The 57,671-nt window shown below is 67.7% G+C and carries 45 protein-coding genes and 1 pseudogene (2 of these 46 cut by a window edge); 28 read left to right on the forward strand and 18 right to left on the reverse strand.

Features of this window, described 5'->3' with window-relative positions:
* From K6142_RS16680 to K6142_RS13525, 8 genes are all read left to right on the forward strand, one after another.
* Positions 1-1,096 carry the 3' end of a pyridine nucleotide-disulfide oxidoreductase/dicluster-binding protein gene (locus tag K6142_RS16680; protein WP_317846384.1) on the forward strand. 1,625 nt of this gene lie to the left of the window's left edge, so only the last 1,096 of its 2,721 coding nucleotides appear in the window; its start codon lies off the left edge, out of view; the stop codon is at positions 1,094-1,096.
* Complete coding sequence (gene trsM, locus K6142_RS13495; RefSeq protein WP_223380899.1) at positions 1,093-2,106, forward strand: DVU_1556 family methyltransferase; 1,014 nt, start codon at positions 1,093-1,095, stop codon at positions 2,104-2,106. The genes K6142_RS16680 and trsM overlap by 4 nt, the downstream gene beginning before the upstream one ends.
* Positions 2,103-2,582 (forward strand): DVU_1555 family C-GCAxxG-C-C protein, encoded by a 480-nt coding sequence (locus tag K6142_RS13500; protein ID WP_190245330.1) that lies wholly within the window; start codon positions 2,103-2,105, stop codon positions 2,580-2,582. The genes trsM and K6142_RS13500 overlap by 4 nt, the downstream gene beginning before the upstream one ends.
* Positions 2,583-2,611: 29 nt before the next feature.
* Positions 2,612-4,366, forward strand: a complete 1,755-nt coding sequence (locus K6142_RS13505; protein WP_190245331.1) for a radical SAM protein — start codon at positions 2,612-2,614, stop codon at positions 4,364-4,366.
* 136 nt (positions 4,367-4,502) lie between these two features.
* Positions 4,503-5,552 carry a DVU_1553 family AMP-dependent CoA ligase gene (locus K6142_RS13510; protein WP_190245332.1) on the forward strand — a complete coding sequence of 350 codons (1,050 nt, stop codon included), beginning with the start codon at positions 4,503-4,505 and terminating at the stop codon, positions 5,550-5,552.
* Positions 5,549-6,637 (forward strand): XdhC family aldehyde oxidoreductase maturation factor, encoded by a 1,089-nt coding sequence (locus K6142_RS13515; protein ID WP_190245333.1) that lies wholly within the window; start codon positions 5,549-5,551, stop codon positions 6,635-6,637. The genes K6142_RS13510 and K6142_RS13515 overlap by 4 nt, the downstream gene beginning before the upstream one ends.
* A 151-nt stretch (positions 6,638-6,788) precedes the next feature.
* Positions 6,789-8,369, forward strand: coding sequence for a DVU_1551 family NTP transferase (locus K6142_RS13520; protein ID WP_190245334.1), 1,581 nt, complete (start codon positions 6,789-6,791; stop codon positions 8,367-8,369).
* A complete protein-coding gene (locus K6142_RS13525) occupies positions 8,366-9,412 on the forward strand; it encodes a histidine phosphatase family protein (protein ID WP_190245335.1) in 1,047 nt (348 codons plus the stop codon). The genes K6142_RS13520 and K6142_RS13525 overlap by 4 nt, the downstream gene beginning before the upstream one ends.
* Positions 9,413-9,559: 147 nt before the next feature.
* On the opposite strand, the gene K6142_RS13530 is transcribed toward K6142_RS13525, so the two are convergent.
* Positions 9,560-9,739 carry a hypothetical protein gene (locus K6142_RS13530; RefSeq protein ID WP_223380900.1) on the reverse strand — a complete coding sequence of 60 codons (180 nt, stop codon included), beginning with the start codon at positions 9,737-9,739 and terminating at the stop codon, positions 9,560-9,562.
* Positions 9,740-10,239: 500 nt separating this feature from the next.
* On the opposite strand from K6142_RS13530, the gene K6142_RS13535 reads away from it, so the two are divergent.
* The 5 genes from K6142_RS13535 to K6142_RS13555 all read left to right on the forward strand — a co-directional run bounded on the left by K6142_RS13535 (position 10,240) and on the right by K6142_RS13555 (position 16,006).
* A complete protein-coding gene (locus K6142_RS13535; RefSeq protein WP_190245336.1) occupies positions 10,240-11,556 on the forward strand; it encodes an efflux RND transporter periplasmic adaptor subunit in 1,317 nt (438 codons plus the stop codon).
* A complete protein-coding gene (locus K6142_RS13540; RefSeq protein WP_223290396.1) occupies positions 11,553-12,371 on the forward strand; it encodes an ABC transporter ATP-binding protein in 819 nt (272 codons plus the stop codon). The genes K6142_RS13535 and K6142_RS13540 overlap by 4 nt, the downstream gene beginning before the upstream one ends.
* Positions 12,358-13,509 (forward strand): ABC transporter permease, encoded by a 1,152-nt coding sequence (locus tag K6142_RS13545; protein ID WP_190245337.1) that lies wholly within the window; start codon positions 12,358-12,360, stop codon positions 13,507-13,509. Before K6142_RS13540 ends, K6142_RS13545 begins: the two co-directional genes overlap by 14 nt.
* An 8-nt stretch (positions 13,510-13,517) precedes the next feature.
* Positions 13,518-14,693, forward strand: a complete 1,176-nt coding sequence (locus K6142_RS13550; protein WP_190245338.1) for an ABC transporter permease — start codon at positions 13,518-13,520, stop codon at positions 14,691-14,693.
* A 626-nt stretch (positions 14,694-15,319) separates the two neighbouring features.
* Complete coding sequence (locus K6142_RS13555) at positions 15,320-16,006, forward strand: tetratricopeptide repeat protein (RefSeq protein ID WP_012611776.1); 687 nt, start codon at positions 15,320-15,322, stop codon at positions 16,004-16,006.
* Between the two features lie 465 nt (positions 16,007-16,471).
* Here the strand turns inward: K6142_RS13555 and K6142_RS13560 are convergent, their stop codons facing one another.
* The 4 genes from K6142_RS13560 to K6142_RS13575 all read right to left on the reverse strand — a co-directional run bounded on the left by K6142_RS13560 (position 16,472) and on the right by K6142_RS13575 (position 19,480).
* A complete protein-coding gene (locus K6142_RS13560) occupies positions 16,472-16,858 on the reverse strand; it encodes a response regulator (protein ID WP_190245339.1) in 387 nt (128 codons plus the stop codon).
* Positions 16,859-16,935: 77 nt separating this feature from the next.
* Positions 16,936-17,637 carry a DUF1641 domain-containing protein gene (locus K6142_RS13565; RefSeq protein WP_190245340.1) on the reverse strand — a complete coding sequence of 234 codons (702 nt, stop codon included), beginning with the start codon at positions 17,635-17,637 and terminating at the stop codon, positions 16,936-16,938.
* A gap of 13 nt (positions 17,638-17,650) precedes the next feature.
* Positions 17,651-18,892, reverse strand: coding sequence for an NAD(P)/FAD-dependent oxidoreductase (locus K6142_RS13570; protein WP_190245341.1), 1,242 nt, complete (start codon positions 18,890-18,892; stop codon positions 17,651-17,653).
* 18 nt (positions 18,893-18,910) lie between these two features.
* Positions 18,911-19,480, reverse strand: coding sequence for an RrF2 family transcriptional regulator (locus tag K6142_RS13575; protein ID WP_012611772.1), 570 nt, complete (start codon positions 19,478-19,480; stop codon positions 18,911-18,913).
* A 751-nt stretch (positions 19,481-20,231) separates the two neighbouring features.
* On the opposite strand from K6142_RS13575, the gene K6142_RS13580 reads away from it, so the two are divergent.
* From K6142_RS13580 to K6142_RS13595, 4 genes are all read left to right on the forward strand, one after another.
* Positions 20,232-20,774, forward strand: a complete 543-nt coding sequence (locus K6142_RS13580) for an RrF2 family transcriptional regulator (RefSeq protein ID WP_190245342.1) — start codon at positions 20,232-20,234, stop codon at positions 20,772-20,774.
* A gap of 617 nt (positions 20,775-21,391) precedes the next feature.
* On the forward strand, positions 21,392-23,575 hold the full coding sequence (locus tag K6142_RS13585) for a methyl-accepting chemotaxis protein (RefSeq protein ID WP_190245343.1): 2,184 nt from the start codon (positions 21,392-21,394) through the stop codon (positions 23,573-23,575).
* Positions 23,576-23,680: 105 nt separating this feature from the next.
* A complete protein-coding gene (locus tag K6142_RS13590; RefSeq protein ID WP_223380901.1) occupies positions 23,681-24,526 on the forward strand; it encodes a chemotaxis protein CheW in 846 nt (281 codons plus the stop codon).
* Positions 24,523-26,907 (forward strand): chemotaxis protein CheA, encoded by a 2,385-nt coding sequence (locus K6142_RS13595; protein WP_190245858.1) that lies wholly within the window; start codon positions 24,523-24,525, stop codon positions 26,905-26,907. The genes K6142_RS13590 and K6142_RS13595 overlap by 4 nt, the downstream gene beginning before the upstream one ends.
* A gap of 476 nt (positions 26,908-27,383) precedes the next feature.
* Here the strand turns inward: K6142_RS13595 and K6142_RS13600 are convergent, their stop codons facing one another.
* The gene (locus tag K6142_RS13600; RefSeq protein ID WP_190245857.1) at positions 27,384-27,641 is read right to left on the reverse strand and encodes a hypothetical protein; all 258 of its coding nucleotides are present in this window, start codon (positions 27,639-27,641) and stop codon (positions 27,384-27,386) included.
* 875 nt (positions 27,642-28,516) lie between these two features.
* On the opposite strand from K6142_RS13600, the pseudogene K6142_RS16735 reads away from it, so the two are divergent.
* Positions 28,517-28,840, forward strand: a pseudogene (locus K6142_RS16735) (histone H1-like repetitive region-containing protein); the annotation flags it as partial.
* A gap of 403 nt (positions 28,841-29,243) precedes the next feature.
* Here K6142_RS16735 and K6142_RS13610 read toward each other — a convergent pair.
* Both K6142_RS13610 and K6142_RS13615 read right to left on the reverse strand, forming a co-directional pair.
* A complete protein-coding gene (locus K6142_RS13610) occupies positions 29,244-31,742 on the reverse strand; it encodes a GGDEF domain-containing protein (RefSeq protein ID WP_190245856.1) in 2,499 nt (832 codons plus the stop codon).
* A gap of 483 nt (positions 31,743-32,225) precedes the next feature.
* The gene (locus K6142_RS13615; RefSeq protein ID WP_190245855.1) at positions 32,226-34,952 is read right to left on the reverse strand and encodes a PAS domain S-box protein; all 2,727 of its coding nucleotides are present in this window, start codon (positions 34,950-34,952) and stop codon (positions 32,226-32,228) included.
* A 356-nt stretch (positions 34,953-35,308) separates the two neighbouring features.
* Here K6142_RS13615 and K6142_RS13620 point away from each other — a divergent pair, with 356 nt between their 5' ends.
* Positions 35,309-36,466 carry a glycosyltransferase family 9 protein gene (locus K6142_RS13620; protein WP_223380902.1) on the forward strand — a complete coding sequence of 386 codons (1,158 nt, stop codon included), beginning with the start codon at positions 35,309-35,311 and terminating at the stop codon, positions 36,464-36,466.
* A 216-nt stretch (positions 36,467-36,682) separates the two neighbouring features.
* On the opposite strand, the gene K6142_RS13625 is transcribed toward K6142_RS13620, so the two are convergent.
* From K6142_RS13625 to K6142_RS13635, 3 genes are all read right to left on the reverse strand, one after another.
* Positions 36,683-37,498: a hypothetical protein gene (locus tag K6142_RS13625; RefSeq protein ID WP_190244161.1), complete on the reverse strand. Its 816-nt coding sequence runs from the start codon at positions 37,496-37,498 to the stop codon at positions 36,683-36,685.
* Positions 37,489-38,358, reverse strand: a complete 870-nt coding sequence (gene nadD / locus K6142_RS13630) for a nicotinate (nicotinamide) nucleotide adenylyltransferase (protein WP_190244162.1) — start codon at positions 38,356-38,358, stop codon at positions 37,489-37,491. Before nadD ends, K6142_RS13625 begins: the two co-directional genes overlap by 10 nt.
* Before the next feature lie 173 nt (positions 38,359-38,531).
* Entirely contained in the window at positions 38,532-39,845 is a 1,314-nt protein-coding gene (locus K6142_RS13635; protein ID WP_190244163.1) for a glutamate-5-semialdehyde dehydrogenase, read from the reverse strand.
* A gap of 543 nt (positions 39,846-40,388) precedes the next feature.
* Between K6142_RS13635 and K6142_RS13640 the strand changes: the two genes are divergently transcribed.
* The 5 genes from K6142_RS13640 to K6142_RS13660 all read left to right on the forward strand — a co-directional run bounded on the left by K6142_RS13640 (position 40,389) and on the right by K6142_RS13660 (position 46,205).
* A complete protein-coding gene (locus K6142_RS13640; protein ID WP_190244164.1) occupies positions 40,389-41,084 on the forward strand; it encodes a tetratricopeptide repeat protein in 696 nt (231 codons plus the stop codon).
* Positions 41,085-41,088: 4 nt separating this feature from the next.
* A complete protein-coding gene (gene iorA, locus K6142_RS13645) occupies positions 41,089-42,978 on the forward strand; it encodes an indolepyruvate ferredoxin oxidoreductase subunit alpha (RefSeq protein WP_190244165.1) in 1,890 nt (629 codons plus the stop codon).
* Positions 42,975-43,580 (forward strand): indolepyruvate oxidoreductase subunit beta, encoded by a 606-nt coding sequence (locus tag K6142_RS13650; protein WP_012611758.1) that lies wholly within the window; start codon positions 42,975-42,977, stop codon positions 43,578-43,580. The genes iorA and K6142_RS13650 overlap by 4 nt, the downstream gene beginning before the upstream one ends.
* Positions 43,581-43,584: 4 nt before the next feature.
* Positions 43,585-45,168 carry a sigma 54-interacting transcriptional regulator gene (locus K6142_RS13655; RefSeq protein WP_190244166.1) on the forward strand — a complete coding sequence of 528 codons (1,584 nt, stop codon included), beginning with the start codon at positions 43,585-43,587 and terminating at the stop codon, positions 45,166-45,168.
* A gap of 107 nt (positions 45,169-45,275) precedes the next feature.
* A complete protein-coding gene (locus tag K6142_RS13660; protein WP_223290267.1) occupies positions 45,276-46,205 on the forward strand; it encodes a GNAT family N-acetyltransferase in 930 nt (309 codons plus the stop codon).
* A gap of 228 nt (positions 46,206-46,433) precedes the next feature.
* On the opposite strand, the gene K6142_RS13665 is transcribed toward K6142_RS13660, so the two are convergent.
* The 7 genes from K6142_RS13665 to K6142_RS13695 form a co-directional block, all read right to left on the reverse strand.
* Positions 46,434-46,730: a hypothetical protein gene (locus K6142_RS13665; RefSeq protein ID WP_012611755.1), complete on the reverse strand. Its 297-nt coding sequence runs from the start codon at positions 46,728-46,730 to the stop codon at positions 46,434-46,436.
* A gap of 324 nt (positions 46,731-47,054) precedes the next feature.
* The gene (locus K6142_RS13670; protein ID WP_012611754.1) at positions 47,055-47,678 is read right to left on the reverse strand and encodes a 2-oxoacid:acceptor oxidoreductase family protein; all 624 of its coding nucleotides are present in this window, start codon (positions 47,676-47,678) and stop codon (positions 47,055-47,057) included.
* On the reverse strand, positions 47,675-48,508 hold the full coding sequence (locus K6142_RS13675; protein ID WP_190244168.1) for a 2-oxoacid:ferredoxin oxidoreductase subunit beta: 834 nt from the start codon (positions 48,506-48,508) through the stop codon (positions 47,675-47,677). Before K6142_RS13675 ends, K6142_RS13670 begins: the two co-directional genes overlap by 4 nt.
* A gap of 7 nt (positions 48,509-48,515) precedes the next feature.
* Positions 48,516-49,664 (reverse strand): 2-oxoacid:acceptor oxidoreductase subunit alpha, encoded by a 1,149-nt coding sequence (locus tag K6142_RS13680; RefSeq protein WP_012611752.1) that lies wholly within the window; start codon positions 49,662-49,664, stop codon positions 48,516-48,518.
* Between the two features lie 4 nt (positions 49,665-49,668).
* Positions 49,669-49,995 (reverse strand): ferredoxin family protein, encoded by a 327-nt coding sequence (locus tag K6142_RS13685; RefSeq protein ID WP_012611751.1) that lies wholly within the window; start codon positions 49,993-49,995, stop codon positions 49,669-49,671.
* A gap of 529 nt (positions 49,996-50,524) precedes the next feature.
* Positions 50,525-50,758 (reverse strand): hypothetical protein, encoded by a 234-nt coding sequence (locus tag K6142_RS13690; protein WP_012611750.1) that lies wholly within the window; start codon positions 50,756-50,758, stop codon positions 50,525-50,527.
* A gap of 384 nt (positions 50,759-51,142) precedes the next feature.
* The gene (locus K6142_RS13695; RefSeq protein WP_223290268.1) at positions 51,143-53,191 is read right to left on the reverse strand and encodes a DegV family protein; all 2,049 of its coding nucleotides are present in this window, start codon (positions 53,189-53,191) and stop codon (positions 51,143-51,145) included.
* Between the two features lie 497 nt (positions 53,192-53,688).
* Here K6142_RS13695 and K6142_RS13700 point away from each other — a divergent pair, with 497 nt between their 5' ends.
* The 4 genes from K6142_RS13700 to phnE all read left to right on the forward strand — a co-directional run.
* Entirely contained in the window at positions 53,689-54,456 is a 768-nt protein-coding gene (locus K6142_RS13700) for an HAD-IIA family hydrolase (protein ID WP_190244169.1), read from the forward strand.
* A 313-nt stretch (positions 54,457-54,769) separates the two neighbouring features.
* Positions 54,770-55,825, forward strand: coding sequence for a phosphate/phosphite/phosphonate ABC transporter substrate-binding protein (phnD, locus tag K6142_RS13705; RefSeq protein WP_223290269.1), 1,056 nt, complete (start codon positions 54,770-54,772; stop codon positions 55,823-55,825).
* 260 nt (positions 55,826-56,085) lie between these two features.
* Positions 56,086-56,898, forward strand: coding sequence for a phosphonate ABC transporter ATP-binding protein (phnC, locus tag K6142_RS13710; protein WP_190244170.1), 813 nt, complete (start codon positions 56,086-56,088; stop codon positions 56,896-56,898).
* A protein-coding gene (gene phnE, locus K6142_RS13715) for a phosphonate ABC transporter, permease protein PhnE (RefSeq protein WP_190244171.1) crosses the window boundary here: on the forward strand, positions 56,895-57,671 show its 5' portion. Its footprint extends 12 nt past the window's final position; 777 of the gene's 789 nt are visible here — the first part of the coding sequence; it begins with the start codon at positions 56,895-56,897; its stop codon lies beyond the right edge, outside the window. Before phnC ends, phnE begins: the two co-directional genes overlap by 4 nt.

Consider the following 57,671-nt stretch of genomic DNA (forward strand, 5'->3'; position numbering starts at 1 on the left):
CACGCTGGTGGTGGGGTGCCCGTCCTGCGCCACCACGTTGCGCACGCTGCTGCCGGACCTGCCCCAGACCATGCTGTGGTCCGTGCTGGCGGAGTACGGCGTTGCCGGGCAGACGACGCCCGCACCGGAGGCGCTTACCCTGCACGACCCCTGCGCCGCGCGCGGGGACGAACGCCTGCGGACCACGGTGCGCGGACTGCTGGCCGCGCGCGGGGTGTCGGTGCACGAGCCGGACCTGACCGGACCACACACCGAATGCTGCGGCTACGGCGGCCTGATGGCCGAGGCCGACCCCGCCCTTGCCCGCACCGTCATCCAGCGCAGGGCCGATGCGTCGGACCTGCCCTTCGTCACCTACTGCGCCATGTGTCGCGACCGGCTGGCCGAAGCGGGCAGCCCCGCCAGCCACCTGCTGGACCTGCTGCTGCCCCCGTTGCCAGGCGGCAATCCGGACCCGGCGGCACCCGGCCCGCACATCACCGCCCGCCAGGAGAACCGCGCCCGGCTGCGCGACCGCCTGCTGCGCGAGGTTTACGGCGAAACCCCGCCCGATGCCGCGCCCGATGCCGTGCGGGAAGCGGCCCTGCGCATCGGGCCGGACATGCGCGTGGTCATGGAGCGGCGACGCATCCTTGACGACGACCTGCGCGGCGTGATCGCCGAGGCCGAACGTGCCGGGCGCTATTTCATCGACACCGATACCGGCATGCGTCTGGCCTGTTTGCGCCGGGTGCGCGTCACCCATTGGGTCGGGTACGAGCCCGAGCCCGGTGGCGCTGGGAATGGGGCAGGGGGCGATGCCGTGCCCGTCCACGCCATCCGGCAGGCCTATGCCCACCGCATGGTGTTGCCGCAGGGACCGCCCGCCGGAGGCTGGAAAGAGTCGCCCCATGAACCGGCCTATCTGCCCGCGTCGGGCAACTGGACCTGCGCCTGCGGCGGCGCGCCGCGCCCGCTGTCGGTGGAGCTGACCTACCTTGGCAGCACCTTCAACGTGCGGTTGCTGACCTGCCCGGACTGTGGGCAGGTGCTGGTGGACGAGGCCCTGGCGCTGGGCAAGATGCTGGAAGTGGAACAGTTGCTGGAGGACAAGTGACCGTGCCGTCCGGCCTTGATGCTGCGGCCTTCGTGCCGGGTGGAGCCGCCGCGCCTGCGGGGGATGCTGCCCTTGCCGGAGATAATGCCCCAGTCGCCGGGCCGCGCGGCCCGTGTGCCCCCCCGGCGCTGCGCGGTCCGTGGGAACCCTCGGCGCTGCGCGGTCCGTGGGAGCATCCGGCGCTGCGCGCGGTGGCCGGTGCCACGCTGCGCCCCGGCGGGGTGGCCCTGACCTGGCGCGGGTTGGAACTGGCGAGGCAATTGACGCTGTGGCCCCACAACGCGCGGGTGCTGGACCTGGGCTGCGGCCCCGGTGAAACCGTGGCCCTGCTGCGCGAAGGGGGCATGGCGGCGGTGGGGCTGGATATTTCCGCCAGCCTGCTGGCCGAGGCACTGGCACGGAATGGGCGAATGCCCCTTATTCGGGCCGATGCCGGGTGCGATGCCGGATGCGGTGCCGGATGCGGTGCGGGGGCCTCTGGGGGTGCTGCCCCCGGCCTGCCGCTGCGCACCGCCAGTCTTGATGGCGTGTTCTGCGAGTGCGTGCTCTCCGTGCTGCCGCAGCGCCAGGGCGTGCTGGCGGAACTGGCGCGGGTGCTGCGCCCCGGCGGGGTGCTGGTCTGGACCGACCTGTATGTGCGTCCGGGCCGTGCGGCTGACGTGTGGCGTGGCCCAGGCGGTTGCCCAAGCGGTTGGCCAGACGGCTGCGCGGAAAGTTGCGCGGACGGCGGCGAATCCCGGTGCTCCGGTCCGCAGCCCGGCGTCCTTTCCTGCCGGGCCGGGGCCATGTCGCGCGCGGGCATGGAAGCCATGCTACGCCGTGCCGGGTTCACGGTGCTGGCGTTCGAGGATCACAGCCGCCTGCTGGCGGAAATGGCGGGCAGGTTGCTGTTTGCCGGGGCCGACCCGGCGGAACTGTTCGGGTGCGGCGGCGCTGGCGGCGGGCGGCCCGGCTACGCGCTGCTGCTGGCCCGGCGCGACGATGCTGCATCACGGGAGTATGCGCCATGAGCGACGAAGCGTTCGGACGGGTACTGGCCCTTGGGGCCGCCGGGTACTGTTGCACCCAGATCATGGTCCGGCTGCTGCTGGACGTGCAGGGGCGCGATGCGTCCGGTGACGGGTTGGGCGACGGGCGAGACGCGGTGCGCGCCGCTGGCGGGCTGTGCCGGGGCTTCGGCCTGTCGGAAGGCACCTGCGGCATCCTGCTGGGCGGCTGCATGGCCATGGGCCTGTGCGCGGCCAAAGGCCACGTCGCAGAGGAACCCCACGAGGCGCTGGAGGCCATGACCACGGAATTTGCCGAATGGTTCCGCGAGCGCACCGCCCCCAGCGGAGGCATCTCCTGCGGGGCCATTCTGGGGGACAGTGGCGGAGGGCGGCCGGACTTCGGCAAGTGCCACGGCCTGCTGCTGGAGGCGCACGGCAAGATGTTCGAGGTGCTGGCGGCCTACGGCGTGGACCCCACGCAGCCGCGCGAGGGCTAGGCGGCATGGCCGGGCGCGGAAATTTTTCCGTGGATTGCGGCTGTTCCGTGGCCGGGCAGGCCGGGGGCGAGGCGGCGGCAACGGCGCATCGGCGGGTGCTGGCCCGCACCGCCAGCGTGTGCCCGGTATGCCTTGGCCCGGCCCCGGCGGAGCGGGTGGCCGTGGGCGATACGGTGCTGCTGGTCAAGCGTTGCCCGGAGCACGGCGAATTTTCCGCCCCGGTATGGCGGGGCGAGCCCGCCTTCACCGGCTGGGTGCGCCCCAAGATTCCCACCGCCCGGCGCGGCCCCGGCACGGAACGGGTGCTGGGTTGCCCCAATGATTGCGGACTGTGCCCGGACCACGGCCAGCACACCTGCACCCTGCTCATCGAAGTGACGCAGCGCTGCAACCTGCGCTGCCCGGTGTGCTTCGCGTCGGCAGGACAGAGTGGGGGGCTGGGCGGAGAGCCGGGCGGTGCACGGGGTGACGAGCGGCACGCGGGCGATGCCCGCGCATCCCTGCCCGGCGACGACCCCACCCTGGGCGAACTGGTGGCCCGGCTTGCCGTGCTGCGCCCGCGCGCGGGCGATGCCAACATCCAGCTTTCCGGCGGCGAACCCACCCTGCGCGACGACCTGCCGCAACTCGTCACCGCCGTGCGCGGGCTGGGCTATCCCTTCGTGCAACTGAATACCAACGGCCTGCGCCTTGCGCGAGAGGCGGGCTACGCCGCGCGCCTTGCCGCCGCAGGGCTGGATTCGGTGTTCCTGCAATTCGACGGGCCGGACGACGCGGCCACCGCCCGGCTGCGCGGCCTGCCCCTGCACGCGGACAAGGTGCGCGCCGTGGAGGCCTGCGCGGCGGCGGGGTTGGGCATTGTGCTGGTGTGCACGGTGGCGCGGGGCGTCAACGACCATTGCCTGGGCGACATCGTGCGCTTCGGCCTGGCGCGGGTGCCCGTGGTGCGCGGGGCGCATTTCCAGCCGGTGAGCTTCTTTGGCCGGTACGAGGGCTTCGGCGGGCCCGCTGGTTCTCCCGCTGATGCCGATGGACTGCGCGAGGCGGCCCGCATCACCCTGCCGGAGGTCATGCGCGCGGTGTGCGAGCAGACAGGGGGGCTGATTCCCTTGTCTCAGCTGCATCCGCCGGGATGCGAGCACGCCCAGTGCTCCTTCAGTGGCACGTTCATGGCCCACGAGGACGGCAGGCTGGAACCGGCGGGCGGGGCCTGCTGCGGGACTGGCGGCAATGGCGGGAGCGGGGGAAAGGGGACGCCGTCTGGCGGCATGGCCCCGGTCCCCATCCCTGCGGCGTTGGGCGCGGAGCGGGCGCGGGCCTTCGTGCGCCGCCAGTGGAGGGCGCCCGGTCCGGCTGCCGCCGGGGACGGCCCCGTCGGACCGGGCGGTCCCGTAGGACAGGGCGGTCCCGTCGGACAGGGCGGTCCCGTCGGACAGGGCGGACCGGGCGGACAGGGCGGACAGGGTGGCCTGGGCGATAAGGACGGTACGGACGGGGGCGTCCTCGCCACGCCGCCGCGCGACGACTTCGAGCGCTTCCTGGCGCGGGCCGGGCGGCGGTTCACCGTGTCGGGCATGGCCTTTCAGGATGCCTGGACCCTGGATACCGAACGGCTGCGCGGCTGCTGCATCCATGTGGCCGCACCCGACGGACGCATGGTGCCGTTCTGCGCGTGGAACCTGACCTCGACGAACGGCACGCCCCTGCACCGCAACGGCGCGCCGACCAGAACCGGCGTGGCGGGCGGCGGTGGCATCGGTTCCGGCGAAGGGGAGGGCGCATGACCCGGAACATCGCGTCCCCGGCATCGCCGGAAGACGGCGCGATCGCGCCGTGCCCCGCGTGTGCCGCGCCCACTGGGCATGGAGCATATGGGGAGCATGGGGCGCACGCAGGCGCCCCGCGCCCACGGCACGGGACGTGGCCCGGTCCCCGCTGGACCCGTGGCTGGCTGCGCGGCTGTCCATCCCACTCGGCACGCTTTCCCCGGCCACGGTGCGCGCCCGGCAGGACGATCTGCTGCGCAAGGCGGTGCGCCACGCTCTGGATGCGCCGTTCTACCGTGACAGGCTGGGTGGGCTGCCTTTGCCGCGCACGCTGGACGATCTCGCGGGCCTGCCCTTCACCATGCCCGACGACCTGTGCGAGGGGGGCGATGCCCTGCTGCGCGTGGCCGACGACGCCGTGGCCCGCATCGTCACCTTGCCCACATCGGGAAGTACGGGGGCGCCCAAGCGGCTGCGCTTCAGCGATGCGGACATCGAGCGCACCGTGGATTTCTTTGCCGTGGGCATGACCACCCTGTGCCGCCCCGGCGACGTGGTGGCCATCTTCATGCCCGGCCAGCGGCCCGACAGCGTGGGCGACCTGCTGGACAGGGGCCTGCGCCGCGCGGGCATACAGCCGGTGCTGCTGCCCCCGGCGGCCAGCGGGGCGGAACATGCCGCCCGGTTGGCGCAAACCGGGGCGCAGGTGTTCGTGGCAACGCCCACCCAGGCCCGCGCAATTGCCGACGCCGTGCTGGCGGGGCAAGGTCCTGCACCCCGTCCGCGCGCCTGCCTGCTGAGCGCGGAGGCCACCCCGCCGGAAACGGCGGACAGGGTACGCGCGGCCCTGGGCTGCGAGGTGTTCGACCACTGGGGCATGACCGAAACCGGCTACGGCGGCGGCGTGGAATGCGCCGCCCATCACGGCTTTCACCTGCGCGAGGCGGACATCCATGTGGAAATCGTCCACCCGCTCACCGGCGCGCCCCTGCCGGACGGCCAGACCGGCGAGGTGGTGGTGACCACCCTTGCCGCGGAAGCCATGGTGCTGCTGCGCTACCGCACGGGAGACGCGGCAGCCATGCTGCCCCCGCCGTGCCGTTGCGGCAGCCCGCTGCGGCGGCTGGGGCCGGTGCTGGGGCGCATTCGCCGTTACGGAAACCACTGGGACATCATCACCCTTGCCAAGGGGGCACGACCATGACGCAATTCTTTGGACAACTGGCCGACGCGCTGGAGCGCGACGGCGTTGCCGTGCTGGCCACCATCGTCACGGCGGAAGGTTCCGCCCCGCGCATGGCTGGGGCGCGGTTGTTCGTGCGGGGCGACGGCCAATCCTTCGAAGGAACCGTGGGCGGGGGCATTCTGGAAGCCCGCGTGCTGGATGCCTGCCGAACCGCCCTGGACGACGGGCTGGCCCGGCTGCTCACCTTCGACCTGTCCGCCGACGAGGCCGCCGGGTCGGACATGATCTGCGGGGGCAGGGTGCGGCTGTACGTGGAGCCGTTGCGCGTCGCAGCCTGTCCGCAACTGGCCCCGTTGCTGCGCGAAACGGACCGCCTGACCATGCAGGGGCGGCGTTGCGTGCTGGTGAACATGCTGCGGCCCGACGCCGCACCCGACTGCCGCCGCCTGCTTCTGGCGGGGGAGGGGGCAGCGGCAGAAGCCAACGGCGACCTGACCCTGGAGCCGACCACGCTGGCCGAACTGCGCGACGCCGTGGCCACGGCCAGCGGCCCGCTGTGCGTGGAGGCGGGCGGCCTGTCCCTGCTGGCAGACCCTGTGGCCTCGCCGGGGCGGGTGGTCATTGCCGGTGGCGGGCACGTGGGGCGGCAGGTGGCCCTGATGGCCTCGCTGGCAGGGTTCCGGGTCACCGTGCTGGATGACCGGCCAGATTTCGCCAAAGCCGATCGGTTGCCCGGCGCGGACGAGGTGCGCTGCGTCACCCTCGGCGGCGACTGGCTGGAGGGTGTGGGAATGCACGAGGACTGCTATGTGGTCATCGTCACGCGCGGGCACCGCAACGACGGCGAAGTGCTGGCCAGCGCCCTGCGCACGCCGGCCCGCTACGTGGGCATGATTGGCAGCCGCCGCAAGCGTGACGCCGTGTACCGCAGGCTGGAAGAGGCGGGCACCCCGCGCGCGGCCATCGAGCGGGTGCATTCGCCCATCGGGCTGGACATCGGCGCGGAAACGCCCGAGGAAATAGCCGTGAGCATCGTGGCGGAGCTGGTGCAGGCGCGAGCCGCCAGCCGGGTGCGCCGCTCCATTGCGCCCATGCAGGCCTGAAGCACTGCGGGGCTGGCATCGCCGCAAGGCGTGCCTGATCGTTGTCCGACACGGAGCAGGGAATGTCATCTGAAGCAATGGATGATTCGGCGGTTTCGATAGCGGGCGGTTCAGCAATCGAAAGTGTCGAATGAATTCCGAGGGAGAGGTAATGCAGGCAGTTGCAACCGGCGTGACTCCACCAGCGCTCTCTCGGTTCCTCCCGTACCCGGTCGTTGGCGTGGTGCTGGCTGCGGGCGCGTCGTCGCGCATGGCTCCGGACTTCAAGCCGTTGCTGGACCTGTGCGGCGCCACGGTGCTGGCCCGTTGCGTGGAGATGTTCCGGCAGGCGGGCGTGGCGGATGTGCTGGTGGTCACCGGGCATCGCGCGGACGAGGTGGCGGCGGAGGCCGCACGGCTGGGCGTGCCCACGGTGAACAACCCGGCCTGGCGCGAAGGAGGCATGTTCTCCTCGGTACGCGCGGGGCTGGAGGCTGTGGTCCGGCGCGGCGGAGAAGCTGGCGGAATTGGCGGAGTTGGTGGCGGTGAGGGGGCTGGAGCCCTGCTGCTGCCGGTGGATGCCGCGCTGGTGCGCCCCCTGACCGTGCGCCTGCTGCTGGAGCACGCCGCCGTGCGTACTGACCGGGTGCTGCTGCCGGTGTTCGATGGGCGGTGGGGGCATCCGCCGCTGCTGCCTCCATCGGTATTGCCGATCGTCCTGGCGGACAGCGGCGAGGGTGGCCTGCGCGGCGCGCTGCACCGGCTGGGGCCGCAGGCGCTGGACGAGGTCGGCGTGCCCGACAGGTTCATCCTGCGCGACATGGACACGCCGGACGACTACCGCGCGGCCTGCGCCCATTGGACTACCCGCGAAGTACCCACCCCGCAGGAGGCGCGCACGCTGCTGGCGGTGCGGGGCATTCCGCCCGGCGGCGTCGCCCATGCCGAGGGGGTGGCCGCCGTGGCCGTGCGCCTGGCCGATGCCCTGAACGCCGCGCGCGGCATGGCCGTGCAGGATGCATGGCCGGGAGGACAACCCGGCACGGGCGCGGGGCTGGATCGTGTCCTAGGCAGCGAACGGGGCAGCGAACGGGGCAGCGAACGGGACAGCGAACTGGACAGCGAACTGACCGAGTCCGCCGCCCTGCTGCACGACATCGCCAAGGGCCAGCCCCGCCACGAGGCCGCCGGGGGCGCGTTGCTGCGTGAACTGGGCTTTTCCGGCGTGGCGGACATCGTCAGCGCGCACAGGGATACCACGCTTGTCGACGGCCAGCCCCTGACCGAACGGGAAGTGGTGTACTTCGCGGACAAGCTGGTGCGCTGCCACATCGTGGTGGACGTTGAAAGCCGCTTTGGCGAGAAACTGGCCCAATGGCGCCACGACCCGGACGCGGCCAGCGCCATAGAAGGGCGGATGCGCCGGGCGCTGGCCCTGCGTGCGCGCATCGAGCGAGAGGCAGGGCTACCGCTGGCGGACATCCTGCACCCGCTGGCCGTAGGCCAGCCCGCGTGGGAACCGGACGCTGGCGAAGCCGGGCTGTGCGCTGGCCCCGGATCGCATACGGGGGCCGGATCATGCACGGGAGCCAGGCAGGCCGCTTCATGCACCGCCAGCACGTCCGAGAGTTCGCAAACGCACCCGTCGCCGGGTACGGCACCTGATTCGCCACCCCTTCCGGCGTCCGGTTTGGCGCCCGGTCCGGCACTTGGCCCCGTGCGGCAATCGGCAGAGGACGAGAACCTCCCATGACCGCGCCGCCCCCCGTCATTCTGCCGGGCGTCCCGCCGGATATCCTGCTGTTCCGCCATGCGGCCACGGACATGGGCGACGGCCCGCGCCGGTACATCGGCCGCACCGAAGTGCCCTTGTCCCGAGAGGGCCGTGCGCAGGCGGCGGCATGGCGGGCGCGTCTGGCCGGGCTGAACGTGGTGGGGGCCTATGCCTCTCCGCTGGAGCGGGCGCGGGAAACCGCCCGGCTCATGCTGGGACTGGGGGATGCCCCGGCGGGGCCGGACAGGCCAGGCAAATCAGACAGGCCAGACAGGCCAGACAGACCAGACAGGCCAGACAGATCGGACGGGCCGGACCCGCTTGCTGTGCCGGGTATGTCGGGGGCGTCTGGCGAATCTGGCGAATCTGGCGAATTCGGCGTGCCGGGCAGCGCCGTCATCTCCCTCACCATTCTGGACGATCTGGCCGAGATGGACCTTGGGGAATGGGAAGGGCTGTTGCAGATGCAGGTGCGGGAGGCCCGGCCCGATGCCTACGCACGGCGCGGGCGCGAACCCTGGACCTTTCGTCCGCCGGGCGGGGAATGCTGCGCGGACGTGGCCGCGCGTGGGCTGCGGGCGCTGGCCGCCATGTGGCGGGACTGGGCCGCAACGGAGGGCGGGGCCGGGGCGATGCCCTGCGCCGGTGAGGCGGCATGTGCTGAAGGGGCAGGCCGCGCCGCGGGGCGGCACCCGGCCACGAACGACAGCGTCGGGCACGGGCCCCCATCTTTCATCGTGGCCGTGAGCCACGCCGGGCTGATCCGTTCCGTATTGTGCGCGCTGGGCCACATGGGCCGCGAGGATTTGCTCACCCTGCCGGTGCGCCACCTGCATTGCGTGCGCTTGCGCCATCACGAGTCCGGGGTGCGTGATGCTTCTGCGGTGCCGTCATCGACGGGGGCAGGGCCAGGGACGGGGACAACGTCAGGGGTGGGGGCAAAGCCAGCGGCGGGGACAACGGCAGCCGCGTCAGGGGCCTCCGCGTCATGGCGGGTGGTCACGCCGGACTGGCAGCCGTAGGCATGCCGCACCGCACGAGCCGTCTGGGAAGGGCGCAGGCCGCACCATTACCGCCCGCACGGGTCATGCGGGGGCTTGCGGCAGGCAGCAAGGATGGCGACAGGCCGGGCACCCATGGCGGGCATGCCTGTCGGGTTCGCCGTCCCTTTAGTCCATGTCGTCCACGGACAGGATTTCCCAGCACGAATTGTCCGCCGCCACACGGAAGGTGGCCACGGCGCGGGCGCCGCACGAACGGCAGATGAGCACCCGGCGGTGCTCGCCGTTCTTCTGGCCAGCCCACGAGGTGTCCGGCGGGCCGAAATGGCAGCGCGTGCAGCGAAACATGGGAGCGACGTTTATTTTGTGCAGGCTGAGATTGTCTGCTTCAAAGCTGGGCATGTGCAAACCTGTGTTCTTCGTTGGTCGTGTCGTCTTGTCGGCGCATGGTCCAGTGCCCGTATCTGAAGGGTAGGGCAACGCCGAACGAATAAGCATGCCGCAGGCAAGCTGAACCGGATTGTCATGTGTGCTATCCCCTTTCGATTTTCTGGTCAAGTATCAGAGAAATTTTCATCTGCAACTTTACCGTGCAGTGGCGCCTTATTTTTTGCGGCACGCCATGCAATAATGCGTAGTAAATTCTGCGGAACAGTAACGGGTGAATGTCATGTGCGGCAGGGAAGGGCGAAAACGGCAAGCGGTGAAACGCGCACCCACGCGACGCAGACTATGCGTTTGCGCGCGGGGCATGTTCTGGTATGGTGCCGATGCCCGCCACAGCACGCCGGACGGCTGTTGCGCCGGGTTGCCCCTTCATTCATGAACCGTGACGCCTGCGAGTTCCCATGTCCTCTTCTTCTTCCGCTTCCCCATCCGCTTCCGCCACGACGTCGCTGCCCGGCAGCGCCGCATCGGGTGAAACCGCACAGCCCGATCTTGGCAGGCTGGCCATCGACAAGACCGGCTGGCAGTCGCCCCGGCGCACGCCCCGGCGGCGCTGGCTGTGGCTGCTTGCCGCCGTGCTGCTGGCGGGCGTGGCCCTTGGCGCGCGGATGCTGTTTCCGGCAGAGCGAGAAGTGCGCCTGGCCGTGGTGACCAGGGTGTACCCCACCCAGTCCATGACCACGCTGGTGTCCAGCGGCTACGTCACCGCGCAGCGCAAGGCCTCGGTGGCGTCCAAGATCACCTCGCGGCTGGAGTGGCTGGGGGTGGAGGAAGGCAGCCGGGTGACCGCCGGGCAGGTGCTGGCCCGGCTGGAAAGCGACGACGCCCGCGCCGCGCTGGACCGTGCCCAGGCCAACGAGCGCGTCGCACGGGCCGATATCGACCGCGCCGCCGCCGAACTGACGGACGCCAGGCGCAACCACGCCCGCATGAGCAGGCTGCTGGCGGAAAACGTGATCTCCCGGTCGGATCTGGACACCGCCGAAACCCGCGCCCTCACGGCGGATGCCGCAGCCCGCGCCGCCCGCGACGGGCTGGCCGCCGCCACAGCCGCCCGGCGCGAGGCCGAGACGCAACTGGAATACTCCTTCATCCGCGCGCCGTTCGATGCGGTGGTGCTGACCAAGAACGCGGACGTGGGCGACATCATCACCCCGCTGGGCGCTGCGGCCAACGCCAAGGCCAGCGTGGTGACCATCGCCGACATGGGCTCGCTGCTGGTGGAAACGGACGTCAGCGAATCCAGCGTGGGCCGGGTGAGGCCGGGTGCCCCCTGCGAAATCGCGCTGGATGCCCTGCCCGACGACCGCTTTGTGGGGCGCGTGCACATCATTGTGCCCACGGCAGACCGCAGCAAGGCCTCGGTCATGGTCAAGGTGGCCTTCGACGTGCTGGACCCGCGCGTGCTGCCGGAAATGAGCGCCCGCGTGTCCTTTCTGGACCGCCTGCCCTCCGACGACGAACGCCGCCCCCGCCCGGCCGTGCCCGCCACCGCCGTGCGCGGCGAAGGCGACGCCCGCGCCGTGTTCGTGGTGCGCGATGGCCGGGCGGTGCGCACCCCGGTACGCACCGGCATGACCCTTGGCGATGCGCTGGAGTTGCTGGATGGCCCTGTGCCCGGCTCCGGTGCCGTGGCAGGCCTGACCGTGGGCGACCGGGTAGTGGCGGACCCGCCCGCCGATCTGGCCGACGGCGCCCGCGTGCGGATGCAGCCATGAGCCGCGCGCAGGAATCCGCCGTTCCTCTCCCCTCCGTCGCGCCGGACGGCACGCTGGACGGCACTGCGGGCAGGGCTGCCGCGTCCGACACCGCGCCCGGCACCGCGCCCCCTCTTGCGTCGCCGCGCCCGGCCAGCCCGCCCATTCTTCTGCAAGGCGTCTCCAAGGCCTACAGGCGGGGCGCGCAGGTGGTGCCGGTGCTGACCAACGTGAACATGACTGTGGCCCCCGGCGAGTTCCTGGCGCTGATGGGGCCGTCCGGCTCCGGCAAATCCACGCTGCTCAACCTCATCGCGGGCATCGACCGGGTGGACGCGGGGGCCGTCTTCGTGGGTGAAACGGACATCACCACCCTGGACGACGCAGACCTGGCCCGCTGGCGCAGCCGCAGCGTGGGGTTCATCTTCCAGTTCTACAACCTCATTCCGGTGCTGAACGCGCTGGAAAACGTGGAACTGCCGCTCTTGCTCACGCCCCTGTCCGGGCACGAACGGCGGGAACGGGCGCGCACCGCGCTGGCCATGGTGGGCCTGTCCGACCGCATGGACCACTACCCCGGCCAGCTTTCCGGCGGGCAGCAGCAGCGCACCGCCATTGCCCGCGCCCTTGTGGCCGACCCGGACATCCTGGTGGCCGACGAACCCACCGGCGATCTGGACCGCGTGTCCGCCGGGGAAATCCTGGACCTCATGGACGGGTTGAACCGCACCATGGGCAAGACCATCATCATGGTCACCCACGACCCGCGCGCGGCGGAACGGGCGGGCCGCCTGCTGCTGCTGGAAAAGGGCGAGCTGGCCGATGCTCACGCTTAAATTCGTGCTGCGCAATCTGGCCCGGCACCCGCTGCGCAACGCGCTGACGGTGCTGGGCATCGCCATTTCCATCATGGCCTTCGGCCTGCTGCGCACCACGGTAGAGGCCTGGTACGCCGGGGTTTCCGCCTCGGCGGCCAACAGGCTGGTCACCCGCAACGCCATCTCGCTGGTGTTTCCGCTGCCAATCGCCTACGCGGGCAAGATACGCGCCGTGGAAGGGGTGACGCACCTTTCGTGGGGCAACTGGTTTGGCGCGTACTACGTGGACGAGAAGAACTTCTTCGCCAACTTCACCGTGGACATGCGCAGCTACCTCGACCTGTACCCGGAATACGTCATTGCCGACGACCAGAAGGCCGCCCTGCTGCGCGACCGCAAGGGCATGGCCGTGGGCGCGAAGCTGGCCCGGCGCTTCGGCTGGAAGCTGGGCGACACCGTGCCGCTGAAAGGCACCATCTACCCCGGCGACTGGAACGTGGTGGTGCGCGCCATCTACACCGGGCGCTACCCCAACACCGACGAGACGCAGGCCTTCTTCCACTGGGATTACCTGAACGAGCGGATGAAGGTGGAGCGGCCCTCCCGCGCGGACCACGTGGGCTTCTACATGATAGGGGTGGACCGGGCCGAGAATGCGGCCCGCGTGGCGGGCGACATCGACGCGCGGTTCCGCAATTCGCTGGCGGAAACCCTGACCGAGACGGAGCAGGCCTTCCAGTTGGGGTTCATTTCCATGAGCGAGGCCATCATCATGGCCATCCGGCTGGTGTCGGGCATCGTCATCGTGATCATCATGGCAGTGGCGGCCAATACCATGGCCATGTCCGCGCGCGAGCGCATGGGCGAATTCGCCACCCTGAAGGCGCTGGGCTTTGGCGGCGGGTACGTGGCCCTGCTGGTGACGGGCGAGGCGCTGGCCCTGTCGCTGCTGGGCGGCGCGGCGGGGTGCGCGTTGTCTGTGCCGGTCACGCGGGTCATCGCCCATGTGCTGGGCGACTATTTTCCGGTGTTCCTGCTGTCCGGCGAAACGCTGGCCCTGCAAGGCGCCGCCGCGGCGGTGGTGGGGCTGGTGGCGGGCGCGCTGCCCGCGCTGCGGGCGCGGCGGGTGCGCATAGCCGACGTTTTGGGAAGGTAGGGAACGGCATGGCCTCGCTCTTCTCGTACAGCCTGCGCAACATGCTGGCGCGCCGCCTGACCACGGCCCTGACCGTGGGAGGCATGGCGCTGGTGGTGTTCGTGTTCGCGGCCATGCTCATGCTGTCCGAGGGACTGCGCACCACCCTGGTGCTTACCGGGTCGCCCGACAACGTGGTGCTGCTGCGGCAGGGGGCCAAGACCGAAATGGAAAGCTCGGTGGACCGCGACCAGGCCCCGCTGGCGGAAAGCCTGCCCCAGGTGGCCCGCGCCGCCGACGGCGGGCCGCTGGCCGCGCGCGAACTGGTGGTGCTGATTACCCTGAACAAGCGCGGCACCACCAAACCGTCCAACGTGGTCATCCGGGGCATCGGCCCCCATTCGCTGGAACTGCGCCCGCAGGTGAAGCTGAAGGAAGGGCGCATGCCGCGCTTCGGCACGTCGGAGATCATCGCCGGGGAGAGCATTGCCCGGAGGTTCAGCGGCACCGGCATTGGCGAAAGCTTGCGCTTCGGCCTGCGCGACTGGACCGTGGTGGGCATCTTCGAGGCCGGGGCCACCGGCTTCAGCTCTGAAGTCTGGGGCGACGCGGATCAACTGATGGCCGCCTTTCGCCGTTCTTCCTATTCCGTGGTGGTGGCGCGCATGAACGAACGGGACGGACCATCCGGCCTGGACGGCCTGCGCGCGGGCCTTGCGGCGGACCCGCGCCTGCAACTGGAAGGCAAGCGGGAGACCCGCTTCTACGAGGAGCAGTCGGAAATGATGGCCAAGTTCCTGGGGGTGCTGGGCACCATGCTGCCCGCCATCTTTTCGCTGGGGGCCATCATCGGCGCCATGATCACCATGCACGCCGCCGTGGCCAACCGGGTGCGCGAGATAGGCACCTTGCGCGCCATCGGGTTTCAGCGCCGGGATATCTTGCGCGCCTTTCTGCTGGAATCGCTGCTGCTGGGCGCCAGCGGCGGGGGCATTGGCCTGCTGCTGGCCTCCACCCTGCAATGGGTGACCATTTCCACCATGAACTTCCAGACCTTTTCGGAACTGGCGTTCAGCTTCACCCTCAGCCCGCGCATTGCCGTATGGTCGCTGCTGTTCGGCACGGGCATGGGGTGCCTGGGGGGCATTCTGCCTGCCATCAAGGCTTCACGGTTGGTTATAGTAGACGCGTTGCGCGCGGCCTGATGCGTTAATTGCGCTGCGCGCGGCCTGATGCGTTAATTGCGCTGCGCGCGGCCTGATGTGGTGTTACGGCGCATCTCATCTTATTTTGGTAGGATTTGTGTTTCGTTCCAGGTCATGTTGCTGGTATTTCAGTGGGTTGTAGCGAAGGGGAAAAGCCCGTCATCGTGCCATGTGAAATGACAGCCTTTGCTGGGTGGCAAGGCGTGCAAGAGCGCCGGAATCAAGGATTCCGGCGCTCTTGTTTTTATTTGCCTGTAATTAAACAGTATATTTTTTGAAGAAATTTTCGGAAGTCCCGTTGACAATATCACACCAGCTAGGTAGGAAATAACCCATACCAGCACGGTAGGAATTAACGGAACGCGCGGACTGCCACCCGCACCTCCGTGCCGGGGACTGAAGGTTTACATTGGATCATGCCGGGTACACGCGGAACCATGCCCCCGCGCCCCCCGGTTACCGGAACAAGGCGAAGAGGTTTCCCAAGTTGGCCCGGCGGTGCTGCCGCCGCGGCACCCGCAACCGGATGGCGCCGGAAGCGGAGCCGCCACGAAAGCACCGGGGCAGGATTTCCCAACCTTTCAGTACACAGGGGCAAGCCAATGCAAGTTCAGGAGATGTTCGCGATGGCTGAGGCGGGCGACGCAAGCGCCCAGTTCAATCTTGGCATGCTGTACTACGAAGGCAACGGCGTGGCGCAGGACTTCGGCAAGGCCGCCCAGTGGCTGGGCCGTGCCGCCAAGGCGGAGCATCACGAGGCCCTCAACTTCTACGGCGTGCTGCACGCCACCGGCAAGGGCGTGGCGCAGGACTTCGGCAAGGCGCTGGAACTGTTCCGCAAGGCCGACAAGTGCGGCTACAATTGCGAACCGGTTTACGACGATCTGCCCACCGACTTCCGCGACAAGCAATTCGGCATGGAACTGGTGGCCGCCAAGCGCGACTTTGTCCGCAAGGCGCGCCTGCTGGCCGCCGAGGCTCGCTGCAACGTGGGTCTTGCCTACCACGGCGAGGCCACCGACGCCACCTCGCGCAAGGTCGCGCGCGAACTGTTCCTGAGCGCGGCCACCCTGGGCAACGGCAAGGCCATGCATCTGCTCGGCACCATGTGTCGTGACGGTGCGGGCGTGCCCGCCAGCGAGGTGCGCGCGTACATGTGGTTCGACCTGGCCGTGACGGCAGGCTTTGCCAAGGCCGGAGACGCCCGGCGCGAACTGATCGACAGGATGAAGGACAAGGACGTGGCGCGGGCCGAAAAGCTTGCGGCGCGCTGGCTGCGGTGTTTCCCGCTGCCGGAGGGTGCGGCCCAGTAACCGGTGGCAGGCGGCGCGACGGCGGGGACGGCAACCCCCGTGCCGCCGCGTCGCCGGGCACAGGCCGCGCGCGGCGGTTTCCACCTCCTTGCGCCGCAACCGTGGCCGATGCACGCAATACGCGGGGCTCCCTGCCGAAAGGCACGGGGCTCCGCCGTTTTTTGCGCGTGCTCGCGGTGCGCCGGGCCGTGCGGAGCATGAAAATCCTACGTGTGCGGTATGAATTGGATCAAAATGGTCCGATTTGCGCAGGTGAGCCGTGATCGAGGTGCGGCGGAACGGTCGATTCGGTGGAGATGGCGAGTCGGGGGAGGATGACTCACCTGCGCTGGTAGGGGCGGGCAGGCCGGGCAGGGACGTGGAAAGCAACAGGCTGCGCGACAGTGCGGCAGGGGGGGGCAGCCGTGGCTCGGCGAAGGCCCGGCGGATATGTCCGCCGCTTCGTCGTGCCGTCCCTGGGTTAAGCTAAGCCTGGGCGGGAACAGTCCGGCGGATGGTGTCCAGCAGCGCGGCGGGGACCACCGGCTTCTGGTGCGTGGGCACGCGGCGGGCAAGGCGCGCCGGGCGCGGGCCCACGCCGCTCACCACCACCACGGGGGTTTCGCGCAGGGCTGGGCTGCGGCGCAGCCGGGCATAGAACACCGTGCCGCCGGGGCTGGGCAGGTCCATTTCAAGGGTGATCACGTCGGGGCGGAAGCTGGCGGCGGCCTCGAGCGCCTCTGGCGTGGAGGCGGCGGTGCGCACGGCATGTCCTTCCGCCGTCAGCAGCCCGGCAAGGCGTTCGCGCTCGGCCGGGTCGTTGTCGACGACGAGCACGCGGCGGTGGGTGGCACTCATGTTGGTCGCGGACATTGATAACTCCTTCACAAGATGGGTGTAAAAAGGACCCGCCGTGCCGAGGGGGGCAACGGCGGGTCCGTTCGATGTCGCTAGTCGTTCTTGGCCGGGGCGTGCGCGGCGCAGCCGCAGGCGCAGCAGCCGTCGCCCTTCAGCGCGCCGAGAGCCTTCAGCACTTCCATGGCAACGCCAAGGCCTTCCTTGGCTTCCTTGGAACCGAGGGCGCCGACCATGCCGAACATGCCCACAGGCTTGGCCTGCGACAGGTCCAGCTTGGCCAGCATGTCCACCGCGCGGGCCAGGAAGACCTGCACGTTGGGATCGGCCAGCTTTTGCAGCAGCACGGTCATGAAGGCGAGCGCGTCGCCCATCTTCTCGATGCCTTCTGGGGTGTTGGCGTCCAGCACCTTGCCGCCCGCGCCCTTCAGGGCCGACAGCTTGGCGAACACGCCGTCCTGCTCCCACTTGCCAAGCCCCTCGATGATGTGGGGCCAGGTGGGGGCCACCGCCGGGTGCATGGTGCGCCACAGGTCGATGAGGTTTTCCAGCTGGTCGAGGCAGTAGTTCAGGTTGGGGACGCTACGCAGCCCACGGCGCAGCAGCTCGAAGATGTCGTCGAGATGCACGCGGCCGTGCACGTCCTGCAATTCTTCCACCATCAGGCGGAAGGCATGGTTGCCGATGGGCGTCACTTCTTCGATGAAGTATTTGGTGCCCATCGCGCGCTCGTGCAGGAAGGCGATCCGCTCTTCCATGGCCTCGAGGCGCTGGAGAATGAGTTCTTCGTTGGTCATTGGTGCCTCCGGCTTACTTCTTCCGCATCAGGGAAGTGTCCTTGCCGTGCAGGTACATGTTCGGCTCGAACGGCAACTCGTGACCCTTCAGCATCAGGCTGTAGTAGACCCACTTGAACATCAGCTTGCCCCAGTAGTTGATGTGGCTTTCGCCCAGCAGCGCGCAGGGCCCCACACCGGGGAAGGGGAACATGCCGGGCAGCGGTTCCACGTCGTAGCTGAAGTCGATGAGCGAGGCCTTTTCGTAGCCGGTCACGATGAAGCACGTGGAGTGACCGTCGAAGTGGTGGTAGTGCTCGCTGCCGTCGATGTCGGACATCAGGTTTTCGGCGATGATGTCGGCCTCGTAGTGGGCCACGGAACCGGCCTTGGAGGTCGGCACGTTGGTGGTGTCGCCGATGACGTACATGTTGGGGTACTTCTTGGACTTCAGGGTGCCCTTGTCGGTATCCATGAAGCCCATGGGGTCGGCGATGTCCGAATCGATCAGGAACTGCTGGCCCATGTTCGGGGGAATGGTGACGAGCAGGTCGTAGTCGATCTCGTCGCCGGTGACGGAGGCGATGGTCTTGTTGCCCGCGTCAACGCTGTCCACCACGAAGTTGGGGGTGACCTTGATGTTCTTCTTGTCGCACAGTTCACCCAGGATCTTGGCGGCCACCGGCTTGGTGAAGGCGCCGGTCAGCGGGGTGACCAGTTCGATTTCGATGTTGTCGCGCACGCCCATCTTGGTGAAGTACCAGTCGGCCAGGTAGATGAATTCCAGCGGCGCGACGGGGCACTTGATGGGGGTTTCGCAGATGTGGTGGACGAGGCGGCCCTTCTTGAAGTTCTTGATCTTGGGCAGCAGGGCGGCGGCGCCGTCGGGGGTGTAGAAGTCGTGGATGTTGCCGCGCCAGTCGTCCAGCAGGCCTTCCACTTCGTCGGGGGCGATGCGGCAACCGGTGGCGATGACCACCCAGTCGTAGCTGTACTTGCCGCCTTCACAGGTGACCACCTTCGCTTCCGGATCCACGTTGGTGATGGTATCCTTCACGAAGTTGACGCCGCGGGGGATGAAGTCCTTCTTGGGCTTCTCGCAACCCTTGGGGGTGTCGATGCCGAAGGGTATGAACAGCCAGCCGGGCTGGTAATGGTGGGTGAGGTCGCGGTCGATGACCGTGATCTCCCATTCACGCTCGCTGAGCTTTTTCCTCATTTTGGTGGCGAGCATGGTGCCACCGGCACCTGCCCCAAGAATGAGCAGTTTCTTCATGCCAGGTTACTCCTTCACTTATTGGCTTTGGTGAGAGCAGATTCGGGTATTGCAGCCCCGCAGGGCACGGGGCGTTCTGCCGTATCGCGGCGTGTTCAGCGGCTTGTTGCCGTTCAGCTTGGCCTTGGGGGCGGGGCGTGCGTCGGTGTCCGCCTCGCCGGCCATGTGGGCGCAGTCGTCGGGACGCTCGGCGCCGTGCATGATGTCGGTAAGGGTGAACTGGTCCAGGGTTTCTTCCAGGGCCTTGGCGGCGCTGGTCCAGGCAGCCTTGCAGCGGCAGGGGGTGTCGTCGCAGTCCGCGCCCACGCAGCAGTTGGGCGGCTGCACGCCGCCTTCCACCACGCGCAGCACGTCGCCCAGGGTCACGTCGTCGGGATTCATGGTCAGCACGTGGCCGCCTGCTGCGCCGCGCACGCTGCGGACCATGCCCGCCGTGCGCAGCTGGCGGATGATCTTTTCGATGAACTTGACGGAAATGCCCGTGTGCTCGGCCAGCTCCGAGGCGGAAAGAGGCCCGTCCTGCGGGCAGTGCAGGGCAAGGTTGACCAGCAGCCGGGATGCGTAATGCACCGTGGAGGAAATTCTCATGCCGTTCTCCAGTGCCTGTGCGGGGGGCGAGGGCGGCGCGCCGGGGCGCGGTGGGGCTGTTGACCGGGAGATTCCGGGGTTAATCGTATGTATATTGATGCAATTTCGTTTTTATTAATCCGAATCCTTTCGAATCAGATTAATTTCGTATGAATTAAACCCATCCGAATTTGGGTGTCAAGCACCCCCCGAGAAAAGGGGGATTTTTCAACACGCCGAATTTGCGGTGTTATTTGAGGATTGTGAATTTTTTTTCTTGTTTTGCCCAAGTCGAATGGGCAGCGGCCATGCTTGGCCTTGCCGCAGCCGGCTCAAGCCCGGGTGTGAAATGCGGGCTTGCGGTGTGACATCTGGTGAAATGCGGGCAGGTGCAAGGCGTGCACGCATGGCGCCCGTGGCGGACGCAAGGTGCGAAAGTGCGGCCTGGTGTTGTGAGCATACTGTCTGGTTGTGGGGCTTCGCTGCTTTTTACGAGAGTGGATTTCCTGCATGCGTGCGAGAGTGTCGCTGTATTTTGCCAAAACTGATTGTTTTTATTTACCCATTTTTGATTTTCCAGGTGTCAATGGACACTAACATCCTGACGTTTCTGCCGTTTTTTCGCATGCGCAGTGAAAGCGAATTTTTTTAATTCCTATTGACAAGGGAGGATATTTTCTGTAAGATTTTTCCCATACTTATGTAATAGCTCACTCTTTTTGCGCTGTTCCTTGTGGTGCGGCGCCGAGTGACGGGCGCGGGACCCAACACCATGAAGCTTGCAGCAAAGACACGATACGCGGCGCGCATCCTTCTTGCTTTGGCCATGCACGGCGAAGAGTCTCCCATGACCACCACGGCGCTGTCCCAGCACACCGGCGTGACGGTCCAGTTCATCGAACAGATCCTCAAGACGCTGAAGCGCGGCGGGTTGACGCGCAGTTCTCGCGGGGCCTCCGGCGGCCACATGCTGGCCCGTACCCCCGAAGAGATCACCCTGAGCGAGATCGTGCGCCTGATGGAAGGGGGCATCCAGCTTACCGTCTGCTGCTCCGGCGATGCCAATGCCTGCGCCCGCCGGGCCTCGTGCCTGACCAGGTCGGCCTGGGTGCGCGCATCGCAGGCGTTGGAGCATTCGCTGGAGGAAACCACCCTGGCTACCCTCATGGAAGGTGATCAGCCGCTCTCTCCCCACGACGAGGCGGCCTGTCGCGCGGCGGACGACGATACTTCCACCGAGAGGCGTTCCGCTGCCCGCCGCCCGACCCGTCCGAACCGTGCGGCCCGCCCGGTAAGCCCCGCCGAACTGTACTGATTTCGGCCTCCCGCCCCCCCTTTTTTTTGGTGCAGGGGCGGTCCCGGCACGGTCGGGCTGTGGCGTGCCCGGCGTTTGCCTTGATTGCTGCTGGCTTCGCGGGGCCGTCACGCTTCCGCCCGTCACGTTGTCGGACGTGCTTCGGCCATTTGCCTCGCCTCACAGCCCCGGCGTCCATGTCTGCCGTTGCAGCCCTGTAGCAGGGCACCCCGCGCTATGCCGCCGGTTTTCCGGCGGCTTTTTTTTCGGGGCATGCATCCCCGTATGCGCCGCGCCGATGTCCGTACCGGGGTGGTGTTTCCGCTGTGCCGACGTTCGGGCTGACATTGTGCTGGGCAGCTGTAGGATGTCTATCCCGGCGTGTTTCTTGCAACAATTTTGGGCGCCAGTGTTGCCCGTGGGCACAATCTGCCGGGGTTCGGCCTGTGCCCATCTGCTGTTGCGCATGGTGATTTTCTTGAAAAACAGCATATTGCATGCGTATTTCAGTGGGGCTGATGCGGTTTGCCGCCCCAGGTGAAATACGGTACGGGAGAGGCCCGGCGCGCCATCGCGCATGCCGGTTCAATTTTTCGACAGGTGTTCGACAGGTGTTCGACAGGGTCAGGGGGATACGGATGCTCAAGAATTGCAGTCTGTTCATGAAGCTCAGCCTGGGGTTCGGCTCGCTGCTGCTTATCGTGGCGGCAGTGGTTGCCTTTTCGTGGCAGCAGCAACAACAGTTGCTGCGCCAGTCGGAAGTCACGGGCAACACGCAGGCGCTGGTTGCGGGCATGGAACATTCACGGGTGGAAATCCTGTATTACCTGCTCAACCGGGGCCGGGAGCACGTACGCGCCTTTGAGGCGCAGCACGGCAAGGATGCCGAGGGCATCGCCGCGCTGCGCGAGCGCCTTGCGGCGGAAGGGGTGCGCGGCGGCGGCCTGGATGTGCTGGGCCCCATGCATGCCGACTACCGGCGCAAGTTTCTGGAACTGGACGGCGTGCTGACCCACCGCGACCAGACCATCAAGAATGCCGTACAGGCCGCCAACGCCCTTCAGGAGGGGGTCGAGCGGCTGCATGCCGCGCGCCTGAACGCCATCGTGCAGGGCAATCCTTCGCTGGCACCCCGGCGCGACGAGTTGCAAACCCTGGTCACGCTGGAGACGGAATTTCTCCAGTCGCGGGTGGATGTGCTCTATTACCTGTGGCAGGGCGATACGAATTCCCTGTCACGTGCCCGCACCCGCCTGGACAAGGCCATATCCGCCGCGTCCGGACTTTCCGCCAGCGAGGGCTCCGGCGAGAACTGGAAGCTGGCCTCTGCGGTGCTGGCCAGTGCGCGGAGCTACCGCGAGCAGGTGGAGCAACTGGTCAAGGATGAGACCGAACGCGAAAACCGGCTGTCGGGCATGGCCAACGTGGCCGAGGGCGTGCGCAATACCGTGGTGGCGGTGAAGGATACCCAGCAGGATCGCATGGAGGAAGCGGTGCGCCGTTCGTCCGTGATTTCGCTGGGGGTTGCCGGTGGTGCGCTGGTGCTGGGGCTGCTGTTCGCCGTCCTCATCGGCAAGTCGGTACGGGGGGGCATTGCCCGTGCGGCTGCCGTGGCCGAGGCCGTGGCCCAGGGCGATACATCGCTGGAAGTCGAGGTTGAAGGCACCGACGAAGTGGGCAGGCTGCTGCAAGCCATGAACGAGATGCTTCTGGCCGAGCGCCGCGTGGTGGAAACCGCTCGCGAACTGGCCCGGGGCAACGTGGATATCGAGGTGGTCATGCGCGGCCCGCGCGACGAACTGATGCGCGCCCTGGGCGAGATGGTGACCGTCGAGCGGTCCATCTCGCGCAACGCCACCACCCTGGCCACCGGTGACCTGCGCGTGTCGCTGGAGCCGCGTTGCGACAACGACAGGCTGCTGACCTCGCTGGGCAACATGGTTCACCGGCTGTCCGATGTGGTGCGCGACGTGCAGGTGGGCGCCGAGAACGTGGCGGCGGGCAGCGAGGAACTGAGCGCCACGGCAGAGGCCCTTTCCCAGGGGGCCACGGAGCAGGCCGCCTCGGTGGAGCAGTGCTCTGCCTCCATGGAAGAGATGGTGGCCCGCATCGCCCAGAACGCGGAAAACGCCCGCACCACCGAATCCATCGCGGTGCGCGCGGCGGACGATGCCCGCGACTCGGGCACGGCGGTGGCCGCCACGCTGAAGGCCATGCGCGAGATCGCCAGCAAGATTTCCATCATCGAGGAAATTGCCCGGCAGACCGACCTGCTGGCCCTGAACGCCGCCATCGAGGCGGCCCGCGCGGGCGAGCAGGGACGCGGCTTTGCGGTGGTTGCGTCGGAAGTGCGCAAGCTGGCCGAACGCAGCCAGGCGGCAGCGGCGGAAATCAACCGGCTGTCCGGGGCCAGCCTGGAAGTCTCGGAACGTGCGGGAGAACTGCTGGGCAAGCTGGTGCCGGACATCGAGCGCACCTCCGAACTGGTGCAGGAGATCGCCGCCGCCAGCATCGAGCAGCGCGAGGGCGCAAGCCAGGTCAACGAGGCCCTGCACATGCTCGACCAGGTCATCCAGCAGAACGCGGCGGCTTCCGAAGAGGTGGCCTCCACGTCGGAGGAACTGTCGGCCCAGGCGGCCCACCTGCAACGCACCGTGGCCTTCTTCCGCCTGGGGACGGACATGTCTCCCAAGGTGCAGCGGGTGCCGGGGCCGCAGCCCGCGGCCATGCCCGCCCTGAAGGACGGCGACCCGCGCAGGGTGCGCATCAACCTCACGGACGATGCGGACGACACGGACGATCAGGATTTCGAACGCTTCTGACGCGTGCCGCGTAACGCAGACATCTGGATGAACGGGGCCGTTCACGGCCCATCCCCGTTTTCAGACCGGGTAGCGGCGCAAGCCGCCCCGCACCGGAACCACGACGTGCAGCAGGGCAACATCAGACAGGCACCGCAGGACCATGCGGGCGGCAGGGACGCGGCGGACATGCCGCGCTCCGGCGCAGACCCGCGTGACGGGTCGCGTCCGGCTGAACAGGCCCGACCGGTTGATTCGGCCCGACAGGCAAATCCCGCCCGACAGGCAAATCCGGCCCGACCGGCAATTTCGGCGCTGGCGGGGCCTGGCCCCATGGTGCCCGTGCGCAGGCTGCTGGCCCTGACCCTGGGTGACGAACGCTTTGCCCTCGACATCGGCGTGGTGCGCGAGGTGCTGGACTTCGGCGAACTGACGCGCATTCCCCGCATGCCGCAATATGTGCGCGGGGTTGTGAACCTGCGCGGGGCAGCCGTGCCGGTGGTGGACCTGCGTACCCGGCTCGGCATGGGCAACGTTGCGCGCACCGTGCATTCGCGCATCGTCATCGTGGAGGTGCCCGCCCCCCCTGATGCGGGCGGCGGCATCACCCTGGTGGGCGCGCTGGCCGACGCCGTGCGCGAGGTCATCGAAATCGAGGCCGTCGCCGTGGAACCCCCGCCGCGCATGGGCACCCCCGTGCCCGCAGACGTGCTGGCCGGGATATTCCGCCACGAGGGGCGGCACGTGCTGCTGCTGGACGCAGACCGCCTGTTCGACGACGAGGAGCCTTCGGGCACCCCGGTGCCCACGCTTCCCCAATCCGTGCTCCCATCACCGCTTCCGTCCCAGCCCCGGAACCCGTCCCGCCCCCTTGCCGAGGGGCAGGCCGCCGACGGGCTGCCGCACGCCCGTCCGGCCGCTGCCGACGGCGCGCCGGGCGCTCCCGCCCGCTTTGGCGGAGGTGGCGCATGAACCCCGGCGGCACCGCACGGCGCGTGTTCACCGAAGAAGCGCGCGACCTGCTCATCGACCTTGAGGAAGCGCTGCTGGAGCTTGAATCGCACCCCGGTGATGTCGCGCTCATGGCGCGGGTGTTCCGGGCGCTGCATACCCTGAAGGGCACCGGCGCCATGTTCGGCTTCGATGCCGTGGCCCGTTTCACCCATGCGGTTGAAGACCTGTTCGACAGCGTGCGCAAGGCCGGGGTTCCGGCCACGTCCGAACTGCTGGCCCTTGGCCTGGACGCCAAGGACCACTTGCAGGAACTGCTGGAACGGGGGGCGTCGGACCCGGTTGCGGGGAAAACCCCGTCTGCCGACAGGGCGGAAGATGCTGCCGATGCGGACGGCGTAGCCGCGCGCGAGCGTGCACTGCTGGAGCGCATCGGTGGACTGGCGGCGCGGTGGGCCGCGCCTGCCGTTGCTCCAGGCACCTTTGCTGCCTCTTCCGGGGGGAGGGATGACGATGCCGCCGGTGCGGCAGAGACCTCGCCCAGCGCGCTGGCGCAAGATTTTTCCACGGCCTTGCCGGAGGTCGGCCTTTCACCGGACGAGTCCACCCCCTCGGAGCCGTCCGCCGTCTCCGGCGGATATTTCCGCGAACCCCGGGTGTACTGGCTGCGTTACACCCCGTCGCCCGACGCGTTGCGCCGGGGGCTGGACCCTTCCCGGTTGCTGGACGGGCTGCGCGGGCTTGGCCCCCTGCATGTCTGGCCCCATTGCGAAACCGTGCCCGGACTGGACGGGCTGGACGCGGAAGCGGTGCACCTGCGCTGGGACGCCGTGCTGGTCACGGAACATCCGGTGGACATGGTGCGCGAGCCGTTCGTCGCGCTGCTGGACGAGGCCGGGCTGGAGGTTGCGGCGCTGGGCGAGGAGAGGCTGCTGCCTTCGCCGGAGCTTTTGTGCCGCATCGCGGCCCAGGGACGTGTTGCCGATGCCGTCGGCCTGCTGGAAGCCGCCGATGCGGGCGACGAGGCCCTGCGCGCGGTGCGCGGACAGGGCACCCGTGGGGAAGGCGGCGATGCTTCGGCTGCATCCGGTGGCCAGCCAGGCGCCGCATCTTCCCGGACGTCTTCTCGAACTGTTCCGTCGGCGCCTGCCGTTGTCCCCGCGTCGTGGCCGGTGCCGGAATGCGCCCCGCCTGCGGGTGACGATGCCGCTCCGGCGGGCACCCTGCGCCCCGGCGGTGACGAAGGCGCCACCACCAGCCTGCGCGTGGACAGCGCCAAGGTGGACCGTCTGCTGGACAACGTGGGCGAACTGGTCATCCTGCAGGCCCGCCTGTCGCGCATCGCCACCGACCACGACGACCCGCGCCTGCGCGAACTGGCCGAAGGGTTGGAACGGCTTACCGAATCGCTGCGAGACAGCACCATGTCGGTGCGCATGGTGCCGCTGGACGCCACCTTTCACGCCTTCCGGCGGCTGGTGCGCGACCTGGCGGCCCGCCTGGGCAAGGACGTGCGCTTCGTGGCAGAGGGGGGCGAGACGGAACTGGACAAGACCGTCATCGACCACCTGCGCGACCCCCTGCTGCATCTGGTGCGCAACGCCATGGATCACGGAGTGGAACCCGCCGCCGTGCGCCTGGCGGCGGGCAAGCCCGCCGAGGCTGTGTTGCGGCTGTCCGCCGCCCATGCCGGGGGCGAGGTGCTGATTACCGTTTCCGACGACGGCGCGGGCATCGACCTGGACAAGCTGCGCGCCGTGGGCGTGGCGCGGGGCCTGCTGGCTCCGGATGCCGACCCCGGCGAGGCGGAACTGCTGCAACTGCTGTTTCTGCCCGGCTTCAGCACGGCCAGCGGCGTATCCGACCTTTCCGGGCGCGGGGTGGGGCTGGACGTGGTCAGCACGGCCCTGGGTTCCCTGCGCGGCAGCGTGGACGTGGTCACCCGGCGGGGTGAGGGCACGGCCTGGCGGCTGCGCATCCCGCTTACCCTGGCCATCATCGATGGCCTTCGCGTGCGCGTGGGCGACGAGGCGTTCATCCTGCCCCTGACCCAGGTGCAGGCGTGCCTTGAGCGCTTCGTGGACGGAGAGGCCGCCACGCTGGGTCTCATCGAATACCGCGACCGACTGGTTCCGTGCCTCAGCCTGCGCCGCTTCCTGGAAGTGCCGGGCGAACAGCCCGCCTACGAGCGGGTGATCATCGCCAACGTGGACGGCCAGCCCGTGGGCTTTGCCGTGGACGGCGTGGCCGGGCTGGAACAGGCGGTCATCAAGCGCCTGGGCGGGCCGTGCCGTCGCGCCGCCTGGATTGCCGGGTCCAGCGTGGATGCCGAGGGAGGCATATCGCTGATTCTCGACGCCGCCCAGTTGGTGCGCGTGGCGCAGGGCATGCAGGAACGCTGATCAGCGCTTTAGTCCGTCCCGCCCCGCCAGCCGCACGCCGCCGCCCCACCCGTCCCGCCCCACCCGTCCCGCCCCACCCGTCCCGCCCTGACCGGTGGGGCTTTTTCGTCAGTTACCTTTTTTCTCCCCATGTTCACAGCTCCGCAGCGTGATTCGCACGCCGTGGCCGAGCGTGTTCGGCCGTTGTCCATGCTTCGGCGCTGCCCGGCGGCATTTCGTGCGTCACGACGTTGTCCTGTTACGCGCTTTGCCTTGCCTTTGCTCCGGGGCGTGTACGGACGGGCGCGGATATGCGTGATGCCCGGCGCATTGCCTGCGCCATGGAACAGCCTTGAAGCATGGGGGGCATCGTCGGGCATTACCCGTTACACGGCGATGTCCATTTGGCGGAATTGTTCGATCAGGAAGCGCGAACGGCCATGGCAGGCTCGGCCAGCCTGTAGGGCATCACCGGCGCATGAGCCCGCCGCACGACCTCATTCCGCATACGCATGCACATATTCCCAGCCAACACCGGGCTTGCGATGGCGCTTGTCGTCCGTAATGCGGTGGCCGGGATCGACGATCCGCTTCGGTGTCGTGATGTCCAGGTGTGGCATCGCCTGGTTGTTCGCAAGGGTGGCGTCGTATCGGAATACGTTGCTAAGGGCGCATAAAAATTTTTTTGCTGATTTTGTGTGATGTCTGTGGGTATGGATAGACTCTTGCTCTTCGTTTGTGAGATGGATATGCATTATGCATCGATTTTTAAATATATCTGTGTGGTTTGATTTTGTTTTGTTGAAAATGCAATGAATATTTTATTGTTATTATAATGCATCAATAAGTCATGCATTCTACAAAATTTGAAACATGTATATAAAATATATATTGCTTATGTTCATTTTGTTGCTTTAATGCGTGGTGCATTAAAAAAGTTTTAATGTTGCGCTAGGTAAATAATTTCCTCTCGACGGCTGGTCGTCAATTTGGCATTGCTGTTCGTGTTTGCACGGTTTGCAGCGGTTACTGTTGCTTGGGGGCTCCTGATTGCCTGTCGGTTTTCCTGTGGACAAGCTGTCGAAGCAGTACAGTTGTCCATATGGCTTGTGCCGCGCGCTTGCATGAAGGCCAAGGATCTGTCGAATACGATCCGGGGTGCGTTGTTGTTCTGGTGTGTGACGCGCAAATTCGTCTGGCGGCTGCGACATCCCCCTCTCTCATGGCAGAGTCACTTTTCTTGTGAACGAACAAACCCAAGGGTAGCGCATGACTGGTGTTAAAACGGCAATTATCGTGTCGCTTTTGGTGGTGTCGTTGGGCGCGACCGGGTGTGTGCATGTTCTCGACCCTGCGTATGACCGACAGAGCGATTATGATGACGGCTATGATGATGGCTATGCGGACTATGATCGCCGTCTGCAGGATGCCTACGATCGCGAGCGGGCCCGCCGTTTGGAATTGGAACGCCGTGCCGTCACGCAGGACCGTCAGCGCCTGGAGGTCGCGCGTCTGGAGTGGGAACGCCAGGAACAGGCCCGCATGAAGCGCGAGCGCGACCGCATTAGGCAGGAGTTGCAGCGCCGGGAAGAGCAGCGGCGGGAAGAGCAGCGCAGGGAAGAACACCGCCGGGAAGAGCAGCGCAGGGAAGAACACCGCCGGGAAGAACAGCGGCGGGAAGAACACCGCAAGGAAGGACAGCGTAAGGAAGAACGGCGCAGGGAAGGGCAACGCAGAGAAGAGCGCCACCAGGAAGGGCAGCGCCGGGAAGAGCACCGCAAGGAAGGGCAGCGCCGGGAAGAGCACCGCAAGGAAGGGCAGCGCCGGGAAGAGCAACGCCAGGAAGGACAGCGCCAGGAAGGACAGCGCCAGGAAGAGCAGCGTAGGGAAGAGCGGCGTAGGGAAGAGCGGCGCAGGGAAGGCCAACGTAGAGAAGAGCGCCACCAGGAAGGACAGCGCAGGGAAGAGCAGCGCCAGCAGCGGCAGCAGGAACAGCGACGGGTGCAGCCGCAGCCGCAGCAGCCTAAGCCGCAACCGCCTAAGCCCCAGCCGCAGCCTAAGCCGCAGAAGCAAGAGCAACAGAAGCCGCGGGGCGAGCAGACGGATCTGCCGCGCCAGCAGTAACGGGGCGACACGCGATAGTTGCAGAGTGTCAACAGGTTGTCCCTGTTGCACTGGCTCAAAGATAACCGCCGCCCGTCGCGCATGGCGTGACGGGCGGCGGCACGTTCGTCCAAAGGCACGGGGCCGTGCGCTCTTTCTGTGGCTTTGCGCCCACGTGCACCGACCGGACCGACAAGCCCCTCCCGCGGTGCACCGTGGGGGCTTCGTGTGCGGAGCCTGGCTGCGGCGTGACCTTAGTGCTGGGTGCGCATCTGGCAGACCCCGCATTCCAGCACGTAGGCGTTGCCGGGGATGGCCTTGGCCAGGTGCTTCACATGGGCGGCGCGTTCGCCGATCTCGTGCAGGTTGCTGCGTTCGTGGCAGTCCAGCACTGCCAGCGAGACGGAGACGAACGGAAAGCGCCGCTCCATGCCGTCGCGCCCGCGCGCGGTAATCCAACCGCGCGCGATGTCCTCGGCGCAGTAGCAGCCGCGCACCAGCCGCCCGAAGCAGCGCGTGGCCGCCCGGCACACCCGTTCGGCATGGCGGGGCGAGGTGATGCACACGAAGTCGTCGCCGCCGATGTGCGCCACGTAGTCGCCCTTGGCCCCGTGCCGCTGCACTGCCCATGACAGCACTTTGGCCAGCAACAGGATGATCCTGTCGCCGTTCTTGAAGCCGTAGGTGTCGTTGTAGCTCTTGAAGTTGTCCAGGTCAGCGTACAGCAGCGAAAAGGGCTGCCCCCCGGCCAGGCGTGTTTCCAGTTCCTTTTCCAGCGCCACGTTGCCCGGCAGGCCGGTCAGGGGGTTGATGCCCTTGGCCAGTTCCACCTGCACCTGGGCCAGTTTGTGCAGCAGCCGCTGCACCGAAACGATGCCCGCCAGCACCCCGGCGCGGGTGATCATGATGTCGTCGTAGGCCTGCAACCGGCTGCGCGACATGGCAAGGCGGGCGGCGTCCTCCACGGGGGTGGTCTGCTCCAGCACCAGCGGCCCCGCGTCCATGACGGCGGACACGGGCCGCTTGAAGTACAGCGCCACCCCGTACTGCGCCGAAAGCTGCCGGTTGAGGTGGTAATCCATTATCAGCCCCAGCGGCTTGCCGCGTTCGTCCGTCACGGCGATGCTGGTCAACGGATCGGACGTCTCGAACAACCTGCGAACCTCGCCCGCCAGGGTGGTGGGGGGCACGGTGTGGGCCGGTTCTGCCAGTTCGCCCACGGGCATGGAGCAGGCAAGGCTGCCCACGCTGGGCAGTTGCGCCGTGGGGCGCAGTTCACCGATGTCCACATGGGTTTCCTGCTTGGGGTGGTCGGGGCGGCCCAGGTAGTAGCCCTGGCCGTAGTGCGCGCCGATGGCCATCAGGGTGGCCGCTTCCTCCCGGGTTTCGATGCCTTCCGCGATGACCCGCGAACCGATCTTTTCGGCAAAGCTGACCAGCGTTTCCATCAGCGCGCGGCGCACCGGGTCGCGGTTGATGTTGCGGATGAGCGACATGTCGATCTTGATGAAGTCGGGCTTCAGCTCGGCGATGGTGGCAAGGCCGGAATAGCCGGTGCCCGCGTCGTCGATGGCCACCTTGAACCCCTGCCCCCGGTAGTGCGACAGGGTTTTGTAGAACACCCCGAAATCGCGGATGGAATGCCGCTCGGTGATCTCGAAGACGATGTTTTCCGGCGCAAGCCCCATGGCCCGCACCGCCTCCAGCGTGCTGCCGGGGGTAAAGCCGGGGTCGGTGAGGGTGCGCGGGTGGATGTTCAGGAACAGCTTCTGGTCCGGGGCCAGGGTGCCCGCGCAGGCAATGGCCCGTTCGCGGCAGATGCGTTCCAGCGCGAAGAGCATGCCCAGTTCCTCTGCGATGTCGAACAGCATCATGGGCGAGTGGAAGGGGGTGTCCACCGGGCCACGGCTCAGGGCCTCCCAGGCCATGATGCGCCCGGTGGGAAAGCGCACGATGGGCTGGTACAGGGTGCGGATGGCGTTGTCCTGCAATACGGCCTTGAAGTCGCGCGCAAGGCGCAGGTCGGACAGGTCCAGTTCCTTGCGGGCCATGGTGCGCGCCTCGCGCACGGCCTGAAAGAATTCCCGGCGCGGCTCCGCCCCGGGGCGGCGGCGGTAGGTGGCGCAACCCACGCCGATGTGCACCTCGCGCCCGGTCCAGCGCAGCACGGAATCCTTCAGGTGGTGCTGCAACCTCAGCTTCATGGTGAAGGCGGCGTCGGCCAGGCGCTGCGGGCGGGTGGCCGGTTCCGGCCAGAACACCAGGAATTCGCCCGACTCCAGCGGCAGCAGGTGATGCCCCGATGGGGGCTGGCCGCTCAGGCCCGGCAGCGCTGCCCACAATCCGTCCACCAGCAGGGATTCGATGCCCGCGGTTATTTCCTCTCCGTACAGGTCGCGCACCAGCACGTGGTCCACCATGCGCACCAGCAGCATGTGCAGCGCCTCGTGCCGGGCCACCATCTCGCGTACCGAGGCGTCCGTGGCGTGGGCGGAATGCGCGTGGTGCGCGGAATCGGGTACGGTCAGCGAAGTGGCGCGAGCACTAGGCGTGGCACCTGACAGGATAGTTGGTGCGGCGCCAGGGATGGAACCGGGCACGGCTTCGGGGACTTCGATGCCCGTGAAGACCGGAGGCATGTTTGCGGCGTGCCCGGTGCCCGGCGCAAGGCCGTCCGGGTGCGCTGCGTGGCCCGTATCGCCGCGCCTGCGGCCCAGCATTTCCAGCAACGGCTCCAGCCAGGTATGTTGCATGTATCCCCCCGGATACTGTCGGACACGTTGTCGGGCACGACCCGGCGCGGAATGGTGAGTGTGCCGTCCGCTGTCCGTTTGCCTTCGAAGGCGTGGTGACGGTTGCGTGACGCCGTGCGGCGCCAGTACGTCTCTCGGCGGGTAGTTAGCATGAAGATGCCGGTGACGACGGTGACGGACAGATGACGATTTGCAGAAGCCGCGGCGCTGGCGGGCTGCAAGCGGGAAGGCCGGGGCTGCAAGCGGGAAGGCGGGGGGTGACGAGCAAGGCGAGAGGGCAGGGGGGGCGCGCCGATGGTTGGCAGGAACGGTGCGGAGTGCTGGCGGAAGGGGAGGGGGCGCGCCGGGGCAGGGCCGCGCCGCATCCGGTCAGGTCCGGCTGGGGAGACACGGTCAGAAGACGCGGCCCCGAAGGTCCGTCTCGGGATGTCCGGTTCGGGATGTCCGGTTCGGGGTGTCCGGCCCGGAACGGGAGCAGGCGGCTCAGGCCAGGGGCAGGCGCACCACGACCACCGCGCCGCCTTCCGGCGCTTCCTCGATGGTGATGGTGCCCTTGTGGTTGGTGACCACGATGAAGTAGGCCACCGAAAGGCCAAGCCCCGTGCCCGCGCCTGCCTCGCGCGTGGTGAAGAACGGCTCGAAGGCCCGGCGGCGCAGTTCCGGCGACATGCCGGGGCCGTTGTCGGCCACCTCTATGCGCAGGTGCGCCGCCTCCACGGCGGTGGTCAGGGTGAGCACCGGCGGCGGCCCGTCGTCGCGCAGCGCCAGCGCCTGCGCCGCGTTCTTGAACAGGTTCAGGAACACCTGCTCCATTTCGCTGGCGGAACAGCGAACCGGCGGCAACTGCGGGTCGTAGCGGCGCACCACGACAATGCGCTTGAAGTCGTAGTTGCGGGCCAGGCTGTAATCGGTAACCGCCAGTTCCAGGGTGCGCTCCAGCAGGTCGTTGATCTGCACCGGCACGCGCGAAGGGTCGCTGCGGCGGCTGAAGGTGAGCATGTTGGCCACGATGCGCGTGGCGCGTTCGCCCGATTCACGGATGCCGTCCAGCAAGCCGCCGATGCGGCGTTCTGCGGCGTAGGCGGCAATGCGGTCGAAATCCATGCCCTGCCGTTCCGCCGCCGCGTGGTTGGCGGGCAGGTCGTCCAGCAGACGGCGGCGCAGGTTCTGCACCCCTTGCAGGATGCCTCCCAGCGGGTTGTTGATCTCGTGGGCCATGCCCGCCGCAAGCCCACCCACCGAGGCCATCTTTTCGGCCTGCACCATCAGGTCTTCCATGGCGGCGCGTTCGCTCACGTCGTCCAGACGCAGGATGCCCCACATTTCCTCGCCGGTTTCCAGCGGAATGGCGGTGACGTCCTCCACCCGGCGGGATTCGCCGGACAGGGTTCCCGGTTGCGACCCCGCCGGAAGCTCTACGGGGGTGACCACCCGTTCCGGCGGCATGGCCGCGCCCCCGCGCCGGGCCGCGTGCAGCCGGGGCAGGTGGCGGGCCAGTTCCGGGGCGACTTCCACCAGCGCGCGGCCATGGGCGGATGGGGCCGCAACGCCGAAGCGCCGTTCCGCAGCGGGATTCCATAGCACCACCCTGTCGGCGGCGTCGGCCACCACGATGGCCGAGGGCATGGCATCCAGCACGCCCTTCAGGTGGCGCTGGGCGCGGGACAGGGCGCGGTTGGCGCGCGAAAGGTCGGCCAGCAGGACCTGACGCTCGCGCTCCGACTCCATGAGTACCGTCAGGTCGTTCAGGATGAAGGCCACGGCGTCGGGCGTGCTCGGTGCGCCGCCCACGGGGTACAGGCGCAGGGCCATCCAGCGGGTCTGGCCGTCGGGCGTGGCGTCGGGCGGAAATTCCAGCGGCTCGGTGGCGATGGCCTCGCCCGCAAGGGCGGCTTGGGCCAGCCCGTGCAGCCGGGCGTGCAGCACGTAGCGGTCCTGGTCCAGGGTGTACACGGCGGGGCTGCCCGTGGCTTCGGCAAGGCCGTGCAGGGCCAGCCATTCGGCATTGGCCTCGCGCAGGGTGCCGTCCGGGTGCAGCAGGGCCATGGCGAAGGGGGCCTGGGTGAGCACGGCACGGAACTGCTGCTCGCGCGCGTGCAGGGCCTGCTCGGTCTTTTTCAGGTCCGTGATGTCGGTCAGCATCACCAGCACCGCCGGGCGGCCATCCCACTCCAGCAGGACCCCGGTGCCGAACACCCAGCGCTCGCCATCGGGTGCGCAGATGCGCACCGGGGGGTAGGTGCCCAGCGGTTCGCCGCTCAGGCGGCGCATGTACCTGTCCCTGGCCACGGGCCGGTCGCCGGGGTGCAGGTGGTCGGTGAACGGAGTGCCCACCAGGTCCTGCGCGGGTCGGCGCAGTATTTCGCCGATGCGCGGGTTGACGAAGCGCAGCAGCCCGTCCTGGATGACCGCTATGCCTTCCTGCGCGTTCTGGAAGATGGAGCGGTATTTCAGTTCCGCCGCGGCCAGGCGCTGTTCGGTGGCCTTGCGTTCCTCCACCTCGCGTTCCAGTTCAGCACCGCGCCTGGCAAGGGCCCCCAGCGCGGTGACGAAGGTAAGCCCCAGCAGCGCGAACACGGTTACGGCCAGGGACGCCGTGGCCAGGATGTAACGGCGTTCTCCGGCGTGCACGTCGCCAAGGTACGATCCGGTGCCGATGTAGCAGGCCAGTTCGGGGATGGGCAGCACGAACGACAGCTTTTCTTCCGGCGCGCTGCTGTCGGGCGGCGTGTAGTGGTACGAGAAATAGCCGCCGTCGGGGTTCGCCTGCGCGGTCCTGATGAGCTCCACGATGATGGCCGCCCCGTTCGCATCGCGCAGGCCAAGGCCGCTGCGGCCTTCCATCAGCCGGTCGTAGGGCTGGACCAGCACGGTGCCGTCGTAGCCGCTCATGAAGATGTAGTTGGGGCCGCGGGTATCGTTGAAGATCATGGTGCGCACCCGCTCGCGTACCAGCACCAGGGCGTGGTCGCGGCCATAGGCGCCTGCGGCCAGTTCATCCAGCACCGGTTGCACCTGGTTGCGGGCCAGCAGCACCATTTCGCGCAGGTGGCTGCGGCGGTATGTTTCCGCCGTTTCCCAGAAGGTGTGCACCGCGTGCAGCAGGAACAGGGTGAACACCGCGCACGCCAGTACCAGCAGCAGCCACAGCCGCCGCACGGGCGGGCTGCGCAGAAGCTGGGCAAGGGTGCGGGGGGGAATGGCGTTCATTGTGTGCCTGGGGGAGTGAAGGGCTGGTCGTGCGGCGGAATGACCGTCAGTTTAGCACCGAGCAACCCGGGGTGCCGTGATAAAGGCGCCATGGCGCGCCACTGCCCGCAAGGGGCGCCGGAAGTGCGCCTGAAGTGCGCCAGACGCCGGAACGCGGCGCTTTTCTTTCCGCGCCGCTGCTGGTAGTGCTGTGCCGCACCGACCCTTCGGTTTTGCCGCAGGGGGTGATGCAAGCCCTATTAATACCTGAAATACGAACCGAAGGAAATAGTAATGGCGCTCTCGCATCCTGGGGTGAGCGCCATGCCCGCACTTCGACGACCATGCAACCACGCCGGATACACGGCGGAGAACGGATGACCCTGCCCAAGACATGGCTGGTGGTGCGCCTGAGTGCGCTGGGCGACGTGGTGCTGACCACGGGCGTCCTGCTGTGGCTGCATCGTGCCCGTGGCTGGCGCTTCGTGGTGCTGACGCGGCCGCAGTGGGCACCGGTGTTCCGCAACCACCCCGCCGTGGACCGGGTGGCCACGGTGGATCCGCACGACCTGCGCCCCGCCGCGTTGCCCGGCTTCGTGCGTGGGCTGGCGGCGTCGCTGCCGGGCGCGGGCCTGCTGGACCTGCATGGCACCCTGCGCTCGCGGCTGCTGGGGCTGCTGTGGCCCGGACCGGTGCGCCGCTATCCCAAGTTTTCGGTGGAACGTCGCCTGTTCCTGCGGTCCGGCGGCAGGCTGTTCCGCGAACGGTTGCGCGCCAGCAACGTGACGCAACGGTACGCCCTGGCCGTGCAGGATGCGCCGCCGCCGCGTTCGGCGTTGCTGCCGCGCATTCTGCTGGACGACGCGGAGAGCGCGCGGGGCGTGGCCCTGCTGCGCGAGGCCGGGCTGCTGCCTGCGGGAACGCCGGATGGCGCTACGGACGGGGCCCCCGTTCCGGCCCGCCCGCTGGTGGCCCTGCATCCCTATTCCACGCATCCGGACAAGGCCTGGCTGCCCGATGCCTGGCGCGATCTGGCCGGGCGTCTTTCCGCCGCCGGGCATGCGTGGTTCGTGGTTGGGCGGTCCGGCGGAAAGGGAAATGCTGTTGCTGAAGCTGGGGGCGACGAGGCCGCGCCGCTCTTCGCGCTTGTGGAGCAGACCCGACGTGCGGGCGGACTGGCGGCGGATTTCACCGACCGCACGGACCTGCGCGAAACCTGCGCGCTGCTGGCCGCCGCGGACGTGCTGGTGACCGGAGATTCCGGCCCCATGCATCTGGCCGCCGGGGTGGGCACCCCGGTGGTGGCGCTGTTCGGCCCCACCACCCGCGAATGGGGCTTCTACCCGGAAGGCCCGCGCGATGTGGTGCTGGAAACCGGCGATGCCTGCCGCCCCTGTTCGCTGCACGGCAGCAGGCGCTGCGCCCGTTCCGGGCGCTGCATGACCGGCATCGCGCCCGATGCGGTGTTTGCGGCGGTGCGGCGGGTGGTTGGCGATGGAATGGCCGGGGCGGGCGCGGACGCCAAGAACTGCTGACGGCAGGGCCGCTGGCGGCGGGTCCGGTAGTGTCAGGCCCGCTGGCGCCGGATTATGCGGACGCCGGGCGTTGCTGGCGCCGGATTATGCGGACGCCGGGCGTTGCGGCGGCGTTGGGGAAGGCGCGGGCAGCGAACTGTAGTGGCCGGATGTCGGCGGCATTGCCGGATGGGGAACTGGCGGGATGGCGTGGTGCGCCGCCCGCCTTTTTTTTCGTCAGCGCGAAAGACGAGACAGCAGTTCCCGCGCCTCGGTCAGCGAAGGGTCGGCCTGCCACGCGCGGTTGGCGTATTCGTACGCCTTGTCGCGCTTGCGCCACTCCATGTACAGCTTGGCCAGGTTCAGCATGGTGCGCGGGTGCGAGCCGAACTGGCGCAATGCGCGCAGGTACACGATTTCCGCCTTGGGGTATTCGCGCAGTTCCAGATAGGCGGCCACCGCTCCGGAGTAGGCCGGTGCTTCTCCGGAAAAGCGTTCCAGCGCCGATTCGAACAGTTCCGCCGCCTCGTAGAACAGCCGTGCCCGCAGGAACCGCTGCCCGATGTCGCTGAGCACCCCGGGCTCGTGGCCCCATTCGTCGGCCACCCGGCGCAGCAGGGCCCGCCCGCGCGGCAGGTCGCCCGCGTCCAGCCTGTCCTGGCCGTTGCCGGTCAGTTCCATCTTGCGCATCAGTATTTTCTGGGCCTGCTCGGCGGCGCGGGCGCGCTCCTCTTCCAGCATGGCATGGCGGATGGATTCCAGCCGGTCGGCCAGGGGCAGTTCGTCGCCGGGGGCATAGGTCACGTACGGGCCGGAAAGCACCTTGCGCGTTTCGAAGAACTTGCGGATGACGTGGTTTCGGTTGAGATCGTTGACGAATTCATGGATGTGCACTTCCGTCTCAAAGCGCGCCTGCCCGATCAGCAGGGTGCCTTCGTACGCCTTGAGGGCCTTTTCCATGGCCTCCAGGGCGCGGGGCAGGTAGCCGCGCGCCAGATAGGCACGGGACCGCGCGATGTTGTCGCGCACGGCCTTGGGGGCGGTCATTCGCATGGGGAGTCCTTGCCGGAGCCGTGCTGGCCTGAGCGGTGTGAGCCGGAGCAGTGTGAGCCGGAACAGTGTGGGGCGGAACAGTCGGGTGTGGCGCAGTCGGAGGCAGAGCAGGAGGGGGCGATGCCGTGCATCGCGGGGTCGGCATGGGGGGCCGGGGCGGCGTGCGCCCAGCAGCGGCGCACCTCGTCGGCCTGGGCGCGCAGCAGGCTGTCCACGTCGTCGGGCACCAGCAGGCGGATGTCCGCGCCGCGCAGCCATTTGCCGCGCAGCAGGGACGCGCTGATGTCCAGCCGGGGCAGGGGCAGGAAGGTCAGGGTGGTATCCCCGTAGGGGCCGCCGCGCAGCAGGTGGCGTTCCGTGTCCGGCGCGGCCTGTGCATGGTCCGTCTGGGGCGCTAGCGGGGCGGCGTCGGGCCAGTGGGCGGCCAGGGCGGCACGGAAGGCTTCCGGCCCGCTGCCCGCGCGGGGCACCACCACGAAGTCGGCGACGCGCGGCAACTCCACTCCCCGGTGCCAGTGGGGCAGCATCTCGAAATCCTCGCCGCCCAGGATGAAGAACGGCGTGGCGTCCGGTTCGGCGGCGCGGTAGGCGTGCAGGGTGTCCCAGGTGTACGAGGGGCCGCTGCGCCCGCCTTCCAGCGCGTTCACGGCCAGCGCGGCAAACGGGCGCACGGCGGCATGCAGCAGGGACAGGCGCAGCCCGAAGGGCAAGAGGTCGTGCCCTTCCTTGTGGGGGGGCACGGCGCACGGGACGAGGTCGATGCGGTCGGGCCGCAGCGCCTCGGCCACCTCGATGGCCAGGCGCAGATGCCCCGCATGCACCGGGTTGAAACTGCCGCCAAGTATGCCGATGCGCCGCATGAACCTTTTGCCGCCCCCGTGGTTCGTTCGTGTTCCGTGATGCGTTTGGTGGCGGTCCGGGCAGCAGGCGCTTGCGGACCGCATGGGCGATGCTGGCGCGGCGGCACCCAGCGGGCCGCCGCGCCAGTCCTGTACCGGCTATTCGAGAATTTCCGCCACTCCCGCCATTCCCGTTACTCCCGGACCTGGCCCGCGCCGAACACCACGAACTTGGTGGTGGTCAGTTCCTGCACGCCCATGGGGCCGTAAGAGTGCAGCTTGGACGTGCTGATGCCGATCTCGGCGCCAAGGCCCAGCTGCCCGCCGTCGTTGAAGCGGGTGGAGGCGTTCACCGCCACCATGGAGGCGTCGGCCTCGCGCAGGAAGCGCATGGCCCGCCCATGGTCGCGGGTGCAGATGATTTCGGTGTGGTTGGACCCGTGCGCGGCGATGTGGGCCAGCGCCTCGTCCATGTCGTCCACCACGCGCACGGCCAGGATCAGGTCGTGGAATTCCATGCCGTAGTCTTCCGGGGCGGCGGCGGTGGCGGCATCGCCCAGCAGGGGCAGCGCCGTCGGGCACGCGCGGAAGGTCACTCCGGCAGGGGCCAGCCGGGCGGCCACGGCGGGCAGCAGGGCTGCGGCCTCGTCCTTGTGCACCAGCAGGCATTCCAGCGCGTTGCACACGCCGGGGCGCTGCACCTTGCCGTTGAAGACGATCTCCACGGCCTGGTCAAGGTCCGCGCCCGCGTCCACATAGGCGTGACACACGCCCTTGTAGTGCTTCAGGACGGGCATGGTGGCTTGCTGCACCACGGCGCGGATCAGGGTTTCGCCCCCGCGCGGGATGATCACGTCGATGTACTGCTCCAGCGCGCACAGGGCGCCCACGGCGGCCCGGTCGGTACGCGAGACCACCTGCACAGCATCGCCGGGCAGGCCGGAGGCGGACATGGCCTCGGCAATGAGCCCGGCCAGGGCCAGGTTGGAGTGGATGGCCTCCGACCCGCCGCGCAGGATCACCGCGTTGCCCGCCTTCAGGCACAGGATGGCGGAATCGATGGTCACGTTGGGGCGCGATTCGTAGATGATGGCGATGACGCCGAGGGGAATGCGCATGCGCCCCACCAGCAGGCCGTTGGGGCGCTGCCACTGGGTTTCCACCGCGCCCACCGGGTCGGGCAGGCCCGCCACGTGGCGGCAGGCGGCGGCCATTTCGGCCATGATGCGCGGGGTAAGGCGCAGGCGGTCCATGCGCGGGGCGTCCATGCCCGCCGCTTCGGCGGCGGCCAGGTCGCGCGCGTTGGCGGCCAGTATGTCGGACTCGCGCGATTCCAGCAGCCCGGCAAGGCGGACCAGGGCGTCGATCTTGGCGGCGGGGGCCGCGGCGGCCAGCTTGCGGGCGGCTGCCTTGGCGCGCTTGCCCATGGATTCGACCAGTTGGACGATGTCGCTCGTGGCGGTGTCCCTGGTTGCATCCGGGGCGGTGGTGGTGTTCTGCGTGCTCATGGCGGCTCCGGCGCTCTGGCGTTCCGTGTGGTGGCGGAACGACGTGAAGGTTGCGAAAGATTGCTATAGCCGCAGCCCCCCGGCAACGCAACAGTATGCCCTGCGGGCGTGCGGAAGGGCAAGGCGCAGGGCCAGTTCCGGCACGGTGATGGTGGTATGGCCGAGGCGCGCGGAAGGGCAGGGCGGTTCGCGCCTTTCGTTCGCCGCAGGGTGCATGGCTGCCGTTCATGCGCAAGTGCAGAGGGGGGCGGGTGAAGGGCGGGCACGGCAAGGACGTGCACAGGACCTGACACCCTGACGGAGTTCCATGTGATGGAATGCCCCCCCCTCGCGCATCGCGCAAGGCGGCTTGCATGATTTTGGCGGTGCCCCACGGACAGGACGGGAAGGTCTTGTCAAAACCCGCAAGCCCAGACGGGCCGCGAGGAACCGGCTTCCGGCCGGAATCCTTTTGACATTTCTGTAATGGGCACGTAAAAGAATCGGGCTTTGCGATTTCCAGCCATAAAGCGGCCCTGCGCCGCATTCCAAGGAGCAATTCGCATGTCGGAGAACACTGTCCGCAAAGGCCTGCCGCGCGCCCAGCAGCAGCCTGTAATTCCCCAGCAGCTGCAGGGCGAGGTGTCCGGAGAGGCCGCGCCGCTGCTGCGCTTCGTGCTCGACAACGCCCGCTATATCGCCGCCGGTCTCGGCGTGCTGGTGCTGGCCGCCGGTGCCGGCGCGGGTTACCGCTGGTGGGCTGCCGACAAGGCGCGCCAGGCGCAGGCCGATCTGGGCACGATTATCGTGGCCAAGACCGGCGCGGATCGCGTGCAGGCCCTGGAGGCGTTTCTGGCCAAGGCTCCGTCGGGCGTGCGCAACGCCGTGCTGCTGGACCTTGCCGCCGCCGCCATGGAGCAGAAGGACTACGACAAGGCCGCCTCGGCCTGGGAACGCCTGGCCGCCGCCGATGGCGCCATCGGCGTGGTGGCCCGCATCGGTCGCGCGCAGGCCCTGTCGCAGGCTGGCAAGGATGCCGAGGCCCTGACCGTGCTGGAAGGCCTGGAAAGCTCGGTGAGCGAGATTTCGCGCAATGCCGTTCGCGGCCAGCTGGCAGTGGTGGCGGAGCGTGCGGGCAAGCTGGACCGCGCCGTGGCTGCCTACGAGCAGCTGATGGCCTCCGAATCCGCCGGCAACAAGGACTATTTCAAGAGCCGCGCCGAAGCGCTGAAGGCCCGCATGCAGAAGGGGGGCGCGTAAGCCCATGAGCGAGTCCACTGCAACATCGGGCGCGACTCCGGGTGCCCGCCCGGTGAATCCCCTGCTGGCCGATGAACCCGGCGCGCGCCGCCTGCTGCTGGGCAACGAGGCCATCGTGCGCGGGGCGCTGGAGGCGGGCGTCAACCTGGTGGCCTGCTACCCCGGCACCCCGTCGTCCGAAGTGCCCGACACCTTCCGCCGCATCGGCGGCGGTGGCCGCTATCGCCTGGAATATTCGGTGAACGAGAAGGTGGCCATGGAAGTGGGGGCGGGTGCCGCCCTGGCCGGGGCCCTGACGCTGGTGACCATGAAGCACGTGGGCGTCAACGTGGCCGCCGACCCGCTGCTGACCATGACCTACACCGGACTGCCCGGCGGCCTGCTGCTGCTTTCCGCCGATGACCCCGGCTGCCACGCCAGCCAGAACGAACAGGACAACCGCACCTATGCCCGTTTCGCGGGCATGCCGTGCTTCGAGCCCGCCACCGCGCAGGAAGCCAAGGACATGACGCGCGATGCGCTGCTGCTGGCGCGCGAGCTTGAACAGCCCGTGCTGCTGCGCACCACCACCCGCGTCAACCACCTGCGCGGCGCCGTGGAATTCGGCCCCCTGGGCCAGCCCGCGCCCATCGTGCCCTTCGAGCGCAACCCCCGCCGTTTCGTGCCCGTGCCCGCCGTGGCCCGCGTGCGCCACGCCGAACTGGTCAGGCACCTGGGCATGGCGCGGGAGAAGGCCGAGCATTCTCCGTGGAACACCGTGCGCGGCGAAGGGCGCTTCGGCGTCATCGCCAGCGGCATCAGCCGCGCCTACCTGTCCGACGCCCTGCACGAGACGGGCTGGGACGACCGGGTGAAGGTGCTGGACCTGGGCATGACCTGGCCCCTGCCGGAAGCCCTGCTGACCGACTTCCTGTCCCAGTGCGACGCCGTGCTGGTGCTGGAAGAACTGGAACCCCTGCTGGAAAACGACGTGCGCGCCCTGGTGCAGCGCAACAACCTGCCCGTGGCCGTCAGCGGCAAGGGCGGCGCGCTGACCATCTACGGCGAATACTCCACCCAGACCGTCACCCAGGCCCTGGCCGACCTGCTGGGCGAAACCGCCCGGCTGCCGATCGCCTGCGACCCGGAAACGGCCCTGCCCGTGCGCCCGCCCAACCTGTGCCCCGGCTGCTCGCACCGCGCGCTGTACTATGCCGTGCGCAAGGTGTTCGGCGACGACGCCGTGTACTCCAGCGACATCGGCTGCTACACGCTGGGGCTGCTGCCGCCGCTGCGCATGGCCGACTTCCTGTTCTGCATGGGCTCGTCGGTGTCTTCCGGTTCCGGGTTCGCCACGGCCTCGGGCAAGCCCACGCTGGCCTTCATCGGCGATTCCACCTTCTTCCATTCCGGCATCACCGGGCTGGTCAACGCGGTGTTCAACAAGCACGACCTGATCGTGGTGGTGCTGGACAACGGCACCACGGCCATGACCGGACATCAGCCCAACCCCGGCGTGGTCCAGGAAGTGCTGGGCAACGCCTGCGTGCACCTGGACATAGAGGCCGTGGTGCGCGGCTGCGGCGTGGCCGACGTGGTCAAGGTGCGGCCCTTCAACGTCAAGTCCACCATGAAGGCCCTGGCGGAAATGAAGGAACGCTCCGGCGTGCGCGTGATCATCGCCGAAGAGCCGTGCGTGCTCTACGCCCGGCGCACCCTGAAGAAGCCGCGCAACCAGGTGGCCTACGTTGCCGAGCAGGGGCCGTCCGTGGCCGACTGCCTGGAACACCTGGCCTGCCCCGCCTTCTTCCGCGACGACACCGGCATCCACGTGGACGAGAACCTCTGCGGCGGCTGCATGGTCTGTCTGCAGGTTGCGGACACCATCAAGGCCCGCAAGAGGAGCGACGCATGAGCACCCCCGCACGCATCCGCATCTACCTTACCGGCGTGGGCGGACAGGGCACCCTGACCGCCACCACCCTGCTGGCCCGCACCGCCCTGGACCAGGGGCTGGAAGTGACCTCCGGCGAAATCCACGGCATGGCCCAGCGCGGCGGGGTGGTGGAATCCACCATCCTGCTCGGCGGCTGGATGAGCCCCAAGATCGGCCATGGCGAGGCGGACCTGATCCTTGGCTTCGAACCGCTGGAAACCCTGCGCGGCATGACCCACCTGGCCGCCGGGGGCAGCGTGCTGTCCAATACCGAGCCGCTGCCGCCGGTGGGCGTTTCCACCGGGCGCGAAGCCTACCCCGAGATGGAGCGCATCCGCGCCAAGGTGGAAGGCTGCGCCGCCAAGTCGTGGTTCCTGCCCTGCCGCACCCTGGGCCTTCAGGCCGGGTCGGTGCAGGCGGGCAACAGCGTGCTGCTGGGCGCGGCCTGCGCCTCTGGGCTTCTGCCCTTTGGTCCGGACGCGCTGGAAGCCGCCATCCGCACCCATCTTGCCCCCAAACTCATGGACATGAACCTGAGGGCGGTCGAACTGGGTGTTCGGGCCGTAGCCTCCGCGAGCTGACCGCATGACCACCATTACCGACGACAAGCGCCTCCAGCCCTATCTCGGCACGCTCCAGAAGATCGTGTCCGACATGGGGCCGCAGCGACCGTTTCAGTCCACCCTGAAGTCGCTGCTCCGCACGCTGGCTGAAAACCATGACTTCCAGCGGCCGCACATCGTCATCTTCGACCCGGAGACCCGCACCCTCAAGCTCAGCCTGTCGCAGACGCCCACCAAGGCGGACCACGTGGAATACGAGCCGGGCGTGGGCGTGACGGGGCAGGTGTTCTCCACGGGCCAGCCGGTCATCGTGCCGCGCATCAAGGACCACCCGGCCTTCCTGAACAAGGCCTTTGGCCGTACCGACGAAGAGCAGGAAAACCTGGCCTTCATCTGCGTGCCGGTTCTGGGGCCCGCCGACGAACCCCGGCAGGGCCGCGAAGTCATCGGCACGCTGAGCGTGGACACCCCCTCGGTGTCCATGCCGCAGCTGGAATCGCACTGCCGGTTCCTGGAGGTGGTGGCGGGCATGATCGCCAACCACGCCTCGTACCTGCAGGAGGAAATGGCCCGCCAGAAGCACCTGATGACCCAGGGCCTCATCGTGGGCGACAGCAACGACATCGGGTTCACCCCGTCCAACGTGGTTGCCGCGTCCAAGGCCATGAGACTGGTGCTGAACCAGGCGGCCCAGGTTGGCCCCAGCCGCGCCACGGCGTTGCTGCGGGGCGAATCGGGCACCGGCAAGGAACTGCTGGCGGAAGCCATCCACCAGACCAGCCCCCGGCGCGAGATGCCCCTGATCAAGCTGAACTGCGCGGCGCTGCCCTCCGAACTGGTGGAAAGCGAGTTGTTCGGCTACCAGAAGGGCGCCTTCACCGGGGCGGTGCACACCAAGAAGGGCCTGTTCGAACTGGCCAACAAGGGCACCCTGTTCCTGGACGAAGTGGGCGAACTGTCGCCCAACGCCCAGGCCAAGGTGTTGCGCGCCATCCAGGAGCAGGAAATCCAGCGCCTGGGCAGCGAACAGACCATCACCGTGGACGTGCGCCTGATCTGCGCCACCCACCAGCCGCTGGAGGAGCTTGTCGAGCGGGGGTTGTTCCGCGAGGACCTGTACTACCGCATCAACGTGTTCCCCATCTTCATTCCGCCGCTGCGCGAGCGGCGCGAAGACATCCTGCCGCTGGCGGAACACTTCCTGCGCATCTATTCCGACGAATACGCGCGCAGCATCAAGCGCATCTCCACCCCGGCCATCGACCTGCTGACGCAGTACCACTGGCCCGGCAACATCCGCGAACTGAAGAACTGCATCGAACGCGCGGTGCTGGTGTGCGACGAACAGGTCATCCGCACCTACCACCTGCCGCCTTCGTTGCAGACTGCGGAATCCACCGCCACGGACACCAACCTCTCGTTCTGCGAGGCGGTGGCCAAGTTCGAGCAGGAACTGCTGGTGGACGCGCTGAAAAAGGCGCGCGGCAACATGTTGCAGGCCGCCCGCGACCTGCGCGTGAGCTACCGCATCGTCAACTACAAGGTGAAGAAGTACGGCATCGACGCCAAGAAGTTCGCCGTGGCCAAGGCGCGCGGCATGAAATAGGCGCTGCCCGGCTGACGCACGCATTGATGCGACCGGCTTCCGGCAACGGGGGCCGGTCGTTTGCTTTTGGCGGTCGCGGCGAAGCAGGGTGAACCATGGAAACAGCAATGAATATCCACGACATGCAACGCTGCATCGAGGACAATCTGGCTACACGGCTGGCCGCGCAAGTGCCCCTGCTGGGTGGCGGGGACGCAACCGACCACACAGACGGGGCGGCGGGCCGGGAGAACGGGCAGGGCACGCAGATGCAGCCGGAGTGCAGGCCTGACCTGCTGGACCGGTCGGACGTGCGCGCCGTGTACGCCGGGGTGGCCTCGGACACTTTCAACAAGGCCTTCGCGTATGGGGGCGGCCTGCCGCTGGCGGATACGGTGGCGGCGGTGCGGTCGTTTTTCGGTGGGCATGGCGCACCGTACACGTGGTGGCTGGGGCCGCTTTCCGGCGCTGGGGACGGGGCAGGGGAAGGGGAGGACATTCCCGCCGCGCTGGCGGCGCACGGCTTTGCCGCGGGCGAAGTGGAAACCGGCATGTACCTGCCGCTGGCGGATGCGGAACTGGAAGAGCCAGCACCAACGCCGGGGCTGGATATCCGTGTTGTCCATGATGCGGAGGGAGTGACGGATTTTGCCTCGGTGCTGGCCGCCAATTGGAATCCGCCCGACGGCGAGGTGTTGCGCTTCTACCGTTGCGCCGCCCCGGCCCTGTGCAGTCCCGGTTGCCCCGCAACACTGCTGGCGGCGTATCTGGACGGCCAACTGGCGGCGGCTGCGGAAGTGTACCGCACCGCGTCGGGATGCCTTGCGGCAGGGGACGCCGCGCACCTCGACGTGGCGGGCGTGTACAACGTGTGCACGCTGGAGGCCTTCCGGCGGCGTGGACTGGGCTCCGCCGTCACTCGCGCCGCCTTGCTGCACGCCCGGCAGGCGGGCTGCCGCCACGCTGTGTTGCAGGCCTCGGGCGAGGGGTACCGCGTCTATGCCCGGCTGGGCTTTCGCGACGTGGGGCGCTTCGTGGAGTGCGTGCCCGTGGATTGAGCGGTACGCATCCTGTGTGCGGCGGCGCGATGCCTTCGCGCCAGACAAATGAACGACAAAAACGGGCGGGACCGCGCATGCTGCGCAATCCCGCCCGTTGCATTCCGATGATGCATGTCAGGTGCAGACCGGTATTGCCCGGGCTGTCCAGTCTGTCTTGTCTATCTTGTCCGGGCTGACCGGCTTGCCGGGGGTGTCGGTCCGTCCCGGCTGGCCGACCCGAGCGGCCTACGCCGTGGGATCCTCGTCCAGCCAGCCCTGCAAGGTCTCAATGATCTTGCGGGCCTGGTCGGCGCTGGAGATGTTGAACTTGGACTGGGCGCGGTATTCGCCGTTCATCTTCTTGTAGCGCTTTACCACGTACTTGTCCGCGCCGTAGTCTTCGGTCTTGGGATCCCACTGCTGGTAGCGGAACAGGATGGTGGTCCATGCGCCCTTGGAGAGCACGGACTTGTCCAGTTCCTTGACCACAAGCTGGCCGTCTTCTTCGTAATTCACCGTCAATTCTTCAATGGTCGTGCTCATGGTCTGGTCCGTCTGCGCCCCGCAAGGGGCGGAAATGCGTTGTTCATATCAGGGCGCTCTGTATTAACGCCCTTTGCGTTCATTCGCGCGGCGCGAATTCCATTCTCCAGCAAGGAAGGCAAGACGCTCGCATTCTTAGCGCGCCCAGGATTTTTGTCCCCTGTCAAGGAAGGCGAGTTCGCCGCGATGGGAGCGTGCGCCAGCCGTTATGCGAGTGCGAAGCACGAGTATTACGGATAGCGACCGCAGAGCGCTCTTTGGTACGTGACCGGAGCGGCGAACGAAGCCTAACACCGACAGGGGGCAAAAGGACGGGCGCGCCCCCTAGACGATGATGTCGTCTTCAGAATGCGCCCCATTCTCCTCCGCCGCCGCCCAGATGCCGCCCGCATCGCCGAAGTTGCGCTGGGCCTGCTTCAGCCCCAGGGCAAAGGCCTTGGCGTTCACCTCGCGGATCTTGGCGGGCAGGTTGGCCTCCAGGCTCTTGCGCATCACCTTGGGGTCGGCAAAGGGCAGAAGGTGCGTCACCGCGCCCATGACCATGGTGTTGATGGTCATGGGGTTGCCGATCTGCTCCTTGGCCATCTGCGTGAACGGCAGCCCCAGGTACACGTTGGTGGGCGCATGCTTGACCAGGGTGGTGTCCACCAGCAGGATGCCGGTCTTCTTCAGCAGCCGGTAGTAACTATTGCACGCCTCTGGGCTCAGGGCCACCAGCAGGTCCAGGTTTTCGGTCTTGGGGTAGCTGATGGGGCGCGAGCTGACAACCACGTCGGCGCGGCTGGAGCCGCCGCGCGCCTCAGGGCCGTAGCTCTGGGTCTGGGTGACGTAGTAGCCGTGGCCCAGCGCCAGCGCCGAGCCCAGCAGGCGGCCCAGGGTGATCAGCCCCTGCCCGCCCAGGCCCGAAAGGCGGATTTCGAAACGGTCTATGGGTTGCGGCGCCTTCATCGGTTCTGCCCCATGAGTTTGCGTTGCAGCTCGAAGTAGCGTTCCTCAAGGCCCGGCTCTTCCACGTCGCGGAACACCCCGATGGGGATGCGCCCGTCGGCGGGTTTCTGGTCCGGGTCCTTCAGGGTTTCCACCTTCACGGTGTTGGACTTCAGCCACTTGTACATGTCCACGGCGTTGCGGAACTTGTTCTTGCGCCCGTACTGGGTGGGGCAGGGGCTGAACACTTCCACCACCGAAAAGCCGGGGTGCATGATGGCCGAGCTGATCAGCCTGTCCATCTGGATGGCGTGGAACGAGGTGCCCCGCGCCACGTAGCTTGCGCCCGCAGCCTTGCACATGTCCATGATGTCGAAGGACTTTTCCAGCGACCCGAAGGGCGTGGTCATGGAAATGTCGCCCTGCGGCGTGGCGGACGAACACTGCCCGCCGGTCATGCCGTAGATGTGGTTGTTCAGGATCAGCGCGGTAACGCCGATGTTGCGCCGCGCGGCATGGATGAGGTGGTTGCCGCCGATGGACAGGGCGTCGCCGTCGCCCATGACGCAGATGACCTTCAGCTTGGGGTTGGCCATCTTGATGCCGGTGGCGAAGGTAAGCGCCCGGCCATGGGTGGTGTGCACGGTGTTGAAGTCCACGTACACGGCCATGCGGCCGGAACAGCCGATGCCCGCCACCAGCACCACGTCGTCCTTGGGCAGGCCCAGTGCGTGCACGCTGCGGATCAGCGATCCCAGCACGATGCCGTGGCCGCAGCCCGCGCAGAACACGTGGGGGAACTTCTTGTTATGGCGCAGGTAGTCGTGGATGAGTTGGGTAACGTCCGCCATGGCCCACCTACAGTATGGCTTTCAGGATTTCGGAGGGCGTGATGATCTGCCCGTCCACCCGGTTGATGGTGCGCACCTTGGTGCGGCCGTTGTTGACGCGCTTCACCTCGCGCGACATCTGCCCCATGTTCATTTCGGGCACCACCACGGTGTGGCAGCGGTGGGTCAGCTTTTCCACCGCAGGGCGCGGGAAGGGGAACAGCGTCTTCAGGGTGAGCAGCCCGGCCTTGGCCCCGCGTTCGCGGGCCTGTTCCACGGCCAGATGGGCGGAACGCGCCACGCTGCCGTAGGCCACCACGGCCACTTCCGCGTCGTCCAGCATGTATTCGTCGGACATCTGGATGTCGCCGTAGTACTGGTCGATCTTGCGGAACAGGCGCAGCATGGCGTCCTTCACTTCATCGGGGCGCTGGGTGGGGTAGCCCATGACGTCGTGGGTCAGCCCGGTGACGTGGGTGCGGTAGCCGGAGCCGATGGGCGCCATGGCGGGCACGCCACGCGCCGTGTCGGCATAGGGCTTGAACCATTCCGGCGGCACCGTGGGTTCCACGCGGGAAAGGATTTCCACCTCGTCCGGGTCGGGCACGGTGATCTTTTCGCGGGTATGGGCCGTCACCTCGTCCAGCAGCAGGATGACCGGGGTGCGGTACTTTTCGGCAAAGTTGAAGGCCGTCACGGTCATCTCCAGGCATTCCTGCACGTTGGAGGCGGACAGCACGATGATGGGGTGGTCGCCGTGGGTGCCCCAGCGGGCCATCTGCACGTCGGCCTGGGCCGGGCTTGTGGGCAGGCCGGTGCTGGGGCCGCCGCGCATGACGTTGACCACCACCAGCGGCGCCTCGACCATGCAGGCGTAGCCGATGTGCTCCTGCATCAGGGCAAAGCCCGGGCCGGAGGTGGCCGTCATGGCCTTGCGGCCCGCCAGCGACGCGCCGATGGTGGCGCCCATGCTGGCGATTTCGTCTTCCATCTGGATGAACACGCCGTCTTCGATCAGGGGCAGGCGGTTGGCCATGACCTCCATGATCTCGGTGGACGGAGTGATGGGATAACCGGCGTAGAACGAGCACCCGGCCAGCAGTGCGCCTTCGGCCACCGCCTCGTTGCCGAGCGCGAACAGTTCGCGTCTCTTGCGTTTCTTGCGTTGCACCGCCATGGCGTCACTCTTCGGGGTTGGGGTTCGGTTCGGGCGTGGGCTCGGGCGGAGAGGCTCGGCCATGTTCGGATTCGGGGTCGCTCCATCCGCTGCGGGGGTCCGGCTGGCCCGCACCGTTGCGGGTGCGCGGCTTGATGGCAATGGCGAAGTCCGGACAGTGCAGCTCGCAGAACCCGCAATTGATGCATTCGTCCTCGTGGGCCACCTCGGCCTTGCCGAAGGCGTTCAGCACAAGCACCTTGGCGGGGCAAAACGCCACGCACAGGCCGCAGCCCTTGCACCAGTCGGGGTATACGCAGACGCGGGTCTGACCTTTTTGCTTCTTTGACATGGGCACACCAGTGGTGGCTTTGGGTGCAACGGAGCAGGGCGTCCGTTCCGTGGTGGCCGGGCCGCGTGGGCCGGGATGATGCGAGCGGTGAGAGTGCCGCCCCTGCGCGCGTTTGGGCCATCAATAAACGCAACCACAGGTCACGGCAAGAAAAATTCGACAAGCTGCACGGTTGTGCAAACAGTGGAAACATGCCGGGAGCATGGGGTGGTGAAGCGAGCTTCTTGCTTGATGCAGCAGGGGCGCGGTGTGCGGCCCGACGGGGCCCGATATGGCCAGCAGTGAACGGACGTGAATGAAGCTTGGCAGGGGCGGCGCAATGGGCACGAAGCCCAACGCGAGGCTGCCGGGCCGGGGCGGGCGTGGTTCCCGGCGGTACGACGGATCGGGCGGTGGCATGAGAAACGGCGGCCCCTGCGGGAGCCGCCGATGTGTTCGTCATGTCAGCCGATGAAAGCTCCATGATGCGCATTTGCCCGTCTGCATCAGCTTGGCATCAGCTTGGCATCAGCCTGGCGCCAGATTGCCGTCAGATGGACCAGCTTGCGATCAGCCCCCGGATCACTTCCGGGGCAACGCCGCGTTGCGATGCGGTCATGACCTTGGTGGGGTACTGTTCCGCCACCTGCAACGAACGCATGTACAGGGCGATGATTTCGTCCGTCACCTGAAGGCGCATGCCGGAACGTACCTGTTGGCCCAGCACCATTTCCAGTATCTTGCGCCCGGAAAAGGTGGAGATGTCGGAATAGATGTACGCCATGGCGCACCCCCTTTTGGCACGAAGGCCATCGCGGCATGGCTGCGTCCCCCGCAATCGTCCGGAATGCGGGTGGGGACGGCGTCATGTCGCCTGTTCGGGGCTGCCGGTCCGTGGCTGCCTGTGATGCCGGATGGCGGGCGGGTGGAGCGTGCCGTTCCGCTGCCTTCCATATTCTGACAGATAGCCGCAAGGCGGGCGTCTGGCAAGGGCGCCACCGCGAAATGCCGCCCCGGGGAATGATTATCCGGGGTGGGCGGGGGCGGCAGGGGGGCTGATTGATGCCCCCCGGAATGTCGGAATGCCGGAGTGCCGAGGTGCCGCCCGGTGCGTCAGGCGGTCCGTATGAATCAGGCGTGCCCGCTACATCAGACGTGCCCGGCTCCGTTACCCTTCCTTGGGGTCACCCAGCAGGGCCACCGCGCAGGCTCCGGGGCCGCTGTGGCAGCCCAGCACCGGCGATGCGGGCATCACGTACAGCGGGGCCACGCCGAAGCGGGCTTCCAGCTCCTTCGCGTAGCGCGCGGCGGTGTCCGGCGCGCCCACGTGGGCCACGGCAAAGCGCGGATTGTCCAGGTTGGCCGCCGCCCGCTCCAGCAGAGCGAACAGCTTTTCCCCGGCGCGGCGCGGGCCGATGCCCTTGGCCGCCACGTCCACCTTGCCTCCCTTGCGCGGGTCGAAGCACACCACTGGCTTGATGTGCAGCAGTTTGGCCACCATGCCGGTGCCCCGGCTCATGCGGCCACCGCGCACGGCAAAGTCTAGGGTGTCCATGGAAACGTACACGTGCAGGTTGTCCGCGTCCCGCGCGGCAAGGCGGGCCACCTCGGCTGCGTCCATGCCGGTTTGCGCGCGGCGGGCCGCTTCCAGCACCACAAGGCCAAGGCCCACGGTCAGGGTGCGGCAGTCCACGGCGGCGATGTGCGGCGAAACCATGCGCGCCACGGTGGCGGCGGACTGGTGGGTGCCGCTGTACATGGCCGTCACGTGCAGCGAGGCCACCTGGGCATGGGTGGCCAGCACCTCTTCGTACACGGTGCGGAAATCGGCAGGCGCAGGCTGCGAGGTGCGCGCGGAACGTGACGAGGGCAGGCGGCGGTTGAACTCGTCCGCCGAGATGCTCACCTTGTCCACGAACTCCTCGTCGTCCAGGAACAAGCGCAGGGGCACGGTGCGGATGGCGTACTGGTCCAGCAGCTCGCGCGGCAGGTCGCAGGTGGAATCGGTGACCACGGCGGTGCCGGTGGGCGCGGGCGCGGCCTGGGGGTGCCCCCCCGCCATGGCGGCCAGCAGGTCGCGGTGCTGGCGCAGCATGTCCTCTGCCTTGTGATGCGATACCTCGCCGTATTCGGCGGCGATGGCGAAGACGGTGTCCGGCGTGTCGGTATGCACGTGAACGCGGGTGACGGCCCCGGCGCCCGCCACCACGATGGAATCGCCCAGTTCCTCCAGCCGGACGCGCAGTTCCTCGCGGTCGACGGGGCTGGTCGCCTCGCTGCGGATCAGGCACTCGGTGCAGTAGCCGTAGGTCAGATCTTCCACGGCCACCCGCTCCTGGGCCTCGCCCAGAGTGGCGTTGTCGGCGCTGTCGGCCTCGCCGGGCGTGCCCGCCGTGCCGGTGGTTCCCGACTGTCCGTCTGTCTTGCCGCGCCGGTTGATGGTGCCGCGCTCGGTGAATTCGGCAATGCCTTCAAGCAGGTACACGAAGCCAAGGCCCCCGGCATCGACGACGTCGGCGGCCTTGAGCGCGGCCAGCTTTTCGCGCGTTTCCTGCACCGACTGGCGGGCACGGTCCAGCGAATCGTGCAGCAGGTGGTGGAAATCCTTGTAGGAATGGCAGTTTTCGCGCAGGTGTTCGGCCCAGTCGCGAATGACCGTGAGGATGGTGCCCTCCTTGGGGTGGGCAATGGCCTCCACGGCGCGTCGCGCGGCCAGCGACGCGGCTTCCGCGAAGTCGCGGGGGCTGACGCGCGAAAGATCCTTCACCCCTTCGGAAAACCCGGCCAGAAACTGGGCCAGGATGACCCCGGAATTGCCCCGCGCACCCATCAGCGCCGATTCGGCCACGATGGAACTCATGCGACCGATGGAACTTTCCGGCGTGGCCGAGGTGGAGGCCACGATGGATTTCATGGTGCCCGCCATGTTGCTGCCCGTGTCGCCGTCCGGCACGGGAAACACGTTGATGGCGTTGAGATGGCCGTGCTTTTCGATGAGGCGGCGCGCGGCGGCGCGCACCACCCGGCGGAAGCGGATGCCGTCGAGGTAGCTGATGCGCGATGGCTGGGCCTGGCCTTCGGGGGCGGATTCGGCCTGGGGATGGCCCGTGGTCTGGTCCGAAGTCTGGTCCGTGGGCTGGGCCATGGTCTGGTCCGGGTTTTGGTCCGGGACCTGGCTCAGGGTCTGGTCCGTGGGCGGGGTCTGCCTTTGCTGCAAGTGGGGTCGCTCCTGACGGGGCAAATACATGTATGGATGCGCAAGGCCGGGGGTGGCGAAACCGTGCCGCAAGGACACGGTGAATGCGGTCGGGCAGCGGCCTTGCGGCATGCCCGGCCCCCAGCGGCGCGTTAGCTATAATGGAGTTGCCGTGTCACTGCAACATTGTTGTAACAGTCCACAATGAAACGGAAACGCGGTCTTTTGCCGTGACCTGGGCGGGGCTGGCCGGGCCGGGGAGGCACGGAACCCGCCCCTCGGCGTTGACGAGGCAGGCCTGTCATGCGACATGCTGCCGGGAACGCGCAGCGCTCCCGGCGCTGCCGTCAGGCAGTCTCGTTTCCGCCCGGAGTTCCGGTCCATTGCGCATGATAGCCATGGCCTCGCACGGGTTTGTCCGGCACGGGTTTGCCACTGATAGTGGGGAAGCCCGGCAGCCCGTTGCGGCCAACATTTTCCATCAACGCATCGCGTCTACGTACCAAATGGGAAGTTTCATGAATCTCGACCAGAAGCGCTGCATCATCTTCGACCTGGACGGCACGGTGTACCTGGGTGACCGGCCCATTCCCGGCACGGTGGACTTCATCCGCCGCAACCTCGGGGTGCGCGACATCCAGTTCCTGACCAACAACACCTCCAAGAATCTTGCCGACTACACCGCCAAACTGGCGGGAATGGGCATCGACATCGGCCTCGACCGCATGCTTTCGCCGCTGCTGCCGCTGGTGGACCACCTGCGCGAGCAGTCCATCACCCGTGTCTACCCGGTGGGCAACGCCAATTTCACCGCGTTCCTGCGCGAACGCATGCCCGACATCGTGTTTACCGCCGGGGACGACTGCCAGGCCGTGCTGCTGGGCTACGATACGGAACTCACCTACCGCAAGCTCACGGAGTCGTGCCTGTTGCTGCAACGGCCGGACGTGGCCTTTCTGGCGACCCATGCCGACAAGGTCTGCCCTTCGCCGCAGGGGCCGCTGCCCGACGCGGGCAGCTTCATGGCCCTGTACGAGGCGGCCACCGGGCGCGCGCCGGATATCGTGTTCGGCAAGCCCAACACCATCCTGCTGCGCTCGCTTCTCCAGCGCTACCAGCCGCACGAAATGGTCATGGTGGGCGACCGCATCTACACCGACAAGCTGCTGGCGGAAAACGCCGGAATGGACTTCATCCTCGTGCTCAGCGGTGAGACGCGGCGCGAGGATCTGGCGTCGCTTTCGCGCCAGCCGGCACTTGTAGTTGACGACCTGGGGGGGTACTGACCTTGGCAGGGAAAGGGCAGGCAAGCCCGCCCCGATGCGTGGCGTAACGGTAACGTCGCTTGCGCCGGGGGGCAGGCATCCGTCAGGATGCCCCCATGCGGCCTGGTCTCCCTCCCGCCCCCATGTCCTGGCATGTCTGGCCATGTCTGGCCATGTCCGGCCATCTTCGGCGGATGTCCGATGGGCAGAAAATGCTTTGAGAATTAGCTCTGGCAGATTATAATGTGACGATTTTGCGGCGTTTCGGTGACGAGAATGAGACGCCGCAAGGGCCGATCATTCCAACGTCAACGCCAATATCGAGGAGAAGGCAATGACCAAGAAGTGGATGCAGCTGCTGCTCGCTCCGGTTGTTCTGGCCGCGGGCCTGTGCGTCATGTCCGCCAACATCGCCAAGGCCGCCGACGACTGCGCGAACCGTGGCTCGCTGGACGGCATGTTCTGCGACGACAACAAGGACCTGGTGGCCGACACCCCCAAGGACAAGGGGAAGTGGAAGGACCCGAGCACGCTGGTGTTCACCTACACCCCCGTTGAAGACCCCGCCGTCTACAAGGACGCCTTTGCCGACTTCCAGGCCTTCCTGGAAAAGCGCACCGGCAAGAAGGTGGTCTACTACACCGTGCAGTCCAACGCCGCCGAAGTGGAAGCCATGCGTTCCGGTCGCCTGCACATCGCCGGGTTCTCCACCGGTCCCACCTGCTACGCGGTCAACCTGGCGGGCTATGTGCCCATCGCCGTCAAGGGCGACGCCGAAGGCTTCCAGGGCTACCGCCTGCTGATGATCGTGCGCAAGGACAGCCCCGCCCAGACCATTGCCGACCTGAAGGGCAAGAAGATCGCGCACACCTCCGCTTCGTCCAACTCGGGCAACCTGGCCCCGCGCGCCATCTTCCCCAAGCTGGGCCTGACCCCCGAAAAGGACTACACCGTGGTCTATTCGGGCAAGCACGACCAGTCCATCCTCGGCGTGGGCTACGGCGACTACGACGCCGCCCCCGTTGCCGGCGACGTGTTCAAGCGCATGGCCCAGGCCGGGCGCATCAATGAAGCGGACTACCGCATCATCTGGCAGAGCGACGTGTTCCCCACCTCTTCGTTCGGGTATGCCCATGACCTGAACCCCGACCTGGTGAAGAAGATCGTCGACGCGTTCCACGAATACCGCTTCACCCCCGAAATGCAGAAGACCTTCGGCGGTGCCGACCGGTTCTTCCCCGTGACCTACCAGAAGGACTGGGCGGTCATCCGCGAAATCGCGGAAGCCAACGGCGAAACCTTCAACCAGACCGGTCTGCAGAAGATCGCCGAGAAGGAAGCCGCCGAGGCCGCCAAGAAGAAGCAGGAAGCCGAAGCCAAGAAGCAGTAGCACACATGCGGCGGGCACCGGCATGTCCGGTGCCCGCCGTTTTTGCACGCGGCGCGGGGCGCCCCGTGCCTGGCATTTGAAACCGCGTGTCATCTCCGTTTCCCTGGGCCAACGTACCGGCCCACCGCACAGGCAGGCTCATCGGGCCCCGGTGCGGGACACGGACCCGGCACGCCGTCCGCAGGACGCGCCACGCCCGCAGGCCGGATGCCATCGGGCGTCGTGGTGCGTTCTTCACCAGCAGCTCCGGGAATCAGCAAGTGCACAAGGCAACAGAGTCCGCTTCCACCTCCCGTCGTCCCGCGTGCAGCGCGGGCGACAAGTCGCTCGTCGTCGAGAATCTGCGCAAGGAATACACGCGCGGCAAACCCGTGCTCAAGAACATCAACCTGACCGTGGCCGGGCAGTGCACCACCGCCATCATCGGCCCGTCCGGCACCGGCAAGAGTACGCTGCTGCGTTGCATCAACCGGCTCATCGAGCCCACCTCCGGGCGTATCCTGGTCAGCGGCCAGGACATCTGCACCCTGCGCGGGGCCGACCTGCGCGCGGCACGCCGCCGCATCGGCATGGTGTTTCAGGAATACAACCTGGTGGAGCGCCTGTCGGTGATGGAAAACGTGCTCTGCGGGCGCCTGGGGTACATTGCGCCCTGGCGTGCCTGGCTGCGCAAGTTTCCGCAGGAGGACATCGAGCGCGCCTACGACCTGCTGGACATGGTGGGGCTGACCGAGTTCGCCCGCGCCCGCGCCGACGAGCTTTCCGGCGGCCAGCGCCAGCGCGTGGGCATTGCCCGCGCGGTGATGCAGCAGCCGCACATCCTGCTGGCTGACGAGCCCACCTCTTCGCTGGACCCCAAGACCTCCGTCGAGATCATGGAACTCTTGCGCGAAGTGGCATCCGTCAACGACATCCCCGTGCTGGTGAACATCCACGACGTGACGCTGGGCCGCCGCTTTGCCGACAGGGTGGTGGGCATGTCCAAGGGCGACGTGGTGTTTGACGGCGTGCCCGGCGACCTGACCGACGAGCACCTCAAGCTCATCTACGGCGGCGAGGACTGGCTGGCATGAGCGCTGCAACCGTCGCCCGTCCCGCACCCTTTGCGGTCAGCTGGTGGGCCCGCCTGGGCTACCTGCTGGCCGTGCTCTACTGCCTGTATGCCCTGTCCATCCTGGACATTTCGTGGGAACGCCTGCTGGCGGGGCTGGACAACGGCTCCCGCTTTCTGGGGGCCATGTTTCCGCCGGAATTCAAACGCTGGAAGCTGCTGATCGACAACCTGCTGGAGTCGTTGCAGATCGCGCTCATTTCGTCCCTGTTCGGGGTGCTCATTTCGCTGCCGGTGGGCCTGTGCGCCTCGCGCAACCTGATGCCCGACTGGCTGACCTGGCCCGCGCGCGCCTTCATCGCCGTGTGCCGCTCGTTCCACCCGGTGATCTTCGCCATCCTGTTCGTGAAGGCCGTGGGCTTCGGCCCGCTGGCGGGCATCCTGACGCTGATCTTCGCGTCCATCGGCTTCGTGGCCAAGCTGTTCGCCGAGGCCATCGAGGAAATCTCGCTGAAGCCGGTGGAGGCCGCGCGGGCCGCGGGCGCTCCCTTCCTTTCGGTGCTGACCTTCGCCGTGCTGCCGCAGGTGCTGAACCGGTTCATCGGCTTTTCCACCTACCAGGTGGACTCCAACCTGCGTAACTCCACCATGATCGGCATCGTGGGCGCGGGCGGCATCGGCGGCACCCTGGCCGCGGCCTTCCAGCGCTTCGACTACAGCTTCGTGTGCGCCATCCTGCTGGCCATCATCGCCCTGATCATGGTTTCCGAGTACGTGGCGGTGCGGGTGAAGGGG

The organism is Nitratidesulfovibrio sp. SRB-5, from assembly GCF_019931275.1.
In the GTDB taxonomy this organism is placed as follows: domain Bacteria; phylum Desulfobacterota; class Desulfovibrionia; order Desulfovibrionales; family Desulfovibrionaceae; genus Cupidesulfovibrio.

Coding starts and splice junctions, on each gene's coding strand:
- K6142_RS13500 (WP_190245330.1), top strand. CDS start 2,103: ATGAGCGACGAAGCGTTCGGACGGGTACTGGCCCTTGGGGCCGCCGGG.
- K6142_RS13515 (WP_190245333.1), top strand. CDS start 5,549: ATGACGCAATTCTTTGGACAACTGGCCGACGCGCTGGAGCGCGACGGC.
- K6142_RS13520 (WP_190245334.1), top strand. CDS start 6,789: ATGCAGGCAGTTGCAACCGGCGTGACTCCACCAGCGCTCTCTCGGTTC.
- K6142_RS13525 (WP_190245335.1), top strand. CDS start 8,366: ATGACCGCGCCGCCCCCCGTCATTCTGCCGGGCGTCCCGCCGGATATC.
- K6142_RS13530 (WP_223380900.1), bottom strand. CDS start 9,739: ATGTTTCGCTGCACGCGCTGCCATTTCGGCCCGCCGGACACCTCGTGG.
- K6142_RS13535 (WP_190245336.1), top strand. CDS start 10,240: ATGTCCTCTTCTTCTTCCGCTTCCCCATCCGCTTCCGCCACGACGTCG.
- K6142_RS13540 (WP_223290396.1), top strand. CDS start 11,553: ATGAGCCGCGCGCAGGAATCCGCCGTTCCTCTCCCCTCCGTCGCGCCG.
- K6142_RS13545 (WP_190245337.1), top strand. CDS start 12,358: ATGCTCACGCTTAAATTCGTGCTGCGCAATCTGGCCCGGCACCCGCTG.
- K6142_RS13550 (WP_190245338.1), top strand. CDS start 13,518: ATGGCCTCGCTCTTCTCGTACAGCCTGCGCAACATGCTGGCGCGCCGC.
- K6142_RS13555 (WP_012611776.1), top strand. CDS start 15,320: ATGGCTGAGGCGGGCGACGCAAGCGCCCAGTTCAATCTTGGCATGCTG.
- K6142_RS13560 (WP_190245339.1), bottom strand. CDS start 16,858: ATGTCCGCGACCAACATGAGTGCCACCCACCGCCGCGTGCTCGTCGTC.
- K6142_RS13565 (WP_190245340.1), bottom strand. CDS start 17,637: ATGACCAACGAAGAACTCATTCTCCAGCGCCTCGAGGCCATGGAAGAG.
- K6142_RS13570 (WP_190245341.1), bottom strand. CDS start 18,892: ATGAAGAAACTGCTCATTCTTGGGGCAGGTGCCGGTGGCACCATGCTC.
- K6142_RS13575 (WP_012611772.1), bottom strand. CDS start 19,480: ATGAGAATTTCCTCCACGGTGCATTACGCATCCCGGCTGCTGGTCAAC.
- K6142_RS13580 (WP_190245342.1), top strand. CDS start 20,232: ATGAAGCTTGCAGCAAAGACACGATACGCGGCGCGCATCCTTCTTGCT.
- K6142_RS13585 (WP_190245343.1), top strand. CDS start 21,392: ATGCTCAAGAATTGCAGTCTGTTCATGAAGCTCAGCCTGGGGTTCGGC.
- K6142_RS13595 (WP_190245858.1), top strand. CDS start 24,523: ATGAACCCCGGCGGCACCGCACGGCGCGTGTTCACCGAAGAAGCGCGC.
- K6142_RS13600 (WP_190245857.1), bottom strand. CDS start 27,641: ATGCATATCCATCTCACAAACGAAGAGCAAGAGTCTATCCATACCCAC.
- K6142_RS13610 (WP_190245856.1), bottom strand. CDS start 31,742: ATGCAACATACCTGGCTGGAGCCGTTGCTGGAAATGCTGGGCCGCAGG.
- K6142_RS13615 (WP_190245855.1), bottom strand. CDS start 34,952: ATGAACGCCATTCCCCCCCGCACCCTTGCCCAGCTTCTGCGCAGCCCG.
- K6142_RS13620 (WP_223380902.1), top strand. CDS start 35,309: ATGACCCTGCCCAAGACATGGCTGGTGGTGCGCCTGAGTGCGCTGGGC.
- K6142_RS13625 (WP_190244161.1), bottom strand. CDS start 37,498: ATGCGAATGACCGCCCCCAAGGCCGTGCGCGACAACATCGCGCGGTCC.
- nadD (WP_190244162.1), bottom strand. CDS start 38,358: ATGCGGCGCATCGGCATACTTGGCGGCAGTTTCAACCCGGTGCATGCG.
- K6142_RS13635 (WP_190244163.1), bottom strand. CDS start 39,845: ATGAGCACGCAGAACACCACCACCGCCCCGGATGCAACCAGGGACACC.
- K6142_RS13640 (WP_190244164.1), top strand. CDS start 40,389: ATGTCGGAGAACACTGTCCGCAAAGGCCTGCCGCGCGCCCAGCAGCAG.
- iorA (WP_190244165.1), top strand. CDS start 41,089: ATGAGCGAGTCCACTGCAACATCGGGCGCGACTCCGGGTGCCCGCCCG.
- K6142_RS13650 (WP_012611758.1), top strand. CDS start 42,975: ATGAGCACCCCCGCACGCATCCGCATCTACCTTACCGGCGTGGGCGGA.
- K6142_RS13655 (WP_190244166.1), top strand. CDS start 43,585: ATGACCACCATTACCGACGACAAGCGCCTCCAGCCCTATCTCGGCACG.
- K6142_RS13660 (WP_223290267.1), top strand. CDS start 45,276: ATGAATATCCACGACATGCAACGCTGCATCGAGGACAATCTGGCTACA.
- K6142_RS13665 (WP_012611755.1), bottom strand. CDS start 46,730: ATGAGCACGACCATTGAAGAATTGACGGTGAATTACGAAGAAGACGGC.
- K6142_RS13670 (WP_012611754.1), bottom strand. CDS start 47,678: ATGAAGGCGCCGCAACCCATAGACCGTTTCGAAATCCGCCTTTCGGGC.
- K6142_RS13675 (WP_190244168.1), bottom strand. CDS start 48,508: ATGGCGGACGTTACCCAACTCATCCACGACTACCTGCGCCATAACAAG.
- K6142_RS13680 (WP_012611752.1), bottom strand. CDS start 49,664: ATGGCGGTGCAACGCAAGAAACGCAAGAGACGCGAACTGTTCGCGCTC.
- K6142_RS13685 (WP_012611751.1), bottom strand. CDS start 49,995: ATGTCAAAGAAGCAAAAAGGTCAGACCCGCGTCTGCGTATACCCCGAC.
- K6142_RS13690 (WP_012611750.1), bottom strand. CDS start 50,758: ATGGCGTACATCTATTCCGACATCTCCACCTTTTCCGGGCGCAAGATA.
- K6142_RS13700 (WP_190244169.1), top strand. CDS start 53,689: ATGAATCTCGACCAGAAGCGCTGCATCATCTTCGACCTGGACGGCACG.
- phnD (WP_223290269.1), top strand. CDS start 54,770: ATGACCAAGAAGTGGATGCAGCTGCTGCTCGCTCCGGTTGTTCTGGCC.